Below are 57,671 nucleotides of genomic sequence, written 5' to 3' on the forward strand. Positions count from 1 at the left end.
TAAGATTAAACACCAAAAAGTGGGAAATACCAAGGTCAATTATAACTATTTAATTCTGTAATAACACACAAAACCAATAATTATATTGCGCAGCCAGTATTTAAAAAACTACATCTTTCATTTTCAATCTTGCAAAGGCCTTGTATATTAAAAAACTGTTTAAATTTCAGTAAGCATTTTACTCCGTCACCCTGAATTTTTCAGTAGCAGTTATTGTTGCTTTTGTCTTCAAGAGGACTACGTCGTTTAGTTCAGGGTCTTTCAAGAGAGATTCTGAAACAGGTTCAGAAGGACAATCATTTTTTGACAAAATTTAAACCGTTTCTAAAAAGTATTTATAACCTGAGTTAGTATTTTGTATAAAAAATACTTTTGGGCTTTAGAATAACCACCCAATCCTTTGAAGGCATGAAGCCGCCTGACGGAGACAGGCAATCTTTATCGCTAGTAGACATGGCAAGACAATTCTTTTTCAGCTGCAGCGGGGCTTCTTTCTTTTTGGCATCAAAAGTGCCAGCTCGCAATTTTTCTTTTTAAGGCAGTAGGTGGGCTTGGGTTTTGCTTCCCGAATAATTGACCATGCCAGATTAAGCGGTAAACGAAGAAACAGTGGTTTGGATTTGTTAATGGGTTAGGCGAATCGTTAAATTTTAATTAAAACCAAGACTCAGATAATTATAAAAAAAGAGCGGCAAGTATGCCGCTCTTTTTTTCGTTTCCTAAAAAGTAGGATCTGCTGGTGTATTCGTATTGTTATCTCTTTCTGGAAATGGATATGGAAAGAAGTTTCTTTTACGGTCTGCCAATGGCTGATTAAACCTTCTCATATCTTCAATTTTTAAACCCGAAGCATAAAGTTCTATACAACGGTGTTTATAAATTAAATCTAAAAGTTGTTGTTGTGTAAATGTTCCTGTTAATGGAGGTAAATCTGCACCTAATCCATAAATAAAATCTGATGCTGGCGCTTTAGTAATAACTTTATTTAATTCAATTAAAGCATTTGGCAAATCCGGCTGTCTAGCCAACACTTCAGCTTTAATTAAGGTAATTTCTCCAGGTAAATAAATTGGAAAAGGACTCGTAGTAAGCGCAGCAAATCCTTTCATTCTTAGCGTTGCTATGGGCGAACCAAGCATTGTAGTATAAAAGGCAAGCCTTTTATCTGCAGCATCGGGTGCATAAATACCGTTTAAACCTAAATTTGCATTTAAAGGCTGAAAAACGTTATTAGAAGAAATTACGGTTGCTAAAGCATTTGGAGAAGTGGCATCAAACTTTAAAAATGAGGCTTTTGTTAAATCAACTAGGTTTGCTTCTGACAGCGCAAGTGTATAATTGCCCGAAAATAAGGCATAACGAGCTTTTAAAGCATGAATGGTATTTATGATATTTACATCAAGTGGTATATTATTTAAAAATGCCGCTGAAATTGGATTTGCTGATATTGTTGCTAGGGCATTATCCAATACTGCAATAGCTTTAGCAAAGGCTTCATTTCTGGTAATAAAAGGAACATTTGCACCCGTACCACTTGGTACTTTTTCCCAATACTGAGCCATATTTCCAATAGCAAGCGCTTTAAAGATACTGGAGTACGCAATTAAACCAGAGGCATAACCTTTATCGCCAAGTTTAGCCGCATTAGTGATTACCAGATCTGCATCATAAACGATCTTATTAGCACTAGTCCACAGGTTTAACAAAATGGTGTTTGTTCCATCAACTGCGGCGCCACCTGTACTCAATTGCAACTCTGGAACATTACCTGCATTTAATAACAATAATTCGTTTGTTACAAATCCATTTGCCGCAACAGAATTGTACATAATTCCAGTTCTGTTTAAAGAGTACACTCTTTGCAATCCAATTGAAATAGCTGTTAATCCTTGCTGTGAACTTAACGCCACATCTGTTTTCGCCCTTGATGGGTCAAGATATTCTTTTGTACAAGATGATACTAAAAGCATCATTGAAAAAGCAATACCTGATATATATTTTGAAGTTGTTCTTAAACTTTTCATGTTATTTTCTTTATCAATTAAAATTTAACCTGTAATCCCAAACTAAAAGTTCTTGGAATCGGAACCGAACCAAAATCAATGTTTCTAAGTAAAGTAGATTGTCCTCCTGAGTTTACTTCTGGATCATATCCTTTGTAATTATCCCAAGAAACCAAGTTTCTACCACTCAGTGTAACTGTTAAATCTCTAAGATATTTTACTTTACCAATATTATAGCTTAAAGAAACTTCTCTTAACTTAACGAAAGAGCCGTTATCAATTCTCCATTCTTCTACAGCATAAACGCCAGCAATATAACCTCTTGGTAGCTGACCTAAATCTTCTGCTTCGGCAACTTTACCATTACCAACCCCTTGTCTTGTTCTCCAATCGGCATTCCAAACATCACCACCTTGCACGGCGTCAAGCTGAACATGCAGATTAAACTTTTTATATGTAAAATCATTCACAAATGAGGCCGTATATTTTGGATTAGGATCGCCTAATACTTTACGTAAAGGTGTACCCGTTGGCATTCCATTTGCATCACGCAACGGCTTATATTCTAAAGTTGAGGTTTGAGTTCCTCTTTCAATTTGAGGAATACCTGCTGCATTAGTTAACAAACTTCCGTCAGCATTTCTAGCAAAAAAAGTTCCGTAGAAAACACCAATTGCTTCTCCATCAATTATGGCAACTGGCGCACCAGGATTAGTGGTAAATAATCTTAAACCGCCAACATTAAGGGCCTTATTTCTGTTTCTGTTAAATACTAATGAAGTATTCCAAGCGAAATTTTTGGCAGCAACAGGTTTACCTGATAAAACCAACTCAATACCTTTATTTCTTAGTGAACCAATGTTATCCAACAAACCTGAAAAACCTGTTGATGGCGCCGTAACACTTGCGATTAACAAATCACTAACTTTTTTATTATACCAGTTAAACTGAAGTCCTAGTCTATTATTAAAAAAAGACATGTCTGTTCCCAATTCTAATTCTCGTTGGCGCTCCGGCTTAACATTTTCATTAGCTAAAGTAGCACTCGAAAATAAAGAAGCTCTACCTAAAAAAGATTGGGTAGAATAACCATTAATACGATCATAAGCGCCAATTCCAGTTAAATTGCCAGATTCTCCATAGGCAGCTCTTAATTTAAAAGCGTTCCACCATGAAGATACACCAAGGTTTTTCCAGTAGTCAGCTGATGATAAAACATAACTGGCACTTCCTTTCAGGTATTCTTGTGTACGATTACTTGGACCAAATACAGAAGATTGATCTACTCTTAATGCTCCTGTTACGAACAAATGATCTTTATACTTAAAGTTTTGCTGAATGTAACCACCATTAACAGAAAGCTCTGTACGTCCATCAATACTTGGCAACTGTGTTGCTGCACCATTTACCGTTTCAATATAAGGAGCCAGACCTTTTCCGTTGATTAAGCCATACCTTGTTTTTTCATATTGAAATGAATAACCAACTTGCGTAGTGGATGAAATCAAATCAGATAGTTTTGCTTGATAGGTTGCATTAAACTCATTATTAAACATAAACGCATTGTTGGTTGCAGCACCTGCATAACCGTTTAAAGTTCCATCTAAACTGGCTCCGCCGCCATAAAAATCAGGGTTAACATTGTAAGCAAAAGGAGGAATATAAGTGGTACCATTCTGACTAGAATTATCAACACCCATTGTAAAATCTAAGGTTAAGTTTTTAACTGGAAATAACTTTAAATTGGCGTTAGCAATAATTCTATTGGTTTCTTGTTTTTGTTTAATATCTTCAATAACAGAAACTGGGTTAACTCTTCCACGTTCGCCGATGGCTAAAAGATTTCCATCAACATCTCTTGCAAAAATGTCGTGAAAGTTACCTATAATGGTTACTGAGTTCATCGGAGAAAAGAATGAGTTTCCATCCGGCTTTTCATTTGCCGCACTCCTCACATAATTTAGTCCTGCACTAAGCTTCGCCCATTCAGTAATTTTCTGATCTACATTTGCTCTGAAATTATATCTTGTAAAATCTGTGTTTTTTATAATCCCTTGATTACTGAAATAACCAGCTGAAGTATAAAACTTGGTGTTATCATTACCACCTGCAACTGAAATGGTATTATCAGTACCTACACCTGTTTGAAAAATATAATCCTGATAATTATATCTCGTTACGGCTGTGGTATTGGTCAACGTTGGCGTTAAAATATCTTGTGTTTGGGTATTTACCGAGCCGCCAAATTTTATGGGTGCCTGGTTTACTTCAATTTGTTTTCTTAATTCACTAATTGTTAAGCTAGTGCTTAAACTAACTTGAGGGACACCGCTTGAACCACGTTTTGTAAAAATTTGAATTACTCCAGAGTTGGCTCTCGAACCATAAATAGCCGCAGCAGCTGCGCCATTTAACACCTCAATGCGTTCAATATCTGCAGGATTAATATCAACCATTCTATTTTGTCCAATAGAACCCACTACGTTAGTACCATCATAATTACCTGAGGTATTTGTTACGCGTGTAGTTGAGTTATTTACAATTACGCCGTCAATGATATACAATGGTTCTGATGATGAATTAACAGAACTTATACCCCTTAATCTTACTGATAATCCTCCTGCAGGATCACCAGAGTTTTGGCTAATTTGAGCTCCGGCCGTTTTACCTTGTAAAGAAGACAACACATTTCCACTTGGTGCTTTATTTAAATCATCACCCTTTACAGTACTTACATAACTACCTAACTCTTTTCTGGTTGTTCCTTGTGAAGTACCCGTTACAATTACCTCATCCAAACCAACTGCGTCGCTTGTTAAATTTGCATTAAGCTTTACATCTGTACTCGCTCCTAAATCAACACTCTGCGTTACTGATTTATATCCTATAAAAGAAAATTGCAATTGATATTTACCTGGTGCCAAATCAACAGCAAAGGAATATGCTCCGTTTGTATTTGTACTGGTTGCCAGTGTTGTATTAAGAATTTTAACAACTACTCCAGGAATTGGAGCTCCTCCAGGAGATTCTACCGCTTTTCCACTAATGGTATAGCGTTTATTTTGTGCTTGCGCCTCTCCTGTAAATAAGAGCAACAGAAGTGGAATCATCAAAATTAGAAAAAAATTTGATGACCGTTTTAGGTAACATTTTTCCATAAAATTTAGGTTATATTAGTGATTAGGAATTAAGCAAATTTAATAAAATACAACACAAAGCAAATATTTTATTCGGGCAAACTTATTTTTCCCATACAAATTGAAGGTATTCCCCTTCGATTGCCAAAATTTATTGGGCTTCCACACAATGTTTCATTTGCTAAAACAGCAAATAAAACAGCTTCCTTTGCATCTGGGTTAATATTTAAATCGTTTGTATCTTTAAATTCAGATTGAGGCAACTGCTCCTGCAACAATTTAACAAGTAAAGGATTATGCATGCCACCACCACTCATATAAATTTTAAGTGCAGGCTTATTTCCAAAACAAGTTTGAAATTGTTTTACCATCGTTCTAGCAGAAAAATGGCATAAGGTTGCCATTACATCTTCGCCACTTAAATTTTCGGTTGATGATTTTTTTTGTGCTTCGGTTAAATAATCAAGGTTAAATAATTCTGGCCCCGTCGTTTTTGGAACCTCTAAATCAAAAAATGGATTTTGAATCAAGGCTGATAAAAGTTCTTTATTAAGTTTTCCCGCAAGTGCGATTTCAGCATTTTTATCGTAAAAACGATCAAAATATTTTTGAACATATTGATCCATTAATGTATTTCCTGGACCAACATCTGTAGAAAATATTTCACTCGCCTTTAAATTGCCTGGCAAATAAGTAAAATTAGAAATGCCTCCGATATTCAGCATAATTCGGTCTTCACCACTTTTAGAGAACATCAAATAATCTCCATAAACAGCCAGTGGAGCGCCATCACCGCCTGCAGCAATGTGCTTCTGTCTGAAATCAGACAGTGTTATAATTCCAGTTTTGACAGCTATATGATCCCCATCTCCAATTTGTAACGTACCATTTGGATAATCATTTAGCTGGTGTAAAGATTTTGGTGCATGAAAAATCGTCTGCCCATGACTGGCAATAAAGTCAATATCCGAATTTTTATAACCCCACTCCTTTAAAGCTTCATTAATTAGTGATGCATGAGTAATGGCAACCAGTTCATTCATTAAACAAACCAGCTGTAAATCGACCTCTTTTTTTGAAAAAACTGCTTTCACTTTTGCCCTAAAATCATCAGTATAATTTCCAGTTTTAAAGTTCAGCACCTTAATATCGGTATCTAAACCATTATTTTTTACAGAGCAAAGCGCAATGTCAAGGCCATCCATTGAGGTACCAGACATTAATCCAATAATCAACCTTTCTTCTTTTTTTACTTTTTCGTATAGATTTTGTATTTGGTTGTTCATAGGAGTCAAGTTTTTTGGAAAACGATCAAACGTTTGTTTATTATGGCAAATTGATTTTTATAGGATTACCGCAATAAAAGTAAAAAACCTTTATTAAAAACGGCACATAACTACTATATTTACTGCTCCGTACATCAAAAACCATATAAAATAAAATGGCTAGATTAAATCTACTGGAGGAAACGCGCTTCGAGAAATTGCCCGTTAGCGTATTCGAAAATCCAAAAATTGCTTCTGTTAATGTGGCTCATCGCATAGCGAACCTCATTAAAACTAAACAAGCAAACAACGCACCTGCCGTACTGGGCTTAGCAACAGGTGTTACCCCAATTGCAGTTTATGCTGAATTAGTAAGATTGCACAAAGAAGAGGGTTTAAGTTTTAAAAACGTAATTACTTTCAATTTGGATGAGTATTATCCAATGCAGCCTAATGCGGCGCAGAGTTACGTTACATTTATGAACGAAAATCTTTTCGATCATATCGATATTGATAAAAACAATGTTCATATTCCTGATGGCACACTAGCCCTTGAGGATATTCCGGCATTCTGCTTGGATTATGAGAAGAAAATTGGTGATTTAGGTGGCCTTGATATTCAAATTTTAGGTATCGGTCGTACTGGTCACATCGGTTTTAACGAGCCGGGATCTGCTCCAAACTCAGGTACACGCTTAGTTACTTTAGATGATTTAACCCGTCGTGATGCCGCTCGGGATTTTGGTGGGAAATCTTTTGTACCTACAAAAGCAATTACCATGGGTATTGGAACAATTTTCAAAGCCCGCGAAATTATTTTAATGGCTTGGAGCAGAAAGAAAGCTTCGATCATTAAAAAAGCGGTTGAAGGTGAAATATCAGGCGAAGTTCCTGCTACTTATCTTCAGCTTTCTGACAATGTTGAATTTATTTTAGATCAGCCTGCTGCAACAGATCTTACCCGTTTTAATACGCCTTGGTTGGTTAAAGATTGTGTTTGGACGGATGCCTTAATTCGTAAAGCGGTAATTTGGTTGGCAAATACATTAAAAAAACCAATCTTAAAATTAACTGAAGACGATTATAATAACAATGGCATGGCGCAACTGGCTACCGAAAAAGGACCAGTTTACAACATAAACATTCATATTTTTAACAAATTACAGCATACAATCACAGGTTGGCCAGGTGGTAAACCTAATGCTGATGATTCTCAAAGACCTGAAAGGGCTGAGCCAGCAAAAAAACGTGTTATCATTTTCTCTCCACATCCTGATGATGATGTAATTTCAATGGGTGGAACATTTATCCGTTTGGTTGATCAGAAACATGATGTTCATGTAGCTTATCAAACTTCAGGAAATACAGCCGTTTGGGATGATGATGCTTTACGTTTTGTTGAGTTTAACGTAGATTTTACTGAGAAAATGGGTATGGATAACAGCAAATTAAAAGAGCTTTATCAAAACATGCGTACTTTTATTGAGCATAAAAAACCAAACCAGGTTGATACTCCAGAAATTCAAACTGTTAAAGGCTTGATTAGAAAAGGCGAGGCAATTGCAGGCGCACGTTATTGCGGATTGGAAGATGACCACATCCATTTTCAAGCGCTTCCTTTTTATGAAAGTGGAAAAAATCAAAAAAATCCGGTTACTGATGCCGATATCGAATTAACAATTGATCTTTTACAGAAAGTAAAACCACAACAGGTTTTTGCGGCAGGAGATTTTGAAGATCCACATGGAACACATATCGTTTGTTTCAACATTATTTTAGCTGCCTTAACTCGTTTACGTAAAACCGAAGATTGGGCTAAAGATTGCTGGTTATGGATGTACCGTGGCGCATGGCATGAGTTTGAAACACACGAAATTGAAATGGCTGTTCCAATTAGTCCGCAAGAATTAGAGCGCAAAAAATATGCAATCTTTAAACACCAAAGTCAAAAAGATAGAGCGGTTTTCCCTGGGGATGACGCCCGTGAATTTTGGCAACGCGCTGAAGATCGTAATAGAGATACCGCAAAAGCTTATGACGATTTAGGCCTAGCTGAGTATGAAGCAATGGAAGCTTTTGTTCGCTGGAAATTTCAGGACTAAAATTCATTAGCAATATTATTAAAGCCTGTTTTGTTTAAACAAAACAGGCTTTTTCTTTTAAATCCCTCCTCTATTAATATTTAAACCCTCAAAAAACTTACACAGACTATTAGATATGGAGGGCTATTTATTTCAGTTTATAAGAACAATATTCTAATTTAGTTCACCAATAACCAAAACATCCCTCAAAATGACCGAACCAAAACAACGTTTGCTTTCTCTGGATTTTTTTAGAGGACTAACTGTCGCTGCCATGATTTTAGTGAATAATCCGGGCAGTTGGGGCCATATTTATGCCCCTTTGGAACATGCAGAATGGAATGGCTGTACGCCAACTGATTTAATTTTTCCCTTTTTCCTCTGGATTGTTGGGGTATCTATCGCTTTTGCCATGAGCGGTAGTAAAGCTAATCCTGAAACGCATAAAAAAACAATTTTAAAAGCAATAAAAAGAGGCCTCACTCTTTATTTTCTAGGGTTTTTCCTCGCCATATTTGGCAAATTGGTAACCGATTATTCTACTGCCTTTCAAACCGTTAGATTACTAGGCGTATTGCAACGCATCGGGATTGTATTTATCATTAGCAGCATTATTTTTATCAAAGCATCTCCTAAAGTAATCTTCAAAACCTTAATTGTAATATTAGCAGTTTATTGGGCATTAATGACTTTTGTTCCTGTACCGGGAATAGGTTATGCAAACCTTGAAAAGGAAACCAGTTTAGCAGCATGGGTTGATAGAGGTATTTTAACTGAAGCACACACTTGGGCATCATCAAAAACCTGGGATCCTGAGGGAATTCTAAGTACAATACCTGCAATAGGTACTTGCCTATTCGGAATTTTGGTTGGCATATGGATGCGACGAAAAGATATAGATAACCCTACAAAAGTGGCTTGGTTATTTACAGTGGGCATATTAACAATCGTGGCTGGCTTATTATGGGATTTACAATTCCCGATAAATAAATCGTTATGGACCAGTTCTTATGTGCTCTACGCTGGTGGATTAGCATCAGTTGCGCTTGCATTATGCTACTGGATTATAGATGTACAGGGCTTTAAAAAATTTACAACGCCATTTGTAATTTATGGGGTAAATGCCATAACTGTATTCTTCCTTTCAGGCTTTATACCACGCCTACTCAACTTTATTTTAATTACTAAACCAGATGGCAAGAAAATTGGTCTGTTGGCTTACGCTTACAACACTTACTATGCGCCTCATTTTTCCCCAATAAATGCTTCGTTAATGTGGGCAATTAGTTTTGTGCTTGTTTTTTATGTTCTCCTTTGGTTTATGTACAAAAAGAACATTATTATTAAAGTATAAGTTCTAAATTGTCAGCTGAATTAAGGAAAGAGTGAGAAAAAAAACGACTATATACGACATTGCCCAAGAACTTAATGTAACGGTTTCTACAGTTTCAAGAGCATTAAGCGGTTTCCCTGCTATAAGCGATGCCACAAGAAAAGCAGTATTAGAAGTTGCTAAAAAGCTAAACTACAGTCCAAACAAGTTAGCCTCGGCATTAAAATCAGGTAAAACGTATATTATTGGCGTTATTGTACCCAGCGTACAGGCGCATTTCTTTGCTTCTGTTATTCACAGTATAGAAGAAGGCTTAAAAAACAGTGGTTACCGCATTATTCTGTATCAATCTAACGAATCAGTTGATAATGAAATTAATGGAGTAAAAACCTTACTCGAAGCTCAAGTTGATGGAATAATCGCCTCACTATCTTTGGAAACAAGTACTTTCGGCCATTTTAATGAGGTTATTGAACAAAACAAACCTTTAATTTTATTTGATCGGGTGCACCAAAGTTTAAATGTGCCCACAGTTACGCTTAATGATTTTGAAGCTGGCTATATGGCTACAGAGCATTTGATAAACCAAGGCTATAAAAAAATTGGTTTTATAACGACTCAACATCAAATTAAGATTTTCGACGATCGTTTTAAAGGATATAAAAGCGCATTATTAAAGCATAAATTAACTTTTTTAGAAGACCATGTAATTTATGGTGACTTATCAATTTTTGGCGGACAAAAAGGTGCGGAAAAGTTAATGTCAAACAAGAAAAAGCCTGATGCCATTATCGCTGGAGATGATTTCACGGCTTTAGGCGTGGTAAAAAAATTAAAGGAATTAGGCAAAACTCCGCCACAAGTTGGTGTAATTGGTTTTGCCAACGAAACCTTTTCAGATTATATCAGCCCTTCTCTTTCCACAATAGATCAGCATCCTAATAAAATGGGATCAGCCTGTGCTGAAATGTTCTTAAAGATGATTAAGCATGAAAATCCTTACCAAAATACAGATCACGTTGTATTAAGTCCAACATTGGTGGCCAGAGAATCGACTTTAAACTTAAAATAATTATTTAGCTAGCGGCACTTCTATACCAACGGGGCCGCTCGGTTCGCTCTCATTTTTCAATCTATCAAGTGCAGTAACCAGATAGCTATATCTTTTTCCAGCCTCAACACTAGTATCAATAAAAGAAGTATAATCTTCGAAACTGATTTTTAAGATATTTTTAGGGTCAATTATCGAGATTTTTTCGCCTTCGCTAAACCTATAAATCACAAAGCCAGAAGATGTTTCACCATCGCTAGCTTTAGCAGGATTTTGCCACTTTAGATGTACACCATCCTTTAGTGCCTCAACAATTAGTGCCTGTGGCGAGTTGGGTGGCACTTCATCCAGCCAAGGCATTTGTGGTGGTAAAGCCGGATATTTGTAAAAGTCATTTCTTAAAGAATCACCTAAAGCTTTTGCAACGGTACTCAATGATTTGGAAGAAAAGAAAACACTTCCTTGCAGCCGATTATTTTCTCTGATATACCTAATTTGATTCGGAATTTCGGATGGATTTCTCCATGCAAGTTCTGCCCTTGAATTTACAAGATAAGCGCCCTGCCCAACATAAACATGCCTGCCATAACTGTTGTTGCTCCACCAATCTGCTAAAACTCCAAATGGGGCAACTTTACGTGTAAACGTAAAATATATTTGCGGATTAATATAATCAACCCAACCTTCTTTAATCCATTTTCTACTATCAGCAAAAAGTTCAGCATAATTAGAAAGTCCACTACTAGCAGATCCTTCCGGATCTTCATATTTGTTTCTCCAAATGCCAAAAGGACTAATTCCAAATTTTACATATTTTTTATAGTGGTGAATGCTATCGTCAAGCATCTTAATTAGTAAATCGACATTATTTCTTCGCCAATCCTTAATATTCGAAAACCCATTAGGATATTTGTAAAAAGTGTTTCCGTCATTTATTGTTTGTCCTTCGATTTTATAGGGATAGAAATAATCATCAAAATGAATTCCATCCACATCATATTCTTTCACTACATCTAAAATAACCTGTACAATGTATTCTCTAACTTCTGGAATGCCGGGATCAAATTGCTTTTTACCACCGTATATAAAAAACCAATCAGGGTGCTTTTTTGCGGCATGCATTTCACTTAAAACAGTTGTGCTGCTCATACTACCGCGGTATGGATTAAACCATGCATGTAGTTCCATCCCTCTAAAATGAGCCTCTTTAATTGCAAAAGCTAATGGATCATAGCCAGGTGCAGGCGCAAGCCCCTGCTTGCCCATTAACCATTGGCTCCATGGCTCTCTTGATTTTGCATACAAAGCATCTCCGGCCGGACGTATTTGTAAAATAATAGCATTAAAGCCCTGGCTCTTATGTTTTTCGAGTATGCCAATCAATTCTTGTTTTTGCTGATCTACAGTTAAACCCGGCTTAGATGGCCAATCGATATTTGTAACGGTGGCTACCCAAACCCCTCTAAATTCTCTTTTTGGTGCAATTTTTGTTAGTGGTTGTGCATTTAGTATATAAGGTGCTATAATTAAAGTTAAAATTGCGTATAGAAAGTTTTTAAGCATTATTTTTCTCTGTTTTTTTTATTGAGGGCGCAGGTTTGTGTTATTTACCATACAATAGGAACATCAGCAAGTAAACGATTTTTTTTAAAAACTCATATAATTATTAGTAAAAATTTTAATTTACGCTCTATTATAGCTCTACGTGTGTTGCCATTTACCTATGAAGATACAAAGTATATTAAATTAGAAATACAGAGCACAATTAAAAATGGACCCAAAAATTGTTAATAAAGGTGATAGAAATAAAATTTACCTCCTTATTATTGTTATCGCAGCCTTAATTGGCACAAACGCTTATTTGTTTTTTAAGGATAAACAACAAAGCAAAAGATTTGTAACTGTTAGCACCGAAAAGGATAAACTTCGCCTAGAGGTTGAAAAAATAGAGGTTGAACTAGACAAAGTAAATGCTTTAAATCTTAATTTGAATGAAAAGCTAGTTGAAAGTGAAAAGGCTGCTCGAGAGAAAATTGCCGCGTTAAAGGTAGCTTTACAAAAAGGCGAAATGACACAAGTACAACTTGATAAAGCTTACGCCCAAATTAATGAGCTTAAAGGCTTCGTAAAAACCTACAACGAACAAATTATTCAGCTTCAAAAAGATAATATCTTTTTAAAGAATAGTCGAGATAGCCTTGCAAATGCAGTAAAAACTATAAGAAATAAGGCTTCAAATCTTGAAAATGAGAACTCTAATCTAAACGCCAAGGTAAAAACTGCTTCTGCATTGAAGCTTCAAAATGCAGAGGTGATTGCTTTTAGAACAAAATCCAGTGGTAAAAAAGTTGACGTTACCAAATCTTCAAGTGCAGAAAAGCTGAGTGTTCGTTTTAATATTATCCCTAATGAACTGGCAGAAAAAGGCCATCATAATATTTACATTAGAGTATTTGACCCTGCCGGAAATCTTATAGCAAACGAGGGTAATCGTTTTGAAGCTGATGGACAGGAAATGCAATTCAGCCACTCCATTTTTATAAACTACAATAATGATGACAGCACTTATGTAGTTGATTGGAAAAACCCAAATCCTTTTATTAAAGGTATCTATACCGTTATTTTATATGCTGATGGCAGCACAATGGGCAAAGCTCAAATAGATTTAAGATAATCTTCCCACTTTCCTTTTCATCCCAAATCTCCAATTCCCAAAACCCTTTATATCCTGGTTTAACCATTAAAGAATTTTTCTTGAAGCATATGGCTATGCAATAATATTAAAGCTTACTTAGCCAAAGGGAAGCTTAAATAAAATGTTGTACCCACTTCTGATATTGAAGTAAAACTAATTGTACCGCCTGCGTTTCCAACTGCCTGTTTTACAAAAGCTAATCCCAATCCAGTACCTGATGTTTTGGTTGTAAAATTAGGCACAAATATTTTATCATGTAAAGAGGCAGGGATTCCTTTGCCATCATCCTTTATTTCAATATAAGCATTGCTTTCATCGTTATATAAAACTGTGGTTATGCAACAAGATCCGTCGCCATCAATAGCTTCAATAGCATTTTTAAATAAGTTGTTAAACGTACGCAGAAGCTGATCTCTATCTGCCATAATCTGCACATTAAGATCCGCTTTATTCAATACATTGATCTCAATATTTTCCGTGCTTTTAAATACTTCCCGGGTTTGCTCTATTATAGGCAAAATAGAAAGTTTCTCCAGATTTGTATCAGGCATTTTAGCAAAATTTGAAAATTCTGAAGCAATTTTTGAAAGGCTATCTATTTGTTCAATAAAGGACTTGCTGAACTTATTAAATTTAATCTCAAAATTAGGATCCTTTTCTCTCCATGATTTTTCTAACAGCTGCACTCCAAGTTTTAAAGGTGTTAAAGGGTTTTTAATCTCATGTGCAACCTGCTTTGCCATTTCACGCCATGCACTTTCCCGCTCAGATCGTGCAAGCTTAATTGCACTAGCCTCCAGTGCAGCAATCATACTGTTATACTCTTTTATCAACGATCCAATCTCATCGTGCCTGCGCCAAACGATAGGTTCATTTCGTTGCCCTATTTTTGTTCTGCTAATACTTTCCTGTATAAACGTTAGCGGATTTGTTATTTGATTGGCTAAAAACACCGCTAATACCCCAATAGCCACAAATACCAGTGCATAAATATTAATCAGGTTACTTACAAAAAGCGCAATTTTATCTTTGTACTCTTCCTCATTCGAATAATTTGGTAATCCAATATAGGCAATCGTTTTACTCTGTGCGTTTCGTATTGGCGCATAAGCAGCTGCATAAATTAAGGAACCAATTTTTTCTTCTCCATTAATAAACTCTGATCGCTGCAATTCTTTTAAATAAATGTATGCTAATGGCGCAATTTTTCTGCTTATTATTTTGCTTGAAAAAAGCTTTGGATACGTTGTCATAATCAGATTTCCGTCCAAGTCATAAAGATTTAAATCTGCATTATTGATGTCAGCAAAATTATTAAAATCAGCTATTGCATTTTCATCATTATTAATAACGCCATGGTTAAAAACCTGCTTTTCATAATTTTGCTGCACCTTTCTAATCTTATCTTTAATTAGGAGATCTTGTTGACTTCTATATTCCTTATCCATATAGAAATAGGTTGTCCACCCAACAATAAGCAAAGTAGCCACAACTGAAAGCACAATAGATAACTGAATACGTGTTTTATAAAGGATTTTATTGGCATTAATCATCAGTGATCTATTAATACTAAACCACCCAACTTTATCGTCATCCAGGTTTTTGATTAACCAAATTAAGCCATATAAAACAATAGAGAATACAATAAACGTTAGAAAAAAGAAAGATAAAGCGGCTAGGCGTTCCACATAAGTTATCTTTTCTTTACTGATGATAACCATTTTAGTTGGCGTTGGCATATAGATCATATGGCTATACCTTAAAATTTTATCATCATTAGTTACAAAATCATCCAATCTACCTTTAAAAATGCGTCCATCCAACGGGTAAGTAAAGTTTCCGGTTTGGTTGATTAACTTGTTGTTATTGTACAGGGCGAACGAATAATCTTTAAAGTTTTCTTCACGCATTAATCGTTGATCGCCTAAAAGATCGGGTAAGCGGTTATTATAGTTATATGGTTTTGAACGAAGTTCGATTATAAAAGTTCCTAATAAATTGCCTTTATCCAGTACTGGTATAATTCCAAAATAATCCTGATAGCCGAAAGTGTTATTAACTTGATAGAAATAATTTGAACGTTCAATTTTAACCGAACCAAATTCTACAAGCGTTTTATATTTGGAAATAAGTGGTTGTGCTTCGGGATTATTAAGTGATTTTTCGCCTTCATCATACGGATAAATTTGGTAATCATACTTTGCTAAATAGCCATCTAAATAATTTTTAAAATGGTTTTTTAATACCGCGTAATTATTGCCCTCCGCTTTGGTAAAATATTTAACTAAATATGGATCACTAATAATCTGTTGCTCCAAATTACCCAAGGCAATTATCGCGTTTGGATCTTCTGATGATTGTACTTTACGTGCAAAGGTTTCGCGAAAGCTACGCTCCTTAATGTCTTTGTATTTAATATATTTTATGGAAGTATTAAAGGCCAGACAGAAAAAAACAACAGCAAAAAGACCAGTCGAAAAGTAAACCTTTTTCACGTAAACACTTCTGGTTACGATAAAAAGTACGAGTGCAAAAATGATAAAGAAAGCGGTAAAATCTGTGATGCATTTGTAAAGAAACATCAGCAAAAAACCTGTTAAAAAGATGATTAGCCGCTCTTTGTTCGTTACATTTAATTGTAAACTTACCGTACACGAAATAATAGTGACCAAATAAATGTGAAACCAAACGAGGCACAAAATCACAATACTAACCCAACTGGTACCACTTAGTTTTAAAATATTAATGATTTCAAAGTTGATTTTCGAATTGTAAATCAAGCCAAAGAAAACATCATCAACAACGAGGGCCATGTAGCCAATTAGAAGCAAAAACACTACATGAATAACAATACCCGCTACTTTACTTCTCCTTAACCAACCACTAAACTTATACTCAGCCCTATGGTTGTACATAAATAATAGCACCCACGTTAATGAAAGTACATTTAATAAAAAGTCTCCTAAAGAAGGCATTAACCAACTTTCAGAATAAATTCTTGGATCAAAAAGTTCAAGCGCAAACCGATGGTTAAACCATCCATAATATAAATCGCTCAAACGGGTTGCAAAGAAAAAAAACGAAAGTAGAAATGTTGCTAAAAGAAGGTAACCGCGTTTGGCAATTAACGAGCAAAGCGAATTAAAAAACATGCAGATGCACAACAGCCCAAGTAGAAAAAACCAAAGTTGTACCCCCGAGTAGTATTTTTCTGCATAGCCAGGCTTAATTTTTAATCCAAAAAGAAACTTATTGTCAATACTTTTTATTGCATAAATATCTTTATCATTAAAGCTTGCCAGCGTAAGTTTATTAGATCCTGATAGTAACGGATCTATATCGTTTTTAAAATATTGATTTTCTTTTACCTGAAATTGGGATTGAACGGTAATTAAAAAGATTAAGTCAAACTCGCCACTTGTACTTTTTATAACATCGTACCAGCCATTTGATAAAAATAAAACTGAATGACCTTCTTTTACGGCTGACGGATCAAGATCAGAAACCTTATTTGTACTCCAAAACTTAAGCTGATTATTTTGATAGGTTAATAGGTTAATCCCTAATTTCTTTCTGTAAACTTCTATAAAGTTGAGTGCCTTGGCCGGATCGAAATGAAATTTTTTGGCGTTTTCTATATTGGTTTTATTAGCCAAAAAATTTTGAACGGTTTTTTCACTAATCAATAACTTTTCTTGAATTTCTTTTGAATCTCGTTCTAAAATTTCCGATTTGGTTGTAAACCTGCTTAATGATATAGATGTTGCTATCAGGCAAAAGCCTAAAACAAGCAGTAGAAATCTGATTTTTACGCCAAAGGTTAATTTCATCTATGCGGATAAAGGTATTAATTATTGATAAAAAAAGGGTGTTTAAAAGTATAACTATCTGACCAAATTATATCTCATTTTCCATGTGCAAAAACTATGCTACATAATCAAAATAGAAATATGTTTGGAGAGTTTACTTTTAAACACCCTCTGTTAAGTAGTATTTGTGCTTAAGCTATAGTTGCGCTGCTCGTTTGAACCTCGCGACTCACTTTTTTCACTAATCCTTGTAAAACATTACCTGGCCCAACCTCTACAAATTCTGTAGCGCCATCTGCAATCATGTTTTCTGATGTTTGAGTCCACCTTACAGCACCAGTTAACTGTTTAATTAAATTTTCTTTAATCTGAGCTGGATCAGTATAAGGCTTAGCATCAACATTTTGATAAACAGGACATACCGGAGTATTTACTATTGTATTTTCAATAGCGGCTTGCAATTCAATTTTTGCGGGTTCCATTAAAGGAGAGTGGAAAGCACCACCAACATTTAATTTTAATGCTCTTTTTGCTCCTGCCTCGGTTAATTTAGCACAAGCCAAATCAATGCCTTCTATACTTCCTGAAATAACAAGCTGCCCTGGGCAATTGTAGTTTGCAGGAACAACAACAGCATCAATTTCTGAACAAATTTTCTCTACAACATCATCGGCTAAGCCTAAAATTGCAGCCATAGTTGATGGTTGTGCTTCGCAAGCTTTTTGCATTGCATTTGCACGTGCAATTACCAACTTTAATCCATCCTCAAATGTTAATGCATTTGCTGCTACCAAAGCAGAAAACTCACCCAAAGAGTGACCAGCAACCATATCAGGCTTAAAGTTATCACCTAAAACTTTAGCTAAAATAACTGAATGCAAGAAAATTGCAGGTTGAGTTACATTTGTTTGCTTAAGCTCTTCATCGGTACCGCCAAACATAATGTCGCTGATGCGGAAACCAATAATTTCATTTGCTTTTTCAAAAAGTTCTGCAGCTTTTGGATTTTCATAAAGGTCTTTCCCCATGCCAACAAACTGCGCTCCCTGTCCGGGAAAAATATATGCTTTCATACGCTCAAATCCCTAAAAGGGAAATTTATACTTAGTTAAAATATCTTAAATAATGGTTTATCTGCTTTAATCCAAGCTTGCAGTGATCAACCTTAAAAATTCCGCTCTTGTTTTATCGTTGCTTAAAAAGCTTCCGGTAAAAGCAGAGGTTGTAGTTACAGAGTTTTGTTTTTGTACGCCACGCATAGCCATGCATAAGTGCTTACATTCCATTACAACTGCTACACCTTGTGGGTTTAATGTGTTTTGAATACAATCTCTGATTTCGTTCGTTAAACGCTCCTGTACCTGTAAACGGCGTGCGAAAGCATCAACAACACGAGGAATTTTACTTAAACCTACAATGTGTCCATTGGGGATATATGCAATATGAGCTTTACCAAAAAAGGGTAACATATGGTGCTCGCACATGGAGTAAACTTCAATATCTTTAACTACAACCATTTGGCTATAATCTTCTTCAAACATTGCTGATTTTAAAATTTCATCAGGTTTTAAATCATAACCATGTGTTAAATACTGAAGCGCTTTTGCAACACGTTCAGGTGTTTTTAACAAACCTTCTCTTTCAGGATTTTCGCCAAGCTGCCCCAAAATGTCTTTGTAATGTGTAGCAACAGCTGAAATTTTTAAATCATTATATCGGTCTACTTTTACGTATCCCATTGATTCTTCTTGTAATAAGTCTTTATCTTCCATTATGGATTAGCCAAAGTATTCAACGTAGTTATTTTCGGTTTCGTAAATTTTAACTGAGTGCAAAATTGCTCCGCTTTCTGCTATAGGTGCTAAAAGCTGCTCCCAAATTGCAATTGCAAGGTTTTCTGTTGATGCAAGTTTACCTTTCATAAAATCTACATCAAGGTTTAAATTTTTATGATCAACTTTATCTACAACATAGATATTCATCACATCTTTAAGCCATTTCAAATCTACAAGGAAACCTGTTTCCGGATTTATTTCTCCCTTAACGGTTACGTATAACCAATAATTATGACCATGCCAGTTTGGGTTAGCACACTTGCCATAAACCTCATTATTTTTGTCTTCATCCCAATCTGTTCGAGCCAGCTTATGGGCTGCGTTAAATGATGCTTTTCTCGTTATATAAATCATTATAAAAAAATAAAATACAAATATACGGATTAACGGCGAACGCCGAATATGCTAAAATAGAAGATGGAAATAGAATGATAGAAATTGATAATCTAATTTTGCTTTAGAGCTTAATTTGATTATCAATTTCAATCCACTTTACTACCTTTACTTTATGAAAACATTAGTTGTAGCCGCAACCAAAGCAGAACTCACCTTCATTTATCAGCATTTCAGTTTGCTTGAAGAAGATTTTGTTGAAACCAAAAATTTTGATGTATTAGTAACTGGTGTGGGCATGGTGGCTACCGCTTTTGCATTAGGTAAACATTTAAACACTAAATATAATCTGGTTCTAAATTTAGGTATTGCTGGGTGTTTCGATCGTAAAATTGATTTAGGCAGCCTTTTAAACATTACCCAGGATACTTTTGCTGAGCTTGGCGCAGAAAACGGAGAAGATTTTTTAACCATAAATGAATTGGGTTTTGGAGAAAGTATTTACAATAACAAAAGTACTTTAACAATAGATTTACCTACAGCTAAAGCCATCACAGTAAACCGAGTTAGTGGCAATGAAAAAAGTATTGCTAGTGTGGTTAAAAGGCTAAACCCAACAACTGAAGGCATGGAAGGTGCTGCTGTTTTTTTTGCTTGTAATCAAGAAAATATAGATTGCCTGCAAATCAGAAGTATTTCAAATTATGTTGAGCCAAGAAATAAAGATAACTGGAAAATAGGGCTTGCTATAAAAAACCTGAATGATTGGGCAATTACTTTTCTTTCAGAAATGAACTGATTATGACCAATAAATATATTGCAGTCGCTAATTTTGATTTATGACACTTACACTTGGTTTTTCACCCTGCCCTAACGATACTTTTATTTTTGACGCACTTATTCACCATAAAATTGATACTGAAGGTTTAGAATTTCAAGTATCTTTTGATGATGTAGAAACGCTGAATCAAAAAGCTTTAAAGGGGCAGTTAGATATCACTAAATTAAGTTTTCACGCTTTTGCGTACGTTGCAAATCAATATGCTTTGCTGGATGCTGGTAGCGCATTAGGTTTTGGTGTTGGACCACTTTTAATTAGTAAAAACAAATTTTCTGAAGCTGATCTTTTAAACCCCGATTTAAAGGTAGGTATCCCCGGCAAATACACTACAGCTAATTTTTTATTAGGTATTGCTTATCCGCATTTGCAGAATAAACAAGAAATGGTTTTTTCAGATATTGAATCTGCTTTGCTGGAAGATAAAATTGATCTTGGTCTAATTATTCACGAAAATAGATTTACCTATCAGGATAAAGGCTTAAATAAAATTGTTGACCTTGGTGATTATTGGGAAAAATTAACGGGTTGTGCCATTCCGCTTGGTGGAATTGTAATTAACAGAAATTTAGATAGAGATGTTCAATTAAAGGTAAACCGATTAATTCGCCAATCTGTTGAATATGCCTTTGCACATCCAAAATCTTGCATCGATTTTATTAAGCAACATGCGCAGGCCATGGATGAAGCCGTGATGTATAAGCACATTGAACTTTACGTAAATAAATACAGTATTAATTTGGGTGATGAAGGTAGAAAAGCGGTTGATACCTTATTTACACTGGCGCAAGAAAGAAATTTAATTCCTTCGGTGGAGGCTAATCTTTACATATAAAGTCATTCTGAATAAATCCAGAATGACTATTAATTTTTAGTTTACAAGCAATTTATATCCTTTGCCGTGTACATTAATAATTTCTACCGTTGGATCTTCTCTAAGGTATTTACGTAATTTACTTAAAAATACGTCCATACTACGGCCGTTAAAATAATTATCATCGTGCCAAATGCTTAATAAAGCTTCTTCACGGGTTAAAACAGTGTTTTTCTTTAAGCAAAGCAAACGCAAAAGTTCAGCTTCTTTTGTAGATAGCTTTTGATGCTGATCTCCAGCGGTAATAATCTGCGTGGTATAATCGAAATTATATTTCCCTACAGAAAATTGCGTTTCAACGGCCTCATCAGTTGCGCCAGTTTTATTAGCAACCCTTTTAAACATGGCATTTATACGCAATAAAAGTTCCTCAATACGGAAAGGTTTGGTAATATAATCATCACCACCTAAATCATACGCAGCAGATTTATCTTCCAACATGGTTTTAGCTGTAGCAAAAATAATGGGCACCTGTGCGTTGGTTTTTCTAATATCTTTTCCTAATGTAAAGCCATCCTTTTTGGGCATCATCACATCAAGAATACAAAGATCAAATGCGTGTTTAGTAAACGCCTTTAAGCCTTCCTCACCATCAGTGCATAAAACAACATCAAATTTGCCTTTCAATTGCAGATAGTCCTGCAACAATAAACCTAAATTGGGATCATCCTCTACCAGAAGTATTTTTTTCATTTTCTTTAGTTTATTCTCGTAAGCCTTGTAGCCTACACTTAAAGTTTGATTATGATTATGCATAACGGTTTAATTTCCTCATATAATAATAATCTACTATACTATAAAAATTACGTTTGCAAAACCTTAGTGTATCGATAAAGCAAGCTTATGTACCGATAGTTAATCCTATTTTATGTAAGGTAAAGATATTTCGAACGTAGTTCCTCTATCTTTTTCGCTACTTACCTTAATATTGCCATTTAAACGCTTAATAATATCCTGAACATAATTTAAACCTAATCCAAAACCTTTTACATCGTGCAGGTTTCCTGTAGGTACGCGGTAAAACTGATCAAAAATTCTTTTCGATTGCTCCTTAGTCATTCCAATCCCTTTATCAGAAATTTCGATGATTAAGAACTTACTATTATTTTTTGTTGTAATACTTATTTCAGGAATATCTGTACTGTATTTATTGGCATTATCAATTAGATTATAAATTACACTGGATAAATGCATTTCATCTCCTAAAACAAGTGCATGCTCAGCATCGGTGTTTAAATTTATAATGGCATTTCTTTTTTGAAGCTGTAAACTCATGCTATCTAAAACTATAGCAATCAAATCGTTCATATCAACTTCTGTATTATCTAATTCCAGTTCATTTTTTTCCAATCGGGCAATACTTAAAACCCGTTCAATATGATTTCCCAAACGCACATTTTCGTCGTAAATAATTCCTGCAAGGCGTTTTATCCTTGATTTATCCTCTGTAACCTCAGGATCCTTCAAAGCCTCACTAGCAATCATGATGGTTGCAACAGGCGTTTTAAACTCGTGCGTCATATTGTTTATAAAGTCTGTTTTCATCTCTGATACCTTTTTCTGCTTTAAAATGGCATAAAGTGTATATGAAAAAATAAAAACCAATACTAACAATAGACCCACTGATGAAGCTAATGTTGCACTAAGGTTTGAAATAATAGCTGAATTTTTATTCGGAAAACTCAGCATAAGTAAGCCAGGATCCCGAAATAAATCGCTACCAAATAATGGAATTTTATAGGTGTTTTTTGGCAAAAAGATATTGGCAGAATTAGATGCCTGTAAATATAAAACTGAATCTTTTTGGGCCAGCTTAACCTGCATATCATACCGTTGATCTATTCCGTGATTAAGCAATTCTTGCTTTAAAATAGCATCCAGATCAGTAAATTTAACTCTTTTATAAATCGGTATATCTCTCTCCTGCAATTCTTTAGATACATCTTCTACAATACTTGAACGTGAATAAGAGAAAGTATCTTTACCTAGTGCCGCAATTTTAAGCTCAAGCTTCTTTTTTGCAATATCATCCTCACGCTTAAACTTTTTTTCCAAATCATCAGAAATTTTAGGCAAGCCAACCAATAATGGATTACCCGTCATTGGGTCAGCAACAAGGTAACGAATCGTATCTGGTAAATTTTGAGGCGTTCTAAAGTTAAAAGTTTTGGTATCGCCAGAGCCAACTAACTTTGTACGCATGCTATAGCCTTTTAAATTAAGGCTATTTAAATCAACAACTGCATCCATATTTACCTCCAGGTGAGTACCTGAAATGGATGATTTTCTTGTTGATAAGGTTTTAAAATCGCTCTCAGAAATAAACTTCGGTCCACGGTACGAAACCCTGATTAAACTATCTTGTTGGTTTAAGTAGTTTTCAATTTGATTTTCTCGCTCTGCTTGTCTTAATTCAGATTCCTGCACAAATTTTTGCCTTAAATCTTTGATATCTAAAGCTCTTTGTCGCGAATCCTGCAACTGCCTTAAGCGGTTTTCGGCATCTTTTCTAGTAAGGTGATCAGCAACATTTAGGCGCTCAACCTTTTTTACTACATCACTTAAAGTTTGATTTACTTGTTCATCAAAAAGCTGTGATTTTAGGCTATACGCCTCCCTGATGTAATACAATTGCATTACAAAAACACCGAGCAGTGCAACCGTCATTAAAACGGTAATAAACCAAAAACTTTTTTTCTTCATTAAATGGAATGCTCCTTAAGATTAAATCTACCAGAGATCAAAAATACTCAATAACGTGTTTACCCATAGGTTTTTAACATATTTTAACATGCATTATCATCCTGTAAATGAAGCATTAATACATTGCTAAAAAAATTAAGAAACAAAAAATGCCGGAATAAATCCCGGCATCATTCAAAATTGTTTGCTTAAAAAAGAGTCTTTATTTAGAAAGGTAAATCATCATCTTCACCTGGTGCATTGCTCACATCAACTGGAGCTGCATATTCTGGAGTACCTGCCGGAGCAGCACCTGCTGCAATTGCATTAATACGCCAAATAACCAAACTGTTAAAATATGATGTTTTCCCTGCTTTATCTGTCCAAGGGCGACCACGTAAATTAAAGAAAACCTCAACCTCATCGCCTGCTTTAAAGCTATCTAATAATGCAGTTTTATCTTGTAATGCCTCAAAACGAATATATTCTGGGTATGTTGGGTTTTCTGCGTATTCTACTATTAAATCACGTTTTTTAAACGTTTCACTTACTTGCTGTGTGGCACCTACTTCGTGTACTTTTCCTTTAATTTCCATATCTAATACTACTTAATGTACTATAAACATCAAATCTCTATAATTTTATTGATAACTTCGCATATATTATGATGCAAGTTTTCCACAATAAAAGCAAGGTAATTATTACCTGCAACAAGCGACTTTCTCCTTACTTACAAGATGAAGTTACCGCTTTGGGTTACACAATAGAAAGAGCCTTTGCTACAGGCGTTGAGCTTAACATAACCCTAACAGAGTGCATTAAACTCAATTTAAACCTGCGTTGTGCAAGTCAGATTTTATACGCGATAAAAAGTTTTAAAGCCATCACTCCTGATGATTTATATAAAGAAGTTGCCGAAATAGAATGGGAAGAATTAATTGATTTTTCGGGCTATTTTTCGGTAACCTCAAATGTTGATAATCCAAATATTACAACCCCTCTTTTTGCAAACTTAAAAGTTAAAGATGCCATTGTTGATCGTATAAAAGAAAAAAAGGGAATCCGTCCAAATTCTGGATCTGATGCAAATAAAACTGTAGTGCATTTATATTGGAAAGATGCCGATGCCGATATGTTTTTGGATACTTCGGGCGAAACCTTAGCCAAACATGGTTATCGCAAAATTCCTGGAAAAGCACCAATGCTGGAGGCACTTGCATCAGGCGTAATTTATGCCACCCAGTGGGATAAAAAATCTCCTTTTATAAACCCAATGTGCGGATCGGGAACACTTGCTATTGAAGCTGCTTTAATTGCGACTAATAGAGCGCCAGGTTTATACCGAATGAATTATGGCTTTATGCACATTTTGGGCTACAACGAAGAGGAGTTTTTTGCTGAGCGAAGAATTTTAAAAGATCAGGTAATTAAAAATATCGATTTAAAAATTATAGCTTCTGATATTTCGGAAGATGCTGTAGAGGTTACCCGTAGAAATGCAAAAACCGCTGGAGTGGATACTTTGATTGATTTTGAAGTTTGCGATTTTGAACTAACACCAGTACCTGAAGGCGGTAAAGGCGTTGTGGTTTTTAATCCAGAATATGGTGAACGCCTTGGCGTGCACAGCAAACTTGAATTAACGTATAAACGAATGGGCGATTACATGAAAAAAGAATGCAAAGGTTATTCTGGATATATATTTACCGGAAATCCAGATTTAGCAAAGAAAATAGGCCTTAAAGCTTCAAAAAAGGTAGAATTTTACAACGGAAAGTTAGATTGTCGCTTACTTGAATATGAATTATACGACGGAAGTAGACGAACTACGCAGGCAGAAGTATAAGATTTTCCTGAAAAATTAATATATTACGCTCTTCTGCGCCCCATAACGCAGCTTCAAATTGAAAAAATATGGATTTTGACGACATGAACCACATGCCCGAATGGGAACAACTTAGTAGCTTAGGTGAAGATGATAGATTACCACATCAGGAAACTGAAAAAAGCAAACTAAAAGCACTTAGGGCTAAAACATTATACGATCAGGCAAGGGCAGTTTATAAATATGCTGCCCTGTTCTGCGAAACGCTAAAAGGCGAAATGGCAGAATTAACAGCTAATCTGATTATGCAAAATGTTTTAATAATTTGCCCTAAAATTGTTGGAGCTGAAGGTGCCGATATTTATGTTTTACGCATGGAAAATGCATCTATAATAAGAGCAAATTGTCGCGAACTCGAAATACAGATAGAAGCTGCAGATATGCTTGAAATTTGTGCTCCAGAGTATAAAAACATAGTATTTAATGAGCTTGAGAAATTTCGTATCATCTTTATAGAATGGGTTAAACATTTTGAAAAAGATGAGATCAAAGATGATTGGGGATTATACTAAATTTAATTCTCCCATACATTAATATCCCTCAAATAACACATTCTAGTTAACTAGCCGCTACACAAAGAGTATTTAAAAAGATATTTTTTAATATTTCTATCTTAATTTTCTTTTCCACATAATTTTTGGCAAAAAATCCAAGTCAGAAAAATCCAGAATTGAGGGAACTTCGTTTATATAATTTTTAAATTAAAACTATCCCTATTTTATGGAAGATCTATTGGCTTTGAAGACGAAGAATGTTGCTGCGAATATTAGAAAAATTAGAGAATATAGAGATTACACCCAGGATTATTTAGCAGCGAAGTTAAAAATATCGCAAAACGCATATAGTAAAATCGAGTTGGGCTACAGCAAATTAACCGTTGAAAGATTATTTCAGATTGCTGAAATTTTAGAAGTTGAAATTCTGCATGTATTAACCATCCAATCTAATGAAATTATTAAATTAATAGATGTAGACCAAGAACCTGCACATATTTCCTGATCATTATTTAAATTTCATTCCACTTATCTGCCCTGTGCATAATTTCAATACCTTTGTTTTTTTAAATTTAGGTTATGCAGGATACGATAGATAGCACCATTACTTTTGTAAAAAAAACGCTCGAAAATGCAGAGGCTGGGCACGATTGGTTTCATATAGAGCGTGTTTATAAAACCGCTTTAAACATCAATAAAAAAGAAAATGGTGATGAGCTTGTCATTGCTTTTGCTGCTTTACTACATGATATTGCCGATCCAAAATTTAATAATGGGGATGAAGAATTAGGTCCTAAAATTGCCCAAGACTTTCTAAAATCTATCAACGTTAAGGCAGAAACCATTACACATGTAAAATTGATTATTCAAAACATGTCATTCAAAAACAGTTTTGATGATGGAGGTTTTACATCTAAAGAAATGCAAATTGTACAAGATGCAGATCGCCTGGATGCAATTGGTGCTATTGGCATTGCACGGGCCTTTACCTATGGCGGTTTTAAGAATCGTGTTTTGTATGATCCAGCTATTAAGCCTGAGCAACATCTATCAAAAGAAAGCTATAAAAACACCAACGCTCCCACTATAAATCACTTTTACGAAAAACTCCTTTTACTTAAAGATATGATGAATACTGAAGCAGGTAAAACAATTGCTGAAGAAAGACATCTTTTTATGCTTCAATACTTAGAGCAATTTTATAAAGAGTGGGAAGGAAATTAAACATTCCTAAATAGAGTACAATCAAGTATAAATACTAATATTATTAGCTTTTTATTTGCTATTTTTGTTAGCAAATAAAAAGCTATGTATGATCGTATTCGAGAAAAACTAAATATTCTTGCTGATGCTGCAAAGTATGATGTTTCATGTTCATCTAGTGGCGGCACACGTAAAAATGATAATAAAGGCATAGGCGACAGTCATTCTTCTGGCATTTGCCACACCTATACAGAAGATGGTCGATGTGTTTCTTTACTCAAAATTCTTTTAACCAACCATTGCATTTTTGATTGTGCTTTCTGCGTTTCCAGAAAAAGTAACGATGTAAAACGAGCTGCATTTACTGTAGATGAGGTTGTGGAGTTAACCATGAATTTTTACCGGCGTAATTATATAGAGGGCTTATTTTTAAGTTCAGGGATATTTAAAAATGCTGATTTTACAATGGAAAGGCTTTTGCTTGTGGTAAAAAAATTAAGATTAGAGCAGCGCTACAACGGATACATCCACCTAAAAACTATCCCTGGGGCTAGTGATGAGCTTATTAAGGAAGCTGGATTGTATGCTGATAGAATGAGTATTAATTTAGAAATGCCTACAGAAGCTGGTTTAAAATTATTAGCTCCAGAAAAAAGCCACGCGGAAGTGATTAAACCATTAAGTTTTGTGCAGGAAAATATTGCTCAATTTGCTGCTGATAAAAAATTAATTAAGCACATTCCAAAATTTGTTCCAGCAGGGCAAAGCACACAAATGGTTATTGGTGCAACACCAGAAACCGATAAAGATGTAATGTATATGGCAAATGCGTTTTATAAAAACTTCTCCTTAAAAAGAGTTTATTATTCTGGCTACGTACCCATTAGCAATGATAGCAGAATGCCCATATTAGGCACTCAACCGCCCCTTTTAAGAGAAAATAGGCTTTATCAAACCGATTGGCTAATGCGCTTTTACGGCTTTAAAGTTCAGGAGATTTTAAATGATGCCAATCCCAATCTTGATGTAGATATTGATCCAAAATTAAGTTGGGCCATTAGAAATATGCAGCATTTTCCTGTTGATATTAATAAAGCAGATTATGCAATGATTCTTCGCATCCCTGGAATTGGAGTAATGTCCGCTAAAAAAATTGTTCAGGCCAGAAAATTTGGAAAACTAAGAATTGACCAGTTAAAAAAAATTGGTGTTTCTTATAATCGAGCGCAATATTTTATCACGTGTGCTGATAGTCCATATCAATTAAAAGATTATCAGGGCACACAAATTAAAGCCTTTATTTTAGCAGAAAGTCAGAGCAAGTATTTAAAAACAGATAGCAACCAATTGATTTTATTTTAGTTGTATTATTTTTTTCTGCAAATAGAATAATAAAAATTACCATGACTTACATTTTTGATGGCTCTATGCCTGGACTTTTTACAGCAGTTTTTGAATGGTTTGATCGCAAGCCGGGAAAAGTTGTGCTAAAATCTGTAAGCGTTTTTCAACCAGAAGCTTTTGCAGAATCATTTACCGTGATAACCGATCATCAAAAGGCAGATCGAGTTTGGGCTGGACTACAAAAAAAACTAAAAAAGGAATGGTTGCGCAAGTTTTATTGTTCTTACTTATCAGAAATTCAGGAAGCCTACAACCATCTTTTTCAATTTGCGCTTTACATGTTTAAAAGTGTTAATGGCGCTGAAAATAATTATGGAAATGAGTATGTAATAGCGCTTTCAAAATATGCTAAAAGTGTTGAAAGAGAGAAACATCGGATGGAGGCTTTCATCCGTTTCCAAAAAACTGGCGATGGCATGTTCTATGCCGCCATTGATCCAGATTTTAATGTTTTGCCCTTAATATCAAATCACTTTAAAAATAGATACGCCGATCAGCAATGGATTATTTATGATTTAAAACGAAAATTTGGGCTTTATTATGATTTAAATACTGTTGAAGAAATTACAATGAGTTTTACAGATCAGCTTAATAAGAAAAAACCAGATGCCGTTTTTATGGACGAAAAGGAAGAACTGTATTCTATTTTATGGAAAGATTATTTTAAAAGTGCAAATATTGTAGCTCGTAAAAACACTAAGCTCCACTTACAGCATGTACCTAAACGGTACTGGAAATATTTGACGGAAAAGCAGCTTAGTTAACATTGCATTAATATAAAACTCTTAAATTGCAGCATGAAATTAAGTGTGCTGGTTTTATTTACCGCTTTGGCGGTTGGTCTTTCAATCGGGCTGGTTAATTATCACTTTCAGGGAAGCTGGTACTATTTGCTAATTTCTTTCGGGATTTCCTTTATAACCAGTTTCATAGTTTTCTATTACCTGATTGAAAAGTACATTTACACCAAAATTAAGCTCATTTACAAGCTAATTCATAATCTTAAACTCGGAAAAGATTTAAAAGAAGCACTGGGTGAATATGTAAGTTCTGACCCCATTAATGATGTAGAAAATGAAGTAAAAGAATGGGCGGGTGCAAAGAAAAAAGAAATTGATTTATTAAAAAAACAGGAACAATTTCGGAGAGAATTTCTTTCAAATGTATCTCACGAATTTAAAACTCCCCTTTTTGCTATCCAAGGTTATATTGAAACTTTACAGGATTGTGTAGTTGATGACCCAGAACAAGCGGTTATTTTTCTTAAAAAAGCAGGAAATAATGTAGAAAGATTAAGCTATTTAATTAGCGACCTTGATGTAATTTCTAAACTTGAAACAGGAGAATCTCCAATACACTATCAGAAATTTGATTTTGTACATCTTGCCAAAGAAGTAATGGAATATCTGGAAGATCGTGCACACTCAAAAAATATTAAACTTTTCTTTAAGGATAAATATACAGCACCTACAATGGTTACTGCCGATCGAGAGAAAATCCGACAGGTATTAATCAACTTAATTGTAAATAGTATTAAGTATGGTGTAGAAAATGGCGAAACCGCTATTAAGATCTTCGAATTACACGATCAATTTTTAATTGAAGTAACAGATAATGGAATGGGCATTGAAGAAAAACATTTGCCTCGCTTATTTGAACGCTTTTACCGTATAGATACTCATCGAGCCAGAGAAGTTGGGGGCACCGGACTTGGTTTAGCCATTGTAAAGCATATTTTAGAAGCACACCAACAAACCATCTCCGTTCGTAGTACACCTGGCATAGGTACCACATTTGCTTTTACCCTACAAAAAGGCAGTTAAATTCATTTTTCTGCATTTTGGGCATTCAAATACTTCAACAAAAGTTAACACTAATTTTTTAAACCGTTATTGTCGCTCCTCAAAACGCTATAAATCAGCGCATAAAGCACTATGTATTAAGGAGAATTACTTAATATAATTTATAACTTAACATTAACTTAACATTGAGCGTGTAGCTTTGCAAAATATTATAAATTAAGATGAACAATATTTTCAAGTTCTTTACCCCACAAGATAGAAAGTTCCATCCGCTTTTTGAACAGGCTGGTAGCAATGCACTTAAAATAGCAGAAGCCCTTTTAGAAATGGTAAGCACTGCAGATGCAGAGAGCAGAAAAACAATTTTTAAAGAGATTGAGCGCTTAGAGCATGTTGGTGATGACATTACCCATTCTATCTTTCTTGAATTAAGTAAGAACTTTATTACTCCATTTGATAGGGAAGATATCCACCAGCTGGCAACCGCCGTTGATGATGTAGCTGACTATATTTATGGGACTGCAAACCGCATGCAAATGTACAACATGAACACGATTAGCGAGCCAATTGTAAAAATTGCTGAGCTTTTAGTAGAAATGTGTACAGATATTGATAAAGCGATTAAAGAATTACGTAGTTTCAAAAACATCCGCGTTATTGCCGATGCTTGTATCCGTATTAATAGTGGCGAAAACCAAGCTGATTATGTATTTACTTTAGCGGTAGCCCGTTTATTTGAATACGAAACCAACGCGATTGAATTAATTAAACATAAAGAGGTTTTACAAACGATAGAGAAAGCGACTGATAAATGTGAAGATGTTGCGAATGTGCTTGAAACTATCCTTGTTAAAAACGCTTAATAAAAAATAAACATGGTAACTACCTTATTGGTTGTTGTTGTAATACTGGCTATTGCTTTCGATTACATTAATGGCTTTCACGATGCCGCAAACTCGATTGCAACAGTTGTTTCTACAAAAGTACTTACGCCTTTTCAGGCGGTGTTATGGGCTGCTGTTTTCAACTTTGCAGCTTATTTCTATTTCACAGATCATAAAGTGGCAAATACGGTTGCCAAAACCGTAATTGAAAATTATATTACCTTAGAAGTTATTCTTGCCGGGTTAATTGCTGCAATCATCTGGAATTTATTAACCTGGTGGTATGGTATTCCTTCAAGTTCATCCCACACTTTAATTGGCGGTTTTGCTGGGGCCGGGATGACACATGCATTGCTAACAGGCGCTAGTCCGCTGGATGCTGTTAACATGGGTTATGTGGTTAAAATTGTTTCCTTTATTGTGCTAGCACCGGTTATAGGTATGGTTATTTCCGTTGTTATTACTTTGATAATCATTAATATTTGTCGCAATGCGAAACCTGCTACTGCAGAAAAATGGTTTAAACGTCTTCAGCTTTTATCATCTGCGGCTTTAAGTTTCTTTCACGGTGGTAACGATGCTCAAAAGGTAATGGGTATTATTGCTACAGCTTTAATTGCATCTAAAGTTATTCCAAATTTTGAATCTATGCCAGGTTGGGTACCAGTGGCATGTTATTCTGCAATTTCATTAGGTACCATGAGTGGTGGCTGGAAAATTGTAAAAACAATGGGTTCAAAAATCACTAAGGTAACAGCTTTAGAAGGTGTAGCAGCAGAAACGGCTGGTGCAGTAACATTAGGTATTACAGAGCATTTCGCTATCCCTGTTTCTACAACTCACACCATCACAGGTTCAATTGTGGGTGTAGGTTTAGTAAAAAGCGTGTCAGCAGTACGTTGGGGGGTAACTATTAACTTAATATGGGCTTGGATTTTAACCATTCCTGTATCAGCAACGTTAGCCGCAATTATTTACGGCTTAATTTACTACTTCAAATAATACAATATTAATAATATTTTAAAAGGGCCAAAGTTTTAAAAAACTTTGGCCCTTTTTATTTTCATTCCACTCAGAATTAAACTTTTCCTTTCCTCATTTCTTTAGCCATTTCCTGCGCTAAAAAATCATCACTATTTTTTAAATTTTCAATAATGGCTTCCTGATTTTTGGGAGAATGATTTTGGCTCATTTTAAAAACGTGATCCAAGCTATTCACCAAAATTTCAAAACCAGTAATTGCTTTTAAATGTTTTTGAATATAAGCTTCGTCCATTTTGTTAAACGCCGCGGGGCTTGTTCCTGGATTTTCGTAATGGTTTGTTAAATCTTTAATAACCTGATAAGTTTCCTCAGACGACATTAATCTGATTACACCTTTTGCTTGCACCGTTTTATAATTCCATGTAGATGCTACAGCTGGGCTTTCGTAAACGGATGCACTGATATAAGCGTGTGCACCACTAAAAACGGCAAGTACATTAGGGTTTTGCTCAAAAGCTTTACAGTGATCTGTTTTTGTCATAATATGACCAACCAGTTTAATTTTGTCGCCATCGATTATAGTTTTAACAGGAACCTGTGTGGCGACAGGAAATTCGCCATCAAATCCAATTAAAGTGATGAATGAATTTTTATGCATAAAATCAAGAACAGCATCTTGGTTTTCGGCTGTAAAATAGGGTAACTTGTACATGAGAAATATGATTTACCAAAATTAATTTTGGTGCTGGTATTTGATAAATAGAATTAGTGAATTTGATGCAACTATTAGAATTTAATCTTTAATTCCACGTTGTCGTTTCCATTTTTTGGTAGAACCCAATCCGGCCCGCTTTCAACAAGCCGCTTTGCTTCTGCATCAGCTTCTTTGTTTAAACCTTTTATAACTTTAATTGAGGTTGGTCGTCCAGATTTCCGCACCTTAAAGCTTAAAGTGACATACTGTTCAGGTCCTTTTGGGTTATATAATTTGTTATTATTTTCTAAATATGCTTCGTAATCAACCGTAGGAACTGGTACAGGCACAGTAATTTCCTTTGAAGATTTAGCGTCCAAGGATGGATTCCCTTTCAAAACAATTTTTCCAGCAGGGATTGTCTTTCTTTCTCTCCCGTTAGATCCTGTCATGGCGGCAATTTGATTTAAAGATAAATCGCCTCTTAAAGCAACTCTTATTGTATTTGGATCATTTGCTTTTGGCACTTCTGCATCTTTATAACCCTCTGCCCTAACCAAAAGTTCTCGGTTTTTTAAACTGCTATCAACAGGTAAATAAAAATTACCATTAGCATCTGTTTTTGTTTCGCTTTTAGTGCCCGCCACTTTAACTATTGCACCAGATACGGGCAAGCCATTACCCTCTGCATTAACGGTACCGCTATAAACAGCTCCATTAGAAACCATAGCGGGCGCAGCCATTACTTTAGCTTTTTGAGTAGATAAAATTTCGGACTTATCTGCGGCAGCTTCGGCTTCTATTCTATTTCTATTTATGCTAACTGGAGCAGCAGAAACAACTATAGGTTTACTTAAAGGTTTGGTATTTTTAGCCAAATCTCCGGTTTTTGCTTGCTTAATGGCATTATCAATAATTAAAGATTTTACCTTTTCATTTGTATCCGTACTTGTCTCGGCAGCTTTTGGTTGGGTACTTGCAATTGCAGTGTTGGTATCTAAATTAACAACAACTCCATTTGCTTTATGTAGAGCAACTTCATTACGATGGTTAATCTCTCGCATAAAAAACAAAATACTAACCGTAATAAACGCTACTGTAGCTGTTGCTGCTATACTTAACCTTTGAGTGGTAATACCCCACAGCCTACGCTTAATGGGCTTTGTTGCAATACGATCATGCAATTGCTTTTGAAGAATAGAGTAGCTTTGTTTCCTTTTTGGAGATTGGCGCAAGCCTTCGAGTGCTTCGGCAATAAAAGGATCTTCCAACTCCTGCCTTTCTACAAAGTGCATAGCTTTAGCATCAAGTTTACCATCAAGGTAATCTTCCAGAACATCAATATCTAACCAATCGTTATTCACTACTATTTTTCTCTATACAAATCTTCAAATTTCGCTTTCCATTTTGGATATAACTCTTTACCTTAAGCATATCATAACCTGTGAAATCGGCTACTTCCTTATAGCATTTCTCTTGTAGATAAAATAAATCTACGCTTTTTCGCTGTTCTTCAGGCAAAGTTTCCATACACTTTTCCATTGTGGTAAGCTGTGTTTCTTTTGTGTTGTCGATATCAAGATGCACAAACTCACTGTTTTCCACAAAAGTATCATCTAAAGAAACGTTATTTTGCCTTGCAGATTTTCTAAGGGCCATTAAACAGTGGTTACGTGTTAAAACGTGTAACCAACTTTTAAAATTTTGCACTTCATGATTTTTGAGTTTAGAAACCAGTTCTTCAAAAATCTGCATTACCGCATCTTTGCTTTGCTCTTCATCCTTAAAATAATTGAAACAAACTCCAAAAACCAAGTGCATATATTTATTGTAAAGTTTACCCAATGAATTTAAATTGTCGGTATTTTTATACTCGGCAATTAATTTTGCATCATCTTGCTGGTTATTTCCAGCTGTATTTTTTATAAACTTCAAAAATCTGAGTAGCTAAAGCGAATTATCCTCAAGTATAAAAAATATTTTTGAGTGATGAGACATAAACTAAATTATTACGCGAATTAAACCCTTAGATATAGATGTGCTCTAATTATCTTTAATCACAAAACTTAAAGCAAAGTATATTTAATTGCTGCATGTAAATAGTATTTATGGCAGTGGTTTTGCTAAGAATAACTAAACAAACAAAATGAAGAGTACTGCAATTTTAGCATCATTGGCATTAACATTATTTGGAAGCCTGAATGCACAAAGTCAAACCAAATTAGGCGATTTGCTTAAAAAGGTAACGAATAAACAAACTACAACCACAAATAGCACATCTACATCAAGCCTTGGTACGCCATCTACTTTAGAAATTGGGCAGGGAATAAAGCAAGCTTTAGAACTTGGTGTTTCGGCAGGTGCCGATAGATTATCAGCTAAGGATGGTTTTTTAGGCAACCTTGCCGTTAAAATATTAATGCCACCCGAGGCGCAAAAGGTTGAGAAAACATTACGAGGACTTGGTTTAAATTCGCTCTGCGATAACGTAATTACCAGCCTAAACCGTGCCGCTGAGGATGCTGCAAAAGAAGCAAAACCCATTTTCGTTTCGGCAATTAAACAAATGACCTTAACGGATGCTACCAATATTTTATTGGGCAATAATGATGCTGCTACTGAATACTTTAAAAGAGTTACCACATCGCAGTTAATGCAAAAATTTAGCCCTATTGTAACCAACAGCCTAAATAAGGTTAATGCAACAAAATATTATGGTGATTTAACTTCACAGTATAATCGCTTGCCTTTAGTAAAACCTGTTAACACTAATTTAAGCGAATACGTGACACAAAAAGCTATTGATGGCTTGTTTATAGAGGTTGCGCAAGAAGAACTTAAGATAAGAGGAAATTTAGGCTCACGTAGTACTAACCTGCTTCAAAAAGTATTTGGTTACGCAGATAAGAAAAAGGGTTAAGTCCATATTTTATCATAAAACAGCTGAGATCCGGATTCTATTGAGTTCGGATCTTTTTTGTTTAAAAGTATTTTGTAAAATTGCAGTAGATCAAAAAAATTCTGTTTTATGCGTTTAATTAACCTTTTAATACCTTGTATTGCTCTTTTTGCTTCATGCACCGCTAATAATGATAAAGAAAATACTAAAGCAATTTTAGATACGGTTTCTTTAAGCACAAAGCGTTATGCTATTGCTTACCAAAATGGAGATAAAATTGTTGCAAGCAGTGCTGATACCATTAATCAGGTTTCTTTTGGTGGCGCTAATAATCCAGCAATTTCGCCTGATGGCAATAAATTGGCCTATACCGTTAAAGATCCAGCTGGGCATATAACTATTTGGGTTGCCGATATGGAAAATAAAAGTCAGGGCCAATTAATAGTCAATAGTGATAATTATTATCAGGCAGTTTGGTCTGCAGATGGGAATGTAATTGCTTTTAGTGTTTTAAACAAAAATGGCAATTGGAAAGTTGGGGTTATTAAAACCGATAATTCAGGGTATGTAATGTTGGATAGTGCTTCAAATTTAAGCGTTCATTCTCCAACCTGGAAAAACGCAAACGAGTTGGTGGCTCATGATTTGATTAACTTATATACTTTTGATATTAAGGGCAAACTAATAGATACTAAACCAATTGGAAACTTAATAGGAAATGATTTTACCTTTGCCAGCGATAACCGTTTCTTCTACACAAAGGATGGCAAAAAATTGATTTTTAACGCGGGGAAATTGGAAGATAAAACTTCTAAAATTCCTACTGAAGGCGTTTATATATTAGATTTAGCTACAAAAAAGATTACCAGGATTTCTCCTTCTCAAATTAATACACCTTATGTTTTTGTAACGGCTGATGACCGAATATTTTTCAATAGCATTGATAAATCTTCAGCCTCTAAAATTTATGTTTCAGATTTAACCGGAAATGTAAAAGTAGTAGTAGATAAAGGAACTAATCCAACGGGAGCGCTTAAATAAGTTTAAGTGCTTAAATTTACTTACGGCTAAAATAGCAATAATTACCTTTGCTATAGTTAATTGTGCTAGCTGCTGATTTATTTCTTTTGCTGCTTTTATTTCTTTAAACCTGATTGCAGTGTAAAGCCCGCAAGCGAGGTACGAGTGCGGACTTGTAATGTAAAGCAGGGCTGCCGCTACCCGAAAACCACTTTCTTACGTTTACCAAAGCCTAAAAAAATACCTGCTCTAAAGTTTTCCAAAAAAAGTAAAGAAAATTTAAAGTAATATTGAGTTTCGTCCGTTTACTGATTTATAAAACAATAAATAGTGCCAACAAACGAATCTCAAAATATCATTTCCACGGTTGCCAATTACGGTAAGCGCTTGTTCAGTTTCATCCGCGGGCGGGTGAATACGGATGAGGATGCGGAAGATATTTTGCAGGATGTTTGGTACCAGTTGAGTAACCAGCCCGAAGCAAGCGCAATTGAGCAGATTAGTGGTTGGCTTTATCGGGTGGCGAGAAATAAAATTACCGACAAGTACAGAAAACAAAAAGACGAATTGCTGGATGATTTGAGCTATGAGGATGAGGATGGCGAAATAAATTTTAGGGAGATTTTAATGGCTGAAGCCAGTACGGAAGAAGCCGAAGAATTAAAAAAGTTATTTTGGGATCAGTTATTTGTTGCACTTGAGGAATTACCAGAAAACCAACGCTATATTTTTATTCAGAACGAGCTTGAAGAAAGAACGTTTCAGGAAATTGCGGATGAAACCGGTGAAAATATTAAAACTTTAATCTCAAGAAAAGGTTATGCAGTGAAGCATCTGCGCAACCGTTTACAAAATTTATATCAGGAATTTATTAACTATTAAATTTGCAGGCATGATGAATAGAAATTTTAATCGAAAAAAGAAATTCTTTTTCTTTTTCCCCGTAGCATTGCTCATTGCAGTGGTACTGGGCTATGTGGTTATGTTTTTATGGAACTGGATTTTGCCCGAAGTGGCACATACAGGAAAGCTTAATTATTGGCAGGCACTTGGACTACTTGTACTTTGCCGGATTTTATTTGGAAATTTTGGGCGTGGCGGTGGCTTTAAAAATAAACCAGGAGGCTTTGGTCGTGATGGTAGAATATTAAGAGAAAAATGGCATAGTATGAACGAAGAGGAACGGGCAAAGTTTAGAACAGAATGGAGAGCCCGTTGTGGAAACAGAGATCATAGAAATCGCAGATAATTAAAAGCCGGCAAATGCCGGCTTTTTTATTGATTAATATTATAAAAATCTATCAGTCAACCAACTGCGTAAAAAATTATTAAAATATTTTAAAGTAAAATCTAAAATCATTCGTCTTCCTAATTAAAATAAGAAGAAAAATGAAAAAGATATTTAAAGCCATAGGATTTGGAATTGTACTTGGTGCAGCCCTTTTCTTTATACCATTTGTATTTAAGTTTATTTTGATTGCTGCCGTAATCGGTGTGGTTTTCAAAATGATGTTCAGAGGCAGAAGATCCCACTTCGCACAGCGATTTGAAGGTTATTACCCAAGCCATTTCCAAAAAATTACTCCTATTGATGGGCAATGGTACAAACCAGAAGTTCAAAGCAATGGAATAACCAATCACGTAAACATTAATTAATTGAGCCATGAGAATATTTAGAGGAATATTAGCACTTGTTGCTGCAGCAGCAACTTTTTACAGCTTAAATGTACTGGCAGTTCAAAACGGCTATCGCGATAGGCTTGATTTTAAAAACAGACATTATAACGAAGGCGATTGCTGCAATGAGCATTATAGATCGCATAGTTTTAATCACCACAACAATAAAATGCAGGATACTACCACGCCAGATAGCGCCCGCAAAAACAATAACATTCAATAAAAATCAAAATGTCAAATATACTTTTTTTATGTATTCCTTCCCACGGTCACGTTAACCCAGTATTAGGTTTAGCGAGCGAATTAATTAACCAAGGAGAAAAGATAACTTTTTTTAGCTCTGATGAATTTAAAAAATCTATTGAGGGAATTGGCGCAGATTTCAAATGCTACAAGGATGATTTAAATATTTTCCAAAAGAAGAATAATGTAGATGAAAAACCAACTTCTGGTTTGGTAAGCGCACTGTTAGAGCCGATGAAATTTATTGATGATATTTTGGCTCAAATTAAAGATTTAACTTTTGATTACATCGTTTTTTCTGCCGCTTACCCATATGCAAATGTAATTGCTCAGGTATTGCAAATTCCTACAATTTCTTCTTTCGCTGTTTTTATGACTATGAAAGATTTAATGGCTAAAAAAACCGAAGAACCTCAATCTTTTGGTAAACAGGGTGGTTTTATGGGCATGAATCCTGAGGTTATTGAAGCTTTTAAGAAAGTGCGTCAAGATTTAATTCAAAAATATCAGGTGGATGTTCCAGAGAATATGATGAATCTCTTTTTTAATAAAGGCGATTTAAATATCATTTACACTTCCAAATATTTTGCTCCAAACCCAGATCAATATGATGAGAATTTCATTTTTATTGGTCCGCCAGTTTACAATAAGAAATACGAAGTATATTTTCCTTTTGAAAAGCTTCAAGGTAAAAAAGTAATATATATTTCATTAGGAACAGTATTCAGCAATTATTCTGATGAAATTAATAAGCTGTTTTTTAAAGCCTTTGCTAATTTGGATGCCGTTGTAGTAATGGCGGCCTTTAATATTGATGTTTCAAAATTTGATATTCCTGAAAATTTCATCGTAAGAAATTATGTGCCACAAATGGATATTTTAAAGCATGCTACCGTAGCAATAACACACGCAGGGATGAACAGCATTGGTGATATTCTTTATAGCAATGTGCCTTTTGTATCTATTCCATTAGGTGCAGATCAGTTTTTTATGGCAAACAGAGCACAAGAATTGGGGGCAACTATAGTTCTTGATGCAAAAAACTTAAATGCAGAAACATTAAAAAAATCAATTGAAACGGTATTAGAAAACCCAGATTATCTTAAAAACATTAAGAAAATTAACAACTCCTTTATTGAAGCCGGCGGATATAAAAGGGCAGTTGAAGAGATTTTCAAGCTCAAAAAAAGAAAAGGAATTTCCAATTAAAAGAATTTCCATAATATAAAACAAAAGGCAAACGAGCCTTAAAAATTTAAAGATTAAAATTTAAGAACATGTATAACGAACAATTTAGAACAGATAGAATGAACAGAGGTTGTGGCCGTGGTGGGCACAAATTTGGTGGTCGTTTTGGCCATGGTTACGGGAAACACTTTGAAGCCAGATTTGGCGAGGCTTTTCGCCGTGTACCTGTAAATATTGAAGAAAGTGATGATAATTTCATCATTAATTTATATGCACCAGCTTTAGTAAAGGAAAATTTAAAAGTGGTTACCAAAAATGATATTTTAACCATTAGCTATAAACCTGCCGAAGAAACTAACGATGCAAATAATTTTAGCCGCAGAGAATATGCCAATGGTGCATTTGAAAGAGGTTTCGCATTAAACGGTAAAGTTTTAACCGAAAATATTTCAGCAGCATACACGGAGGGCGTTTTGAAAGTAACATTACCTAAAAACCCAGAAACCAATACACCTGCAAAAGATATATTGGTAGATTAATCATCGTATAATGGTCAGATCCCAGCATTGTTAAGCCATGGCTGGGATTTTTACGTTTACAAGGAATCTTAGACGTATTATTTGCGTTAAATTGAATACCAGAAGATTTACGACTTGCTATTGGCGACAATTTGAGGTACTTTTGTTTAAATAAAAAAATACAACATATTGAATTTTAACGACTTTAACTTCAACCCCGACTTATACGAAGGCTTAATGGCTATGGGGTATAAAAGCGCTACTCCTATACAAGAACAAGCTATTCCTGTCATTTTAGATAACCACGATATTATTGCTTGTGCACAAACTGGAACTGGAAAAACAGCCAGTTATCTTTTGCCAGTGATGGATAAAATCAGTCGTGCAGAAAACAGACACAACAATACCCTAATTTTAGCACCAACGCGTGAACTTGCCCAACAAATAGATTTGCAGGTTGAAGCCTTAGCATATTTTACCAATATTAGCTCTTTAGCTGTATATGGAGGGGGTGATGGAATTGCTTATGAACAGCAAAAACGTTCCATGCGTGAAGGTGTTGATATTATTATTGCTACTCCCGGAAGACTAATGGCTCACCTATCATCTGGTGTATTAAAGCTGGAACATTTGCAGCATTTAATTTTAGATGAGGCAGATAGAATGCTCGATATGGGGTTTTATGATGATATAATCCGTATTATTAGTTATTTACCAAAGAAAAGACAAACACTCTTATTCTCAGCCACCATGGCACCGAAAATAAGAACAATGGCTGGCCGCATTCTGCACGAACCTAAACAAATTACAATATCTATTGCTAAACCAGCAGAAGGAATTGACCAGCAGGCTTATAACATTCATGATCAGCAAAAACAAGCTTTATTGACTGATATTTTTAAAAGCGAGCAGTACAAAAGCAGTATTATTTTTGCATCAACAAAAGAAAAGGTAAAAGCCCTTTATAAAGCATTTAAAGGCCTTGGCATTAAAGCCGAAGCTTTCCATTCAGATTTAGGTCAAAAAGAGCGTGAAGATATTTTACTTGCCTTTAAAAATAGAAGATTACCTATTTTAATCGGTACCGATGTTTTATCTCGTGGAATTGATGTTGAAGGAATTGATTTGGTTGTCAATTATGATGTTCCAGGTGATCCAGCTGATTATGTACACAGAATCGGACGTACTGCTAGGGCAGCTACAAAAGGAACTGCAATAACGCTGGTAAACGGGCGTGATAAACGTAAGTTTGAAAACATTGAAAAACTGATCGAAAAACAGGTCCCAAGAATGCCTTTGCCAGAAAGTGTGGCCGCCATAGAAATTACTCATGTTGAAGAAAAACGCCCTCAACACAGTAATAACGGCAAGAAAAAAGTTTGGAATAAAAAGAAAAAACCTAAACCATCGCCAGGAGTTTAAGCTTATTTTTATTCATAATTCTTTGCTAATTATTTAACAAAAGGGTGATACACGAATTCTTTTTTTACAACGATTAAGAGTAAATTGTACTATCAAATTACATATTAATATGGAAGCAAAAATTGGAATATCAGTAGAGAACAGACAACACGTATCTGAACAATTAGCTAAATTATTAGCTGATGAATACGTTTTATACACCAAAACCCGTAATGCACACTGGAATGTTGAAGGCGCAGATTTCTTAGCAAAACACAAGTTTTTTGAAGATCAGTATAATCAGTTAGATGAATTTATTGATAGCGTTGCAGAACGTATCCGTAAAATTGGACATTATGCGCCCGCTACTTTAAAAAATTTTTTGGCCCTTACTCACTTAACAGAATATAGCGAAAGAAAAAATGACAGCTTAGGCTTTATTAAAGATTTATTAGCCGACCATGAAACGGTTATCGAATTTATAAGAGGTAACATTACGCCCATTGCTGAGGAATATGGTGATGCCGGAACAAGCGATTTTATTACCGGATTAATGGAAACGCACGAAGAAATGGCTTGGTTTTTAAGAGCTCACTTAAAATAACTAATAGTTACAAAACAAAAAAGGGCTGTACGCAATGTACAGCCCTTTTTTGTTGAACTAAATTTAAATTATAGTCCTAATTTTTTAGAGATTGCCGAAGGAATACCTGCTTTGTTTAATAAGATAGCGGTAGATTTATACTTAACAAAGTTCTTAGTTACGTATAAATATCCTTTGTAATCGTTGGTTACACCCCAAGAGTTTTTAACGATATAATATTCTTTACCGTTTTGATCTTTAGCTAAACCAACAATGTGCATACCGTGGTCATCAGTAGTTTGGTAGTTATCAAAAGCCAACTGACGGTTTTCTTGTGTAATTGTCATTTCTGGTTTAGGACCATCAAACATTTCTGCTTTTTGTTTAGCTGTCATTTCATTGAATGGAATTTCAGGAACATAAGCCACGCCATTTTTATAGCTGAAAGATTTTTCACTCACATCAGTTGCCCATGCAACAGTATAACCTGCTTTTAAAGCATTATCAATAATATCAGTTAACTCATTAACTTGTACGTTATAAACTTGATCGAAAGACCAGTTATCTGGCACCAACAAAGTAAATTTTGTGTAAAATGGGTGATCGTTAAATGAAGATAATTCTACGTAGTTATCAGGATTGATGCCTACAACTTCATTAGCGAATGTTTTTGGAGTATATTTTTTACCTTTAAAAGTAAAATTTTCAGGTACAGCACCTAAATAAGCATCAATAACGCCAGTATAAGCTTTTAACCAGTTTGGAGTTAATTCTCCGTTTGAGTTTTTAACAACCGCATCTAAAACACCTTTTTCAAGATCGCCAAGCTCAGCAGTTTTATTAATTTTTGTACCATAATTTAAACCAGTATAAACTTCTTGAGGCACAGCACCATATTTTCTATACATGTTAATTACATCATGTAAAGCACCGCCATCACCTAAAGTAACCGCACCATGCATACGTACATAATTTTTACCTTTTTCAACATAAGCATTACGTGCGGTAAAAAGTTGAGATAATTCTACAGGCTGTTTTCCAGCTTTAATCATTTCAGACTCTAAAAATGAATTAGTAGAATAGCTCCAGCAAGTACCTGAAGATCCCTGATTTTTAACCGGCGTATTTGCAAGGTTAATTACATCCGTAAACTTGAATGCATCCTTACTGTTTTCACTTTGATTATTTTTTAAAGAATTTACAAGATTGTCCTGGGCATAAATTGTCATTGTAGATAACGACAATGCTAAACCAAGTACGGTTAGTTTTGTGTATTTAGTCATTTTTATGAATTTATTAAAGTCGGGCTAAGTTATAAAATTGTTAATATTTTGAGCGAAAATCAGCCATAATAATTCAACTAAAACCTCTCTTATCACAACAATGTTGCGTTTAAAGTTAGCATTCTGGCAAACTTATTGGAATATTGGTTGCCAAACCGCCATCAGAAGTTTCTTTATACTTGGCATTCATGTCCAGGGCAGTTTCCCACATCGTATTTACAACGGCATCTAAACTCACTTTTGCCTTATCAGGATTACTTTGTAAAGCCAATTGACTAGCTGTAATAGCCTTAATAGCGCCCATGGTATTTCTTTCAATGCATGGAATTTGAACAAGCCCACCAATTGGATCGCATGTTAAGCCAAGGTGATGTTCCATTGCGATTTCTGCAGCCATTAAAACCTGTCTTTGGGAGCCTCCTAAACATTCTGTTAATGCGGCAGCTGCCATAGCTGATGATACGCCAATTTCTGCCTGGCAACCACCCATTGCTGCTGAAATGGTTGCGCCTTTTTTGAAAATACTACCTATTTCTGATGCACAGGCTATAAACTGAATAATTTTGTCCTCGGTGTAACCGTCGCAAAAAGTAATAAAATATTGTAGTACTGCAGGAATTACCCCTGCTGCACCGTTTGTTGGGGCTGTTACCACACGCCCGAATGATGCATTTTCTTCATTAACCGCCAAGGCAAAACAACTTACCCAGTCTAAAGTATAATTAAAACCATTTCCACCCTGTCTAATAGCGGTTATCCAGCTGTTATAATCACTATATTCACTTTTACCAGTTAATCGTTTATTTAAAGGAAAGGCTCTTCTGGCAACATTTAAGCCGCCGGGTAAAAAGCCAGTGGTATGGCAACCGCGATAAATGCAATCTCGCATGACATAAAAATGCTGCAAGATTCCTTTTTTTGTTTCTGCTTCAGTTCTCCAAGCCAATTCATTTTCCATTACCACTTCACTAACTTTTAAGCCAGTTGATAAGCACCAATGCAATAAATCCTTTGCTTTTTCAACAGGAAATGGCAAATCCACTTGTAATTTTTTACTATTATCTTCCCCCTCCTTTACTACAAAACCACCTCCGATAGAGTAATACGTTTCGGAAACCGCCTTGCCATTTTTTAAGAAGGCTTGAAAAGTTACTGCATTTGGATGATAGGGTAAACTTTCTGCAAAGAGGAAAAGCAGGTCATTATCGTAATCAAAATCGATTATTAAATTTCTGGCGAGATTAAGCTTTTTATCCCTTTGGATACCTTCAAATGTTGGCGTTACTGCATCAACATCAAATGTAACCGGATCAGCACCAGTTAAGCCCAACAAAATGGCAACATCTGTACCATGACCTTTACCTGTTTTGGCTAATGAGCCGTAAAGCAGAATTTTAATCCCCTCTACTTCTTCAAGTTGATTGCTTTGAAGCAATGAGGAAGTAAATTGTTGTGCGGCTCTCCATGGGCCTAAAGTATGCGAGCTGGAAGGCCCAATACCGATTTTAAAAATATCAAAAACTGAAATCTGTTCCTTAATCATTTAACTAAATTTTTCTGCCGGGATCTGCAAAAAATCCTTGCACAAATACAAAGCTACTATAGTTTTTCAGGAATTACAGCTTTATGGTTGATGATAATTAACAAATTATGCTAATTCATATATTTTAAAAATCAAATTCAATAATATCTTTATCCTTTAGCATATCATTAACAAAATTTTGATGATTTGCAGGTTTTCCAACCGCTGTCCAATTGCCGGTAATTATTCCATTAGCAAGCTCTTGTTTTCCGCGTTGAGCTTTCAGTTTATATTGGGTAAAAACCTCTTCATAAGTATTTACGGTATGCGCTTCGTGCTTTTTTACAATTCGGTAATTACGTTTTGTAAATCGCCTATCTCCTATTTCTTCTATAAATGGAAAGGTAAATAAGGCAAGTAAAACAACTCCAGTTACACCAATTGATTGTTCGTAAAACCCTGAGCCAACAGCCATCCCTATGGCTGCAACAATCCATATTACGCAAGCTGTTGTTAATCCTTTAACTCTATTTTCTTCTTTAAAAATTACGCCAGCACCTAAAAAACCTATTCCGGTTACAATATTAGATGCAATGCGATCGTGGCTCGTTAAGCCGATTTTTATTGATAATATGGTAAAGAGCGTAGATCCTAAACCAATCATAATCATGGTTTTTAATCCAGCCGATTTACTTCTATATTCTCGCTCAGCGCCAATTAAACCGCAAAGTAAGGTGGCTAATAGAAATTTATAAACTTCTGTTTGTGTTAAAAAATGATTGCTCTCGAAAAAACTTTCCATGGTTTGATGTATCTGATTCGAAAATTAACAAAAATATTTGAGAGAAAGTCGTAAAACAAAAATTCCCCTAAAACCGAAGTCTTAGGGGAATAATTTATATTGAACCGTTATGGTTGCATGAATTACATCATACCGCCCATACCGCCGCCGCCCATTGGAGGCATTGATGAAGCACCACCTTCTTCTGGCTCATCAGCTAAAACAACCTCAGTTGTTAATAACATTGCAGCGATTGAAGCAGCGTTTTCTAATGCTACACGGCTTACTTTAGTTGGATCGATAACACCAGCACCAATTAAGTTTTCGTAAACATCAGTACGTGCGTTATAACCGAAATCTGCTTTACCTTCTTTAACTTTTTGCACTACGATAGAACCTTCAATACCTGCGTTTTCGCAAATTTGACGTAATGGTTCTTCAATCGCACGACGAATGATTTGAATACCTGTGTTTTCATCTTCATTAGCACCTTTTAGGTTAGCTAAAGCTTCAACTGCACGAATGAAAGCCACACCACCACCAGCAACAATACCTTCTTCTACAGCTGCACGAGTTGCATGTAAAGCATCATCAACACGGTCTTTTTTCTCTTTCATTTCAACCTCACTAGCTGCACCAACGTAAAGAACTGCAACACCACCAGCTAATTTAGCTAAACGCTCTTGTAATTTTTCTTTATCGTAATCTGATGTAGTAGTTTCGATTTGAGATTTAATTTGGCTTACACGAGATTTAATATCTTCAGTGTTACCAGCACCATTAATTACAGTTGTATTGTCTTTATCAACAACAACTTTCTCAGCAGAACCTAAATAAGTTAAATCAGCATTTTCTAATTTATAACCTCTTTCTTCTGATACAACAATACCGCCAGTTAAAATAGCGATGTCTTCTAACATTGCTTTTCTTCTATCGCCGAAACCTGGAGCTTTAACAGCAACCACTTTCAATGAACCACGGATTTTGTTAACTACTAAAGTAGCTAATGCTTCGCCATCTAAATCTTCAGAAATAATTACTAAAGGTTTACCAGTTTGAACAGTTTTTTCTAAAACAGGCAACAATTCTTTCATGTTGCTGATTTTTTTGTCGTAGATTAAAATGTAAGGATTTTCTAATTCAGCTTCCATTTTATCAGCATTGGTAACAAAATATGGAGATAAATAACCTCTATCAAATTGCATACCTTCAACTGTTTTCACTTCAGTTTCAGTACCTTTTGCTTCTTCAACAGTAATTACACCATCTTTACCAACTTTGCTCATTGCTTCTGCAATTAGCGATCCGATAACCTCATCATTGTTAGCTGAGATAGATGCAACTTGTTTAATTTTATTATTGTCATCACCAACAGCTTGTGATTGAGATTTTAAGTTCTCTACAACTGCGGCAACAGCTTTATCAATACCACGTTTTAAATCCATTGGGTTAGCACCAGCGGCAACGTTTTTAATACCTGTTGTAATAATAGCCTGCGCTAAAACAGTAGCAGTAGTTGTTCCATCACCAGCAATATCAGCTGTTTTTGAAGCTACTTCTTTAACCATTTGAGCACCCATGTTTTCAACTGCATCTTTCAATTCGATTTCTTTAGCTACAGTAACACCATCTTTAGTGATTGCTGGAGAACCGAATTTTTTATCGATAATTACGTTACGTCCTTTTGGACCTAATGTTACTTTTACTGCATTTGCAAGAATATCAACACCTCTTTTCAGGGCGTCACGAGCTTCTACGTTATATTTTACTTGTTTTGACATTTTGTTTTAAAATTTTGAATGATTGTATGATAGAATGATTGAATATGAATTGTGACTGAATCTATCATTCAAGCCTTCAATCCTTCACTCATTTATTTTTAACCTACGATAGCGTAAATATCAGTTTCACGCATGATTAAGTAATCTTTACCTTCGATTGGAAGTTCTGTACCACCATATTTACCATATAAAACTACGTCACCAACTTTAACACTTGGTTTTTTTCCTTCAGAATCTTCTTCAGAAACAGAAACTACAGTTCCTTTAGATGGTTTTTCTTTAGCAGTATCAGGGATATACAAACCTGATGCAGTTTTTTCTTCTGCCGCAGCCGGTTCCACTATTACTCTGTTCGAACTGCCAGCAATTGGTTTAAGGTTTAACGCCATAACTTTTATTATTTTTTATTTTGATTTGAGTTTTTTTACTAACCTTATAATTAACACATTTTATGCCAAGTGCTTTTCAGGGACAAATTTACACCACTACTGTCAATTTTATAAACAAAGCAAGAATGTTCTTCAGAAATAGGTGTCAGCTTGGCAGGCTGGTTGGTATTGTTAATGACTAAAAGGTTTATTAAAGAATTAGGCTTTATTCGATAACTAATTGTTGATCAAAAAATCTTTTAAACACTTTTAAGGATTCATCGTGTATGTCTTCGCAGGTATCCAGTAGAAAAGTATAGAATATTTTCCCCTTGAATCTGGTTGTGTTATTTTTCGCTGCATAATAATTTATGCCTGCAACTGCATTTTCATTAATAGTATAGATTGGATTTTCTAATAATAGTCCGGGGTATTTTGGCATATCGCGTTAAACAGCTACCATATACATGTGCCCTCCACTCATATGCTGATAAATTTCAGAAAGGAGTTCAGTTTTATTTTATCGTATTTCTATTCTGGAGACCAATGAAAAATTCGATAAACATTTAATTGCGCTTGAAAATTTCTTGTCACAAAAAAAGCTTTCCCTTTTGAGGAAAGCTTTTAAACACCACTAAAGGTATAATTATTTTTTAGTTGTATCTGTTGTTGCTGGAGCAGGTGCTGCTGGTTTAGTATCGTTTAAAGAACCGCCACCAATTGGAGAAGGTGTAGGTGTTTTATTTAAACGCTCCTGAATTTCGGTGTTACCCACAGCAGATGCACCGCCTGTTTTAGCGATTGTAGTAATTGATAATGTTAATACAACGATTGCAGCTAACAATACCCACGATCCTTTTTCTAAAACATCGCCTGTACGTTGCACACCAAACATATTGCTACCGCTACCACCTGTTGCCAAACCACCACCTTTAGGGTTTTGGATTAACACAAATAAGCCTAAGGCTACACATACAATAATTAATAAAATGATTAAAAACGTTATCATGGTTAAATATATTTTAAAATTTCTTTTCTATAGATTGGATAAGGTCGGCAAAGTAACGGCTTTTTTCTGGATATTTCAAACTTAATTTTTTATAAGTATCTATGGCTTTGTGGTAAAGCATTTGCTCGATATAAATTTTAGCTAAAGTTTCTGAAACAAGGTCGTAATGATCTTCTGCACTCTTTTTAGCTTTATTTTCGTTGTCTATTTGCTCAGGCTTTGGCGGTTTAATTGTTGGGTCTTCTTTCAAAAACTTGTCAATAATCTCCGCTCCTTTTGCGTCCTTAAGTACGCCAGCAGGGTATTCTGCCAAATGATCGGCAACTTCAAACGGCGTTTGAATATGAAAAATATGCTCTACGTATTGCTGTTGAAATTCTGCCCTTTCCTGCTGTTTCTGTAAAGGTTGTTGTTTTTCTAAACCAGGTTTAGGCTGCGCATAAGGTTGAAAAATTTGCTCGTGTTCTTTTCTAGTTTTAGCTAACCACCATAAAAAGGTATAAGGCAATTGGTCATCATCATATTTTGAAACGAAACTTATTTCAGGATCATCTGGCACAACGGTTTCAATTTCTGGAGCTTCGGCAACTACATCAGTACTTAACTTTTGTTCAAAGGCAAAGAAATCAGTTGCTACAACACTTTCTACAAATGAATCTTCCAAAGCTGGCGTATCCATTAGGTGCTGATCTATACCCGGTAAGTTTTTTGGTGTTTCTATAGTAATGCTTTCCAATAAATCATTCTGCGCCTCTGTTGGCTGAATAACATCTTGATCCAGTTCTCTTATTTCTTCAAAAACGTCATCTTCATTATCTTCATCCACTGGTGCTGCCTGCAAAATATTATACAAAACATTTCTATTATTGTACAAGGCGGCCTTTGGCACAAACTGAGCATCTGCTTTAGCTAGCAATACATGTATTACCTGTGCATAAGGATATTGCTGCAACATTTCCTGTAACATCGGTACATGCTCCGGCCTTACCTTTTCAGGTTTTGCTATTAAATTTGCCAGTAGCTGTTTGTTATCCATTGTTAAGGTTTGTTGCTAAGTTAGAAATGTAAGTGGTTTTTTCCAAAAGTTTCTGCCGTGTTGCTTATGCTGCCCTATGCATCAGGCATTAAAAAATTGTGCAAATTACCATTGCGCAAAGGCACGGTTAAATACATCATCTGTTAGCTGCCTGTTAATGGTTTCAATTGCTGCAGGCAATAAAGATTGTATTGCTGCACCGTTAAGAAAATCGTAGTAACGGGTAAAACTTTCTTCAAAGCTTTCTTTTTCGTGCCCCTTAACTGTATTGGTGTATTTAACAGAAACGGTAATGGTTAACCTATTGGCCGCGGCAGTTGGTGTACTGTTTGATTGTAATGCAACTGGTTTGATATCATAGCCAGTAATTCGACCTTCAAAAGTGGCATCCGCATCATTTGGCGTAATACTTAAGCGGGTTTGATTACGGATTTTGGTTTTGATTGCTTCTGTAATCTGATTGTTTAATCCTGGAATAACCAGTGGTGCATTATTTTCAAAAATTCGCACATTTACTGTTTTTAATCCTGTTGTTGATGCTCCGCTAAATTTATAAGAGCAAGAATAACTCAGAACAGCGATAATCAGTAATCCAAATAATTTAATCTTCATGATTATAAAGGAATATTTCGTTGTTAAACGACCTTATAAATTTAATTCTTTAATTTTTCTGTAGAGGGTACGTTCGGAAATGCCCAATTCTTGAGCAGCAAATTTGCGTTTTCCTTTATGCTTTTTCAATGCTTTTTTAATCAGATCAGATTCCTTATCAACTAGCGATAAAGACTCTTCTACTTCTTCTGCATCATGAGCATAATTATAATCTGCATTATTATTGCCGTTGTTGCTTGGTGTAGGCTGTTGAATGGTAAAGGCGTGCTCTTGTCCTGCTGGCAACTCCACATCTCTATAAAGTTGATTAATATATTGTGGATTATCAGCCAAAACGGTAGCGGTATTGCCACCATGCTGAATAATTTCTGCAACCAGCTTTTTCAACTCCACCATATCCTTTTTCATATCAAATAAAACTTTGTACAAAATATCTCTTTCTGTAAAGTCTTCTTTTGATGATGCATTAATGGCCATGGGTAAATTACTACCAGCCTCGTTGGGGATATAATTTAAAATGGCTTGCCCTGTTACATTACGGTCTTTTTCAAGAACGCAAATTTGTTCGGCAATATTTTTTAACTGACGAACATTTCCAGGCCAGCTATAATTTGTTAAAATCTGTATCGCATCTGGCTCCAAATTTAATCCTGGGCTACGATATTTATCGCTAAAATCGGCAGAGAATTTTCTAAACAACAGATAAATATCTTCTTTACGCTCTTGCAAAGCAGGAATCCGTAATGGAACGGTATTTAATCTATAATATAAATCTTCGCGAAATTTGCCGCTTTTTACACGGTTATAAACATCAACATTGGTTGCTGCAATAATGCGTACATCAGTTTTTTGAACTTTAGATGAACCTACACGAAGATATTCGCCACTTTCTAAAATCCTTAATAAACGTGCCTGCGTTCCAAGTGGAAGTTCAGCAACTTCATCTAAAAATATTGTGCCGCCATTGGCTACTTCAAAATAACCTTTACGGGCTTCATGCGCACCTGTAAACGAGCCTTTTTCGTGCCCGAATAATTCTGAATCTATTGTTCCCTCTGGAATGGCACCACAGTTTACAGCAATAAATGCACCGTGTTTACGGGCGCTTAACTGGTGAATAATTTGTGAGAAAACTTCTTTACCACTACCGCTCTCACCAGTAATTAACACCGACATATCTGTTGGCGCAACCTGCCCGGCAATATCTATAGCCCGATTGAGCAATGGCGAATTGCCTATAATACCGAATCGTTGTTTAATCGTTTGTGTATCCATTCTTTAGATTTCAATTTTTTAGACCAACTCCGTCGTTGCGAGGCACGAAGCAATCTTACAACTTTAGGTTAAAGTAATCGCATTAGGATTGCTTCGTGCCTCGCAATGACGAAACACTATACAATCTTCCCAATTAATGTGGCCGATGTACATTTTTCTATTAGTACATTAGCATACTCACCAGGTTTTACACCTTCAATTACAGGAAAAATTGCCATGGCACCGCTATCTCCACGTCCGCAATAATCTTTATCTGATTTTTTTGATGTCCCTTCAATCAAAACCCTAACAGTTTTACCAACCCACTCTTGCAAACGCATTAATGAGTGCGCTTGTTGTTTCGCTAAAATTTCTGCTAAACGGCGTTTTTTTACTTCTTCAGGAATATCATCTTCCAATTTTCTGGCGGCTAAAGTTCCTGGTCTTTCTGAGTAAGTGAAATTATAAGCAAAATCGTATTGTACGTAATCCATCATGCTTAATGTTTCTTCATGCTCTTCTTCCGTTTCGGTACAAAAACCTGCAATAATATCGGTAGAAATTGCGCAGCCTGGAATTATATTGCGGATGGCATCTATACGGTTAATATACCACTCACGGGTGTAAGTACGGTTCATTAATTCCAATACGCGGGTATTACCAGATTGAACTGGCAAGTGAATGTAATTGCAAATGTTATCGTATTTTGCAATGGTATATAAAACTTCGTCGGTAATATCTTTGGGGTGCGAAGTAGAGAAACGAACGCGTAAATCAGCACTTACTAAAGCAGTTTGCTCTAATAATTGTGCAAAGTTTACCGTTTCTGTTCCATCTTCTGAAGTCCAGGTATATGAATCTACGTTTTGGCCCAAAAGGGTAACTTCTCTATAACCTGCTTCGAATAAACTTTGAGCTTCTGCAATAATTGAATGTGCATCTCGGCTGCGCTCTCTACCACGTGTAAATGGTACTACGCAGAAAGAACACATGTTATTACAACCACGGGTGATCGAAATAAATGCGGTTATACCGTTGCTGTTTAAACGAACAGGGCTAATATCTGCATAAGTTTCCTCACGGGATAAAAGTACATTTACCGCTTTGTGACCTGTTTCTACTTGCTCAATTAAGTTTGGTAAATCACGGTATGCATCAGGGCCTACCACGACATCTACTAAACGTTCTTCTTCTAAAAATTTAGATTTTAAACGTTCTGCCATGCAACCTAAAACTCCAACAATTAATTTAGGATTACGACGTTTTTCTACTCCGAATTGCGATAGACGATTTCTAACTCTTGTTTCTGCGTTTTCACGAATGGAGCAGGTATTTATAAAAATCACATCTGCCTGATGATAATCATTAGTTGTTTCAAATCCGGTTTCTGATAGAATGGAAGCTACAATTTCGCTATCTGCAAAGTTCATGGCGCAACCATAACTTTCAATATATAATTTACGTCCGTCGGCCTTTTCTGGTGCTTCTAAAACTAAAGCTTCACCCTGGCGTGCCTCATCGTGTGTTTTATCCTGTACTTGTAAATCAATCATTATTTAAAAAGATTTTGGGATTGCAAAAATACATAAATAAAATTAAAAATGACAATTTGACATGTTTCCATATGATGATTACTTAAAACTGACGATTATTAAATCATCTGCTGTTATAAATGGCTAGCAAACCTTTTGCACATCAATCTGTTTTATAGCCACAAACCAATGGAACAATGACCAATAAGAGGAAAAAATTATGGTTCTGGCTTGCTGGAATATTAGGGGGGCTAATTTTAATTATCTCTGCCGCAGCTATTATTTTATCGGCAACATGGAAACCTTTACTTACTGAAAAAATTAAGGCTGGCGTTTACAATGGTTCGCATCATCTTTATAAAATTGACTTTAAAAGCATTAACCTCAACATTATAACTGGAAGTTTGGCTTTGCATGAGGTTACGCTTACTCCGGATTCTGCCGTATTTGATAGCTTAAAAGTTAAGGGATTGGCGCCCCCAAATATTTTTCAGCTTAAACTTAAAAAGTTGCAAATTTCTAGGGTAGGGATTTTAACTGCTTATTTTAAAAAGCGTGCCGATGTAGGTTCAATTGTATTGGAAAAGCCCTCTATTAATATGATTTTTAATAAAGTACCTAAAAAACCTGATACAGCAAAGGTTGAAAAGACACTTTATGAACAAATATCAAAAACCTTAAAAGCGATACATGTTAAAAGTATAAAAATTGTGGATGCTGATTTTGATTACATCAATAAAAGCACCACTAAAACCACTATTAACTCCATTAAACACCTTAATATTAACGTTAACGATTTCCTGCTGGATTCTCTTTCGCAAAATGATACCACAAGATTTTTTTATACTAAAGATATTTCCTTCGAAATTGCTGGTTATAAATCTTTAACCAAAGATAAAATGTACACCATGAAGGTGGATACCATTAGTGGATCTGCTAGATCAAAAAAAGTGGTGATTAAAGGTTTTAAATTAATTCCAATGTACCCTGAGTTAGCTTTTGCCCGAAAGTATAACGTACAAAAAGACCGCTATAATTTAAATTTTGATAAAATTGAATTTGCAGGCGTAGATTTTATTGGCCTTAGCACCGATCAAAAAATATACGCTAAATCTTTAAAAATTGGCCCAGCGAAAGTAGAGGTTTTCATGAGCAGGGAATCTCCACCGCCTCCAGGTTTGGATAAAGGAAAAAACTTTCCACACATGGCGCTAAAAAGGTTAAACATTCAAACATTAATTGATACGGTTAAAATTAGAAATATCGATCTTAAATATTCTGAATACAACCCGGCTAGTAAAAAAATTGGTTCAGTAGATTTTAAAGATCTTACCGGAAACATTTTAAATGTAACCAACGATAGTACGCAGCTTGCGAAAAACAATCATGCAGTTGCAGATTTAAACTCTTCGCTTATGGGATCGGGAAAGTTAAATGTAAAAATAGACTTTAATTTAACCGCAAAAGACGGCGCTTTTAGTTATAGCGGGAGTTTGGGGTCTTTTAACTTTAAGCAACTAAATCCATTAGCGGTTGCATTAGGCTTGGTAGAAATAGAAAGTGGGCAGGTACAGCATATCGATTTTAAAGCCAACGGAAATTTACGTACCGCAAGCGGCTCAATGAATATGCTTTACACCAATTTAAAGGTTAAGCTTTTATCTGATAATATTGATGGGGAAGGTACTAAAGAAAAAGGCTTATTGTCCTTTTTGGCAAACTCTATCTTGGTAAAGGATCAAAACCCAACCAAAGGCGAAGCACCGAGAACCGCAACCATGACCAATACCAGAATAAATTCGGCATCTTTCTTTAATTTAATGTGGAAAACGGTTTTTATAGGTATTAGAGATATTGTTGGTGTAGGCATTGTTCCTGTTAAAGATCCGGTGAAGCAGCAAAAGGTAATCGCTAAAAAAATAAGACAACAGAAAAGGGCAGATAGGAAAGCAGCCAGGCAAGCTAAAAGAGATAAAAATTAGCATTACAGCTTTAACAAATACGTTTATAAATGTATATTGCTAATTAAATCCCATAATTTTAAATGCCTGAGAGAAAAAGATACCGATATAAAGTAGTAAAGTGGCTTGCTGGTATATTCCTGTCTCTTTTTTTAGTGCTTGCAGGGATTGCCTGGTATTTAAATTATAAATGTAAACCTGTTATTACGGAGCAAATTAAATCCTTGATTTATAAATCAACGGATGGCTTGTACTCCATTACTTTTACAAATGTTACCACCAATATTTTAACAGGTCATGCATCCTTAAGAAATGTAAAAATAATACCTGATACAAATCGGTTTAAAGAGTTGGTTGGTTTAAAAAGAGCACCAAATAATCTTTACGAAGTTTCTTTAAAGAAACTGGTTATTAAAAATTTTCATCCATTTACTATATACAGGCAGCGTAAACTACAAATTGAAGAAGTTCTTTTTGATAAACCCGAAGTTTTGATGGTAAATAAACAGTTTGATTTTAATGAGAACAGACCGCCACGCCCCATAAAATCTCCTTACGCCTTTATTAGCAAATTATTAAAAGAGTTTAGCATTCAAACCATCTTATTTAAAGATGCCAGCTTCAAATACGTTAATAAAAATTTGCCCACTGCAGAAATATTTTCCATTAACAATCTTAATATTACCTTAAAGGATTTATTGCTTGATTCTACCTCGTCGCAAGATCCTAAACGCTTGTATCTTTTAAAGGATGTGGTTATAAATTTGAATGATTACACCTATCCTACTCCTGATAAGATGTACGAAATAAAGTTAAATCAACTTGATTTCAGGGCTTCAACAGGGAAACTACGCATTAAGAAATTTGCTTTGGTGCCACTTTACGATGAAATGAAATTTGGCGTAGTTGCAGGCTATGCTAAAGATCGCTTCAATATTCAAATGAGTGATATGCTTTTAAATGGAATTGATTTGCCGCTTTATATCAGAAAGCAGGAGTTACGCGCTAAAGATATGACTATTGCGAACGGTTCAGTTTCTGTGTTTAACAGTCAAGCTCTTCCTAAGCGTGAAAGAGAAAATAGAATTGGGCGTTTTCCTCATCAACTATTGCAAAAACTAGAAGCACCAATTTTAATAGAGAAGATTTTATTAAAGGAAATAAACATTAACTACTCCGTTTATGATGATGAGAGCAAACAGAAAGGAAGAATTTCATTCGATCATACTGCAGGAACAATTACCAACGTTACAAATATTGATAAGGTTAAAGCTGCAAAGCCAATGATGGAGGCCAAGCTAAACTCTTATTTAATGGGACAAGGCAAACTTGATGTAGATTTTAAATTTGATTTATTAGCCAAAAATGGTGCTTTTTCTTACGGCGGTGTGCTACATAGCACCAATGCACGCATACTTAATCAAATTACCCGACCACTGGGATTGGTAAGGATTAACCGTGGCAATGTGGATAAATTTGAATTTAATTTTAACGCAAATGATTCTATAGCAAAGGGAAAAGTAAATTTTTCATACTATGATCTTTCTGTTGCCTTAATGAAAAATGATCCCGAAAAAGGACATCTGGTAAAGCGTGGCTTTCTTTCTTTTTTAGCAAATGCATTAATTATAAATCCAGAAAACCCTGATAGAAACGGCAAATTTACCTCTGCCGATGTGGTTTACATCCGACCAGCTAATACTTCTTTTTTTAATTT

51 protein-coding genes (1 of these 51 running past the window's edge) are annotated in these 57,671 nt (G+C 35.2%); 27 read left to right on the plus strand and 24 right to left on the minus strand.

The window, feature by feature from the left end; translation table 11 throughout:
• Positions 1-719 precede the first annotated feature (719 nt).
• The 3 genes from EHC72_RS19460 to EHC72_RS19470 form a co-directional block, all read right to left on the minus strand.
• The gene (locus tag EHC72_RS19460) at positions 720-2,024 is read right to left on the minus strand and encodes a RagB/SusD family nutrient uptake outer membrane protein (RefSeq protein WP_131539387.1); all 1,305 of its coding nucleotides are present in this window, start codon (positions 2,022-2,024) and stop codon (positions 720-722) included.
• A 17-nt stretch (positions 2,025-2,041) separates the two neighbouring features.
• Entirely contained in the window at positions 2,042-5,113 is a 3,072-nt protein-coding gene (locus tag EHC72_RS19465) for a SusC/RagA family TonB-linked outer membrane protein (protein ID WP_246029468.1), read from the minus strand.
• A 116-nt stretch (positions 5,114-5,229) separates the two neighbouring features.
• On the minus strand, positions 5,230-6,426 hold the full coding sequence (locus tag EHC72_RS19470; protein ID WP_131539389.1) for an anhydro-N-acetylmuramic acid kinase: 1,197 nt from the start codon (positions 6,424-6,426) through the stop codon (positions 5,230-5,232).
• A 155-nt stretch (positions 6,427-6,581) separates the two neighbouring features.
• Here EHC72_RS19470 and nagB point away from each other — a divergent pair, with 155 nt between their 5' ends.
• From nagB to EHC72_RS19485, 3 genes are all read left to right on the plus strand, one after another.
• Positions 6,582-8,507 carry a glucosamine-6-phosphate deaminase gene (nagB, locus tag EHC72_RS19475; protein ID WP_131539390.1) on the plus strand — a complete coding sequence of 642 codons (1,926 nt, stop codon included), beginning with the start codon at positions 6,582-6,584 and terminating at the stop codon, positions 8,505-8,507.
• 190 nt (positions 8,508-8,697) lie between these two features.
• Positions 8,698-9,840 carry an acyltransferase family protein gene (locus EHC72_RS19480; RefSeq protein WP_131539391.1) on the plus strand — a complete coding sequence of 381 codons (1,143 nt, stop codon included), beginning with the start codon at positions 8,698-8,700 and terminating at the stop codon, positions 9,838-9,840.
• Positions 9,841-9,871: 31 nt separating this feature from the next.
• Positions 9,872-10,891 carry a LacI family DNA-binding transcriptional regulator gene (locus EHC72_RS19485; protein ID WP_131539392.1) on the plus strand — a complete coding sequence of 340 codons (1,020 nt, stop codon included), beginning with the start codon at positions 9,872-9,874 and terminating at the stop codon, positions 10,889-10,891.
• On the opposite strand, the gene EHC72_RS19490 is transcribed toward EHC72_RS19485, so the two are convergent.
• Positions 10,892-12,433, minus strand: coding sequence for a glycoside hydrolase family 10 protein (locus EHC72_RS19490; protein ID WP_131539393.1), 1,542 nt, complete (start codon positions 12,431-12,433; stop codon positions 10,892-10,894).
• Positions 12,434-12,641: 208 nt separating this feature from the next.
• On the opposite strand from EHC72_RS19490, the gene EHC72_RS19495 reads away from it, so the two are divergent.
• A complete protein-coding gene (locus EHC72_RS19495; RefSeq protein WP_131539394.1) occupies positions 12,642-13,544 on the plus strand; it encodes a hypothetical protein in 903 nt (300 codons plus the stop codon).
• A gap of 113 nt (positions 13,545-13,657) precedes the next feature.
• Here the strand turns inward: EHC72_RS19495 and EHC72_RS19500 are convergent, their stop codons facing one another.
• From EHC72_RS19500 to EHC72_RS19515, 4 genes are all read right to left on the minus strand, one after another.
• Positions 13,658-17,395, minus strand: coding sequence for a sensor histidine kinase (locus tag EHC72_RS19500; protein WP_131539395.1), 3,738 nt, complete (start codon positions 17,393-17,395; stop codon positions 13,658-13,660).
• Between the two features lie 170 nt (positions 17,396-17,565).
• Positions 17,566-18,447, minus strand: coding sequence for an ACP S-malonyltransferase (gene fabD / locus EHC72_RS19505; protein WP_131539396.1), 882 nt, complete (start codon positions 18,445-18,447; stop codon positions 17,566-17,568).
• 66 nt (positions 18,448-18,513) lie between these two features.
• The gene (gene folE, locus EHC72_RS19510) at positions 18,514-19,146 is read right to left on the minus strand and encodes a GTP cyclohydrolase I FolE (RefSeq protein WP_131539397.1); all 633 of its coding nucleotides are present in this window, start codon (positions 19,144-19,146) and stop codon (positions 18,514-18,516) included.
• A gap of 6 nt (positions 19,147-19,152) precedes the next feature.
• Positions 19,153-19,563: a 6-pyruvoyl trahydropterin synthase family protein gene (locus EHC72_RS19515; protein ID WP_131539398.1), complete on the minus strand. Its 411-nt coding sequence runs from the start codon at positions 19,561-19,563 to the stop codon at positions 19,153-19,155.
• A gap of 154 nt (positions 19,564-19,717) precedes the next feature.
• Here EHC72_RS19515 and mqnB point away from each other — a divergent pair, with 154 nt between their 5' ends.
• Positions 19,718-20,341, plus strand: a complete 624-nt coding sequence (mqnB, locus tag EHC72_RS19520) for a futalosine hydrolase (RefSeq protein ID WP_131539399.1) — start codon at positions 19,718-19,720, stop codon at positions 20,339-20,341.
• Between the two features lie 40 nt (positions 20,342-20,381).
• A complete protein-coding gene (locus tag EHC72_RS19525) occupies positions 20,382-21,215 on the plus strand; it encodes a menaquinone biosynthesis family protein (RefSeq protein WP_131539400.1) in 834 nt (277 codons plus the stop codon).
• A 36-nt stretch (positions 21,216-21,251) separates the two neighbouring features.
• On the opposite strand, the gene EHC72_RS19530 is transcribed toward EHC72_RS19525, so the two are convergent.
• The 3 genes from EHC72_RS19530 to EHC72_RS19540 all read right to left on the minus strand — a co-directional run bounded on the left by EHC72_RS19530 (position 21,252) and on the right by EHC72_RS19540 (position 24,532).
• Positions 21,252-21,947 (minus strand): response regulator transcription factor, encoded by a 696-nt coding sequence (locus tag EHC72_RS19530; RefSeq protein WP_131539401.1) that lies wholly within the window; start codon positions 21,945-21,947, stop codon positions 21,252-21,254.
• Positions 21,948-22,115: 168 nt separating this feature from the next.
• Positions 22,116-23,957 carry a sensor histidine kinase gene (locus tag EHC72_RS19535; RefSeq protein ID WP_131539402.1) on the minus strand — a complete coding sequence of 614 codons (1,842 nt, stop codon included), beginning with the start codon at positions 23,955-23,957 and terminating at the stop codon, positions 22,116-22,118.
• A 206-nt stretch (positions 23,958-24,163) separates the two neighbouring features.
• Positions 24,164-24,532 carry a DUF3127 domain-containing protein gene (locus EHC72_RS19540; protein ID WP_131539403.1) on the minus strand — a complete coding sequence of 123 codons (369 nt, stop codon included), beginning with the start codon at positions 24,530-24,532 and terminating at the stop codon, positions 24,164-24,166.
• A 71-nt stretch (positions 24,533-24,603) separates the two neighbouring features.
• Between EHC72_RS19540 and EHC72_RS19545 the strand changes: the two genes are divergently transcribed.
• The 9 genes from EHC72_RS19545 to EHC72_RS19585 all read left to right on the plus strand — a co-directional run bounded on the left by EHC72_RS19545 (position 24,604) and on the right by EHC72_RS19585 (position 32,610).
• Positions 24,604-25,782, plus strand: a complete 1,179-nt coding sequence (locus EHC72_RS19545) for a THUMP domain-containing class I SAM-dependent RNA methyltransferase (RefSeq protein ID WP_131539455.1) — start codon at positions 24,604-24,606, stop codon at positions 25,780-25,782.
• A 68-nt stretch (positions 25,783-25,850) separates the two neighbouring features.
• A complete protein-coding gene (locus EHC72_RS19550) occupies positions 25,851-26,333 on the plus strand; it encodes a hypothetical protein (protein WP_131539404.1) in 483 nt (160 codons plus the stop codon).
• A 208-nt stretch (positions 26,334-26,541) separates the two neighbouring features.
• Complete coding sequence (locus EHC72_RS19555; protein WP_131539405.1) at positions 26,542-26,820, plus strand: helix-turn-helix domain-containing protein; 279 nt, start codon at positions 26,542-26,544, stop codon at positions 26,818-26,820.
• A gap of 74 nt (positions 26,821-26,894) precedes the next feature.
• Positions 26,895-27,539 (plus strand): HD domain-containing protein, encoded by a 645-nt coding sequence (locus EHC72_RS19560; protein ID WP_131539406.1) that lies wholly within the window; start codon positions 26,895-26,897, stop codon positions 27,537-27,539.
• Positions 27,540-27,623: 84 nt separating this feature from the next.
• Positions 27,624-28,880, plus strand: a complete 1,257-nt coding sequence (locus EHC72_RS19565) for a putative DNA modification/repair radical SAM protein (RefSeq protein WP_131539407.1) — start codon at positions 27,624-27,626, stop codon at positions 28,878-28,880.
• A gap of 41 nt (positions 28,881-28,921) precedes the next feature.
• The gene (locus tag EHC72_RS19570) at positions 28,922-29,686 is read left to right on the plus strand and encodes a TIGR03915 family putative DNA repair protein (RefSeq protein ID WP_131539408.1); all 765 of its coding nucleotides are present in this window, start codon (positions 28,922-28,924) and stop codon (positions 29,684-29,686) included.
• A 33-nt stretch (positions 29,687-29,719) separates the two neighbouring features.
• A complete protein-coding gene (locus tag EHC72_RS19575) occupies positions 29,720-30,745 on the plus strand; it encodes a sensor histidine kinase (RefSeq protein ID WP_131539409.1) in 1,026 nt (341 codons plus the stop codon).
• Positions 30,746-30,945: 200 nt separating this feature from the next.
• The gene (locus EHC72_RS19580; RefSeq protein WP_170311739.1) at positions 30,946-31,587 is read left to right on the plus strand and encodes a DUF47 domain-containing protein; all 642 of its coding nucleotides are present in this window, start codon (positions 30,946-30,948) and stop codon (positions 31,585-31,587) included.
• Positions 31,588-31,599: 12 nt separating this feature from the next.
• Positions 31,600-32,610, plus strand: coding sequence for an inorganic phosphate transporter (locus tag EHC72_RS19585; RefSeq protein ID WP_131539411.1), 1,011 nt, complete (start codon positions 31,600-31,602; stop codon positions 32,608-32,610).
• Between the two features lie 76 nt (positions 32,611-32,686).
• Here the strand turns inward: EHC72_RS19585 and EHC72_RS19590 are convergent, their stop codons facing one another.
• The 3 genes from EHC72_RS19590 to EHC72_RS19600 form a co-directional block, all read right to left on the minus strand.
• On the minus strand, positions 32,687-33,304 hold the full coding sequence (locus EHC72_RS19590) for an FMN-binding negative transcriptional regulator (RefSeq protein ID WP_131539412.1): 618 nt from the start codon (positions 33,302-33,304) through the stop codon (positions 32,687-32,689).
• Positions 33,305-33,378: 74 nt separating this feature from the next.
• A complete protein-coding gene (locus EHC72_RS19595) occupies positions 33,379-34,650 on the minus strand; it encodes a carboxypeptidase-like regulatory domain-containing protein (RefSeq protein WP_131539413.1) in 1,272 nt (423 codons plus the stop codon).
• Positions 34,643-35,221, minus strand: coding sequence for an RNA polymerase sigma factor (locus EHC72_RS19600; protein WP_131539414.1), 579 nt, complete (start codon positions 35,219-35,221; stop codon positions 34,643-34,645). The genes EHC72_RS19595 and EHC72_RS19600 overlap by 8 nt, the downstream gene beginning before the upstream one ends.
• Before the next feature lie 211 nt (positions 35,222-35,432).
• On the opposite strand from EHC72_RS19600, the gene EHC72_RS19605 reads away from it, so the two are divergent.
• From EHC72_RS19605 to EHC72_RS19650, 10 genes are all read left to right on the plus strand, one after another.
• On the plus strand, positions 35,433-36,206 hold the full coding sequence (locus EHC72_RS19605) for a DUF4197 domain-containing protein (protein WP_131539415.1): 774 nt from the start codon (positions 35,433-35,435) through the stop codon (positions 36,204-36,206).
• A 108-nt stretch (positions 36,207-36,314) separates the two neighbouring features.
• Positions 36,315-37,226, plus strand: a complete 912-nt coding sequence (locus EHC72_RS19610; protein WP_131539416.1) for a TolB family protein — start codon at positions 36,315-36,317, stop codon at positions 37,224-37,226.
• 309 nt (positions 37,227-37,535) lie between these two features.
• Positions 37,536-38,087 carry an RNA polymerase sigma factor gene (locus tag EHC72_RS19615; protein WP_131539417.1) on the plus strand — a complete coding sequence of 184 codons (552 nt, stop codon included), beginning with the start codon at positions 37,536-37,538 and terminating at the stop codon, positions 38,085-38,087.
• 10 nt (positions 38,088-38,097) lie between these two features.
• Positions 38,098-38,454, plus strand: a complete 357-nt coding sequence (locus EHC72_RS19620; RefSeq protein ID WP_199156712.1) for an HMG-box domain-containing protein — start codon at positions 38,098-38,100, stop codon at positions 38,452-38,454.
• Between the two features lie 140 nt (positions 38,455-38,594).
• Complete coding sequence (locus tag EHC72_RS19625; protein ID WP_131539418.1) at positions 38,595-38,861, plus strand: hypothetical protein; 267 nt, start codon at positions 38,595-38,597, stop codon at positions 38,859-38,861.
• 7 nt (positions 38,862-38,868) lie between these two features.
• Entirely contained in the window at positions 38,869-39,105 is a 237-nt protein-coding gene (locus tag EHC72_RS19630; RefSeq protein ID WP_131539419.1) for a hypothetical protein, read from the plus strand.
• Positions 39,106-39,113: 8 nt separating this feature from the next.
• Entirely contained in the window at positions 39,114-40,334 is a 1,221-nt protein-coding gene (locus tag EHC72_RS19635; RefSeq protein WP_131539420.1) for a macrolide family glycosyltransferase, read from the plus strand.
• Between the two features lie 68 nt (positions 40,335-40,402).
• Positions 40,403-40,852: an Hsp20/alpha crystallin family protein gene (locus EHC72_RS19640; RefSeq protein WP_131539421.1), complete on the plus strand. Its 450-nt coding sequence runs from the start codon at positions 40,403-40,405 to the stop codon at positions 40,850-40,852.
• 168 nt (positions 40,853-41,020) lie between these two features.
• Positions 41,021-42,253: a DEAD/DEAH box helicase gene (locus EHC72_RS19645; protein ID WP_131539422.1), complete on the plus strand. Its 1,233-nt coding sequence runs from the start codon at positions 41,021-41,023 to the stop codon at positions 42,251-42,253.
• Positions 42,254-42,362: 109 nt separating this feature from the next.
• Complete coding sequence (locus tag EHC72_RS19650; protein ID WP_131539423.1) at positions 42,363-42,836, plus strand: Dps family protein; 474 nt, start codon at positions 42,363-42,365, stop codon at positions 42,834-42,836.
• 68 nt (positions 42,837-42,904) lie between these two features.
• On the opposite strand, the gene EHC72_RS19655 is transcribed toward EHC72_RS19650, so the two are convergent.
• The 10 genes from EHC72_RS19655 to miaB form a co-directional block, all read right to left on the minus strand.
• Positions 42,905-44,098, minus strand: a complete 1,194-nt coding sequence (locus EHC72_RS19655) for a C1 family peptidase (RefSeq protein WP_131539424.1) — start codon at positions 44,096-44,098, stop codon at positions 42,905-42,907.
• Positions 44,099-44,213: 115 nt separating this feature from the next.
• A complete protein-coding gene (locus tag EHC72_RS19660) occupies positions 44,214-45,641 on the minus strand; it encodes an L-serine ammonia-lyase (RefSeq protein WP_131539425.1) in 1,428 nt (475 codons plus the stop codon).
• Between the two features lie 124 nt (positions 45,642-45,765).
• Complete coding sequence (locus tag EHC72_RS19665; protein ID WP_131539426.1) at positions 45,766-46,422, minus strand: MgtC/SapB family protein; 657 nt, start codon at positions 46,420-46,422, stop codon at positions 45,766-45,768.
• A 122-nt stretch (positions 46,423-46,544) separates the two neighbouring features.
• Positions 46,545-48,182, minus strand: coding sequence for a chaperonin GroEL (gene groL / locus EHC72_RS19670; protein WP_131539427.1), 1,638 nt, complete (start codon positions 48,180-48,182; stop codon positions 46,545-46,547).
• A gap of 98 nt (positions 48,183-48,280) precedes the next feature.
• On the minus strand, positions 48,281-48,571 hold the full coding sequence (locus tag EHC72_RS19675; RefSeq protein ID WP_131539428.1) for a co-chaperone GroES: 291 nt from the start codon (positions 48,569-48,571) through the stop codon (positions 48,281-48,283).
• A gap of 625 nt (positions 48,572-49,196) precedes the next feature.
• Complete coding sequence (gene secG / locus EHC72_RS19680) at positions 49,197-49,559, minus strand: preprotein translocase subunit SecG (protein WP_131539429.1); 363 nt, start codon at positions 49,557-49,559, stop codon at positions 49,197-49,199.
• Positions 49,560-49,572: 13 nt separating this feature from the next.
• The gene (locus EHC72_RS19685) at positions 49,573-50,595 is read right to left on the minus strand and encodes a hypothetical protein (protein ID WP_131539430.1); all 1,023 of its coding nucleotides are present in this window, start codon (positions 50,593-50,595) and stop codon (positions 49,573-49,575) included.
• Between the two features lie 105 nt (positions 50,596-50,700).
• Positions 50,701-51,207, minus strand: a complete 507-nt coding sequence (locus EHC72_RS19690; protein ID WP_131539431.1) for an LptE family protein — start codon at positions 51,205-51,207, stop codon at positions 50,701-50,703.
• A gap of 33 nt (positions 51,208-51,240) precedes the next feature.
• On the minus strand, positions 51,241-52,482 hold the full coding sequence (locus EHC72_RS19695; protein WP_131539432.1) for a sigma-54 interaction domain-containing protein: 1,242 nt from the start codon (positions 52,480-52,482) through the stop codon (positions 51,241-51,243).
• A gap of 116 nt (positions 52,483-52,598) precedes the next feature.
• Positions 52,599-54,014 carry a tRNA (N6-isopentenyl adenosine(37)-C2)-methylthiotransferase MiaB gene (miaB, locus tag EHC72_RS19700; protein WP_131539433.1) on the minus strand — a complete coding sequence of 472 codons (1,416 nt, stop codon included), beginning with the start codon at positions 54,012-54,014 and terminating at the stop codon, positions 52,599-52,601.
• A 176-nt stretch (positions 54,015-54,190) separates the two neighbouring features.
• Here miaB and EHC72_RS19705 point away from each other — a divergent pair, with 176 nt between their 5' ends.
• Together EHC72_RS19705 and EHC72_RS19710 are read left to right on the plus strand one after the other, a co-directional pair.
• Complete coding sequence (locus tag EHC72_RS19705) at positions 54,191-55,975, plus strand: hypothetical protein (RefSeq protein WP_131539434.1); 1,785 nt, start codon at positions 54,191-54,193, stop codon at positions 55,973-55,975.
• 62 nt (positions 55,976-56,037) lie between these two features.
• Positions 56,038-57,671, plus strand: partial view of a hypothetical protein gene (locus EHC72_RS19710; protein WP_131539435.1) — the 5' portion only. 184 nt of this gene lie beyond the right edge of the window; the window shows 1,634 of its 1,818 coding nt (coding positions 1-1,634); it begins with the start codon at positions 56,038-56,040; its stop codon lies off the right edge, out of view.

The sequence above is a fragment of the Pedobacter nototheniae genome (genome assembly GCF_004335085.1).
Classification (GTDB): domain Bacteria; phylum Bacteroidota; class Bacteroidia; order Sphingobacteriales; family Sphingobacteriaceae; genus Pedobacter; species Pedobacter nototheniae.

Bases quoted from the DNA above. Each gene is read 5' to 3' on its own strand.
- EHC72_RS19690 (WP_131539431.1), bottom strand. From the start codon at position 51,207: ATGAAGATTAAATTATTTGGATTACTGATTATCGCTGTTCTGAGTTAT.
- EHC72_RS19540 (WP_131539403.1), bottom strand. From the start codon at position 24,532: ATGGAAATTAAAGGAAAAGTACACGAAGTAGGTGCCACACAGCAAGTA.
- EHC72_RS19465 (WP_246029468.1), bottom strand. From the start codon at position 5,113: ATGATTCCACTTCTGTTGCTCTTATTTACAGGAGAGGCGCAAGCACAA.
- EHC72_RS19545 (WP_131539455.1), top strand. From the start codon at position 24,604: ATGCAAGTTTTCCACAATAAAAGCAAGGTAATTATTACCTGCAACAAG.
- EHC72_RS19490 (WP_131539393.1), bottom strand. From the start codon at position 12,433: ATGCTTAAAAACTTTCTATACGCAATTTTAACTTTAATTATAGCACCT.
- EHC72_RS19570 (WP_131539408.1), top strand. From the start codon at position 28,922: ATGACTTACATTTTTGATGGCTCTATGCCTGGACTTTTTACAGCAGTT.
- EHC72_RS19470 (WP_131539389.1), bottom strand. From the start codon at position 6,426: ATGAACAACCAAATACAAAATCTATACGAAAAAGTAAAAAAAGAAGAA.
- EHC72_RS19685 (WP_131539430.1), bottom strand. From the start codon at position 50,595: ATGGATAACAAACAGCTACTGGCAAATTTAATAGCAAAACCTGAAAAG.
- EHC72_RS19525 (WP_131539400.1), top strand. From the start codon at position 20,382: ATGACACTTACACTTGGTTTTTCACCCTGCCCTAACGATACTTTTATT.
- folE (WP_131539397.1), bottom strand. From the start codon at position 19,146: ATGGAAGATAAAGACTTATTACAAGAAGAATCAATGGGATACGTAAAA.
- EHC72_RS19650 (WP_131539423.1), top strand. From the start codon at position 42,363: ATGGAAGCAAAAATTGGAATATCAGTAGAGAACAGACAACACGTATCT.
- EHC72_RS19590 (WP_131539412.1), bottom strand. From the start codon at position 33,304: ATGTACAAGTTACCCTATTTTACAGCCGAAAACCAAGATGCTGTTCTT.
- mqnB (WP_131539399.1), top strand. From the start codon at position 19,718: ATGAAAACATTAGTTGTAGCCGCAACCAAAGCAGAACTCACCTTCATT.
- EHC72_RS19480 (WP_131539391.1), top strand. From the start codon at position 8,698: ATGACCGAACCAAAACAACGTTTGCTTTCTCTGGATTTTTTTAGAGGA.
- EHC72_RS19665 (WP_131539426.1), bottom strand. From the start codon at position 46,422: ATGGAAAGTTTTTTCGAGAGCAATCATTTTTTAACACAAACAGAAGTT.
- EHC72_RS19565 (WP_131539407.1), top strand. From the start codon at position 27,624: ATGTATGATCGTATTCGAGAAAAACTAAATATTCTTGCTGATGCTGCA.
- EHC72_RS19605 (WP_131539415.1), top strand. From the start codon at position 35,433: ATGAAGAGTACTGCAATTTTAGCATCATTGGCATTAACATTATTTGGA.
- EHC72_RS19695 (WP_131539432.1), bottom strand. From the start codon at position 52,482: ATGGATACACAAACGATTAAACAACGATTCGGTATTATAGGCAATTCG.
- EHC72_RS19610 (WP_131539416.1), top strand. From the start codon at position 36,315: ATGCGTTTAATTAACCTTTTAATACCTTGTATTGCTCTTTTTGCTTCA.
- EHC72_RS19620 (WP_199156712.1), top strand. From the start codon at position 38,098: ATGATGAATAGAAATTTTAATCGAAAAAAGAAATTCTTTTTCTTTTTC.
- EHC72_RS19630 (WP_131539419.1), top strand. From the start codon at position 38,869: ATGAGAATATTTAGAGGAATATTAGCACTTGTTGCTGCAGCAGCAACT.
- EHC72_RS19585 (WP_131539411.1), top strand. From the start codon at position 31,600: ATGGTAACTACCTTATTGGTTGTTGTTGTAATACTGGCTATTGCTTTC.
- EHC72_RS19550 (WP_131539404.1), top strand. From the start codon at position 25,851: ATGGATTTTGACGACATGAACCACATGCCCGAATGGGAACAACTTAGT.
- EHC72_RS19460 (WP_131539387.1), bottom strand. From the start codon at position 2,024: ATGAAAAGTTTAAGAACAACTTCAAAATATATATCAGGTATTGCTTTT.
- EHC72_RS19660 (WP_131539425.1), bottom strand. From the start codon at position 45,641: ATGATTAAGGAACAGATTTCAGTTTTTGATATTTTTAAAATCGGTATT.
- EHC72_RS19515 (WP_131539398.1), bottom strand. From the start codon at position 19,563: ATGATTTATATAACGAGAAAAGCATCATTTAACGCAGCCCATAAGCTG.
- EHC72_RS19575 (WP_131539409.1), top strand. From the start codon at position 29,720: ATGAAATTAAGTGTGCTGGTTTTATTTACCGCTTTGGCGGTTGGTCTT.
- EHC72_RS19635 (WP_131539420.1), top strand. From the start codon at position 39,114: ATGTCAAATATACTTTTTTTATGTATTCCTTCCCACGGTCACGTTAAC.
- EHC72_RS19655 (WP_131539424.1), bottom strand. From the start codon at position 44,098: ATGACTAAATACACAAAACTAACCGTACTTGGTTTAGCATTGTCGTTA.
- EHC72_RS19530 (WP_131539401.1), bottom strand. From the start codon at position 21,947: ATGAAAAAAATACTTCTGGTAGAGGATGATCCCAATTTAGGTTTATTG.
- EHC72_RS19560 (WP_131539406.1), top strand. From the start codon at position 26,895: ATGCAGGATACGATAGATAGCACCATTACTTTTGTAAAAAAAACGCTC.
- EHC72_RS19625 (WP_131539418.1), top strand. From the start codon at position 38,595: ATGAAAAAGATATTTAAAGCCATAGGATTTGGAATTGTACTTGGTGCA.
- EHC72_RS19675 (WP_131539428.1), bottom strand. From the start codon at position 48,571: ATGGCGTTAAACCTTAAACCAATTGCTGGCAGTTCGAACAGAGTAATA.
- fabD (WP_131539396.1), bottom strand. From the start codon at position 18,447: ATGAAAGCATATATTTTTCCCGGACAGGGAGCGCAGTTTGTTGGCATG.
- miaB (WP_131539433.1), bottom strand. From the start codon at position 54,014: ATGATTGATTTACAAGTACAGGATAAAACACACGATGAGGCACGCCAG.
- EHC72_RS19705 (WP_131539434.1), top strand. From the start codon at position 54,191: ATGACCAATAAGAGGAAAAAATTATGGTTCTGGCTTGCTGGAATATTA.
- secG (WP_131539429.1), bottom strand. From the start codon at position 49,559: ATGATAACGTTTTTAATCATTTTATTAATTATTGTATGTGTAGCCTTA.
- EHC72_RS19555 (WP_131539405.1), top strand. From the start codon at position 26,542: ATGGAAGATCTATTGGCTTTGAAGACGAAGAATGTTGCTGCGAATATT.
- EHC72_RS19535 (WP_131539402.1), bottom strand. From the start codon at position 23,957: ATGAAGAAAAAAAGTTTTTGGTTTATTACCGTTTTAATGACGGTTGCA.
- nagB (WP_131539390.1), top strand. From the start codon at position 6,582: ATGGCTAGATTAAATCTACTGGAGGAAACGCGCTTCGAGAAATTGCCC.
- groL (WP_131539427.1), bottom strand. From the start codon at position 48,182: ATGTCAAAACAAGTAAAATATAACGTAGAAGCTCGTGACGCCCTGAAA.
- EHC72_RS19495 (WP_131539394.1), top strand. From the start codon at position 12,642: ATGGACCCAAAAATTGTTAATAAAGGTGATAGAAATAAAATTTACCTC.
- EHC72_RS19640 (WP_131539421.1), top strand. From the start codon at position 40,403: ATGTATAACGAACAATTTAGAACAGATAGAATGAACAGAGGTTGTGGC.
- EHC72_RS19500 (WP_131539395.1), bottom strand. From the start codon at position 17,395: ATGAAATTAACCTTTGGCGTAAAAATCAGATTTCTACTGCTTGTTTTA.
- EHC72_RS19580 (WP_170311739.1), top strand. From the start codon at position 30,946: ATGAACAATATTTTCAAGTTCTTTACCCCACAAGATAGAAAGTTCCAT.